The following is a 57,671-nucleotide window of genomic DNA, read 5'->3' as shown; positions in this document are numbered from 1 at the left end:
TACTGGTATCCCATAAAGGAAAACAGGTCTGTTTTTATATTCATTGGTTTCCTATTGGGTTTGTGTATTGATTTTTTTTCAGACACCATGGCCTTACACGCTGCATCTACGGTCACTATTGCATATCTAAGGCCAACTATTATGCGTTTTGTTTTCGGCGTTAATTATGAATTTCAAAGTTTCAAATTATCTAACACTACCAGGGTACAACAAATTACTTTTTTGACGTTATTAATTATAGCGCACCATGTTATTTTCTTTGCACTGGAAAATTTCAGTTTTTCAAATTTGCTACTAATTTTGAAGAAAGTTATTTTTACAGGGATTGCCACACTAATACTGTGTCTTCTTTTTGGTTCACTTTTCAGTGTTAAGAAAGAATAAGCGACATTTTAGTGAGGTGTTGAAAGCTGATTTTCAATGAAAAAAATACTCTTATCGTCCATAATTGTCCTTATAGGTATAACCTTTATAGGGAGGCTCTCCTATTTGCAAATATTCAGTTTTTCGCCAGATCAGGTTTTGGAAGACCCTGCAATTAAGGCAATATATGATTATCCGGAGCGGGGCTATATTTATGATAGATACGGTAAACTATTGGTGGGGAATGATCCTGCCTATGATGTTATGGTAATTCCACGGGAAGTAAAGCCGCTCGACACACTTGAGTTCTGTAATCTCCTGGGAATTGAAAAAGACAGATTTATTGAAAAACTTAGAAAAGCAAGAATATATTCCCCGAGATTACCTTCTGTATTAGTACCTCAACTTTCCAAAGAAGATTATGCCATGCTTCAGGAGAAAATGAGAAAGTATGAAGGTTTTTATATTCAAAAAAGGTCTTTAAGGTATTACGATACTAAAGCCGCGGCAAATGTACTGGGATATATAAGGGAGGTCAATGAACGCGACTTAAGAAAAAACCCCTATTATGTACAGGGAGAACTCACCGGAGGCAGAGGTGTAGAGCAACAATATGAGGAAATATTAAGAGGAAGAAAAGGAGTACAATACATTCAGAAAGATAGATTTAACAGAGATATCGGACCTTATAAAGGGGGAATTCTGGATACTCTTCCGGAACAAGGAAAAGAAATTAGCCTTACCCTGGATAAAGAACTCCAGGAATATGGAGAATTATTAATGCACGGTAAAAGAGGGGGCATCGTTGCAATAGAACCATTATCGGGGGAAATATTGGCAATGATCTCCGGACCAACATATGACCCTGCATTATTAGTGGGACGTGAGCGTTCAAAAAACTATAGCAAGCTGCATTATGACACTATTGCAAAACCCTTGTTTGACAGATCCATTTCGGCTGAAGGGTCTCCCGGTTCTCCCTTTAAAATACTCAATGCACTGGTAGCTCTTCAAGAGGGTGCTATCCAACCTCGTACGACCTTCAGATGCTACAATGGATTTTATGTAGGAAGTACCAAAAGAGGCTGTCATTGCGGTGGAGGCATTAGAAATTTAAACAGCGGTATATACAAGTCATGTAATGCTTACTTTGCGGGTACATTCCGAAAAGTTTATGAACAATTTCCAACTACAGATGAAGGTCAGGATGTTTGGGAAAAACATATTAAGAGTTTTGGTCTTGGAGATTTTTTGGGGTATGATCTTCCAACCGGAAGACCGGGAAGAATCCCCGGTAAAGCCTATTATGACAAATGGTATGGAGATAATAGGTGGGCTTCATCTTATATTATTTCCAATGCAATAGGTCAGGGTGAAGTTGCAGTAACGCCTGTACAACTGGCAAACATGACAGCGGCCATCGCCAACAGGGGTTATTATTACACCCCCCATATCCTGAAGAAAATTGAAGGCGAGGATATAAGCATTCCGCAGTATGTACAACCCAAGTATACTACAATTGACAAAGAACATTTTGAACCCATCATAAAAGGCATGGCCGATGTGTACAAAAAAGGTACGGCAAGGTGGGTTCAGGTTCCGGGAATAGAAATTGCCGGTAAAACAGGTACTGTGGAAAATTTTACAAAAATAGACACCGTGCGTACACAACTTACAGATCATTCTGTATTTGTAGCCTTTGCCCCTGTGGAAAGTCCTAAAATTGCACTGGCTGTTTATATTGAAAATGGCTATTATGGCTCCAGGTATGCGGGTCACATAGCTTCTTTACTAATAGAAAAGTACCTGAAAAGGGAAATTACAAGAAAAGATTTGGAAAAAAGAATGCTCGAAAAAACTCTTGAACATGAATATGCCAAGCCATACAGCGGAGAAGAATTCAAGATAAATGAGTATGTCTGGTAGGAAAGTACTTAAACGAATTGATTGGCTTACGGTTTTGTTCTATCTCCTATTAGTTGGAATAGGCTGGGTAAACATTTACTCAAGTACCTTCTCGGAAAACAGTTCGTCTTTTTTTGATTTTAGTCAGTTGTATGGAAAACAACTGTTATTTATTGGGTTAAGCCTTATTAGTATAGTTATAGTTCTTACCCTGGAAGCCGGTTTCTACGAGCGTTTTTCAAGTATTCTTTACATAATTTCCATGGTTCTTCTTTTAGGTCTTTTTGTGTTTGGGAAGACCATAGCAGGAGCAACTTCATGGTATGACCTGGGGTTTTTCAATTTTCAGCCCTCGGAACTGGCCAAAGTGGCTACTGCCCTGGCACTTGCGAAATATTTAAGCGATATACAAACGGATATTAAAAAAGGGAAAGATCAATTATATGCATTTTTAATTATTTTAATTCCGGTATTTTTAATTATCCCACAGCCAGATCCGGGAAGTGCATTGGTGTTTTTCTCCCTGGTTTTTGTCCTTTTCAGGGAAGGGCTACCTCTTTACTACATGGGTTTAGCCGTCCTGGGCGTGTTAGTTTTTATTTTCACACTAATGTTTGGCACTATCTGGGTAGGCATAGGTTTAGCGTTAATAATTGCTCTTTTTTTACTATTGAAAAAAGCTTCCTTTAAAGTCCCGATTGCACCATTACTTGGTATTTTTGTGATCTCAATTGTTTTTTCCCTATCCGTTAATTTTGTATTCAACAATGTTTTTGAGCAACGTCACAGGGACAGATTTAGCCTTTGGCTTCGATTAGAAAAAGATCCGGATAAACTGGAACAAATCAGGAAGACCATTGGATACAATACCTACCAATCTGAAAAAGCTATCGAATCCGGAGGTTTTTTTGGTAAGGGTTTCCTGGAAGGCACCAGGACTAAGGGAGATTTTGTACCAGAGCAACATACGGATTATATTTTTACTACTGTGGGTGAAGAATGGGGGTTTTTGGGAACCTCCATAGTGATCGTTCTCTTTACCATGCTGCTTTTGAGATTGGTGTTTCTGGCAGAAAGACAAAAAAGTGATTTTAGCAGGATGTATGGTTATGGAGTGATCTCAATATTGTTGATTCATTACTTCATAAATATTGGGATGGTTATTGGTGTACTGCCCACTATAGGTATTCCGCTACCCTTCTTCAGTTATGGGGGATCGGGTCTCTTGGGTTTTACAGTACTTCTATTTATTTTTCTGAAATTGGATGCCAACAGATTAAATGAGTGGAGTTAGAAACTCCATGGCATTGTTACTATTTTTCCCTCTAATCGGGATTCCTCTTCTTCAGGCATTTCACTAAAAAAATCTATGCCACTAATTTCCTCTAAATCATCAACTGTAACCAAAAAATTTATAAGTGGCTCCCTCGTTTCCTTATGAGGAATTAGAAAAGCAAGAACATCTATTTCTGCTCCCTCCTTTTTGACTACTATCTTATAAAATTTTTTGGGTACAGCTACATCTTCTTCACCTATGGTAGGGAGACCCTTTTCCAAGACACCTCCTGTAATAACGTAAAGGTTTTTGTTCTTATATTGTCTACACCAACTTCTTATTTTTTTTTCTAATTCATTCCATATCCCGGAATTAAATTCATTCTTCTGAGGAGTTATATTACTGGTGTAAAACGTTTCATTATAGGCATAAATTGAAAATCTTCTGTCTCCGGCAGGACAAAGATGCCCTCTGTCATAACCGGAAGCTTTATAATTTCTCCAATCTGCAGATTTAGTGCTTACTTTAGGGTCTTCTATATAGTAAGGCCGTTCCCTGTTATCATAAGTAAGATGACTTTGATCTAAAGCGTAAGCTACCCATTCAGCCTGTTCGTAAGGCTCCATATAGGAAAGCATGAAATTACTATGAATCACAATTTCACCCGAGTTTGAAACAGGTAACAATTCTGCAGGTACCAGAGAAGTAGAATTTTTAGCTGTAGGATCAGAATATAAATCCGGAGTATAGAAATTTTCAAACACCCAAAACCCTATAATGCAGAGAATCATCAAGGTCGCATAAATAGTTCTGTTTCTTTTCCTTGAACTTCTTTTTACCATAGCTCAAATTTAGTTTAAATTCATTGAATTAAATTGCAACAGACTGTAAGTAAAGGGCAGTATATACGACAAAATATACTTATTTTACCTCATAATTAATCTTTTGAATTTAAGAAGAGGACTTACGTATAACTAATTACTTAAAAAGAAGAAAATGCTGACATGGAAAGACATTATAAGCTTTACGGTTAAAGGAAACCCTGTGCCGGAAAGGCGCGTGGAAAAAACAGAAAAGGAATGGCGTGATATACTTACTCCCGACCAGTTTCGAATTACTAGAAAAAAGGGTACAGAAGCACCTCATTCGGGAGCATTATGCAGCATTCACGATGCCGGTAAATATTCCTGTGTCTGTTGTGATAACCCATTATTTGATTCAACGATTAAATTTGAATCAGGAACCGGGTGGCCGAGTTTTACTCAGCCCATAACCGAAAATGCGATCAAATATGAAAAGGACGTTACATTTGGTATGGTAAGGGTTGAAGTCCTGTGCAATACCTGTGATGCACATTTGGGGCATGTTTTCCCCGATGGCCCTGAACCCAGTGGACTTAGATACTGCATCAACTCTGAGTCCATGAAAATTGAAAAGGAGGTGGCTGATGGAAAGTAAAAGTTTGGAATTGGCAACCCTGGGCGGAGGATGTTTTTGGTGTACTGAAGCTGTTTTTTTGGAGGTCAAAGGGGTAGAAAAAGTAATCTCCGGTTATTCCGGTGGCAATGCTCCGGGAAAGCCTACTTATAGGGAAATATGCTCAGGACGTACCGGTCACGCAGAGGTAATTCAAGTGAGCTTTGATCCCGGTGTTATTTCCTTTAGGGATATCTTGATCATTTTCATGACTACTCATGATCCTACTACCCTCAACAGGCAGGGTGCAGATATTGGAACACAGTACCGTTCTGTTATTTTTTACCATGACCTAAAGCAAAAGGAAGTGGCAGAAGAAGTTCTAAGTGAAATGTATTCCTATTATGAGGATGATGTAGTAACAGAATTGAGCCCTTTAAAAATATTTTATGAAGCCGAAGACTATCATCAGGACTATTATCGGAACAACAAAAGCCAGGGGTACTGCAATTTTGTAATTACTCCAAAATTGGCCAAATTGAGAAAAATGCATGCCGAAAAACTAAATTAAGCTTATTGGATAAGGAATTTAAATGGGGACAGGAACATATTTGACGTTCTTAAAAAAAAAGAGCTCAACTAAACAGTTGAGCTCCTTTTTAAACTTATATTAAGCAACTATTAGCCTTTAACACTCGCTAATTTTCCTTTTTTGATATTGTTGATCTTCAAATCCTGAAGTACATTTATTGCCTCTTCAACGTAAACATCTTTGGCAAGGTTATTATGCCAACGATCTCTTTTTTCTCTTAATATGGGATCCTTGGTGAAAAGTTCTTCTTCATATTTAAGAGATTCAAATGTCAAATGTGAGTCATAATCTGCGATGGTTTTAAAGTAAGTAGATTTTTCTTTAACTTTTTTCTCTTCCGTTTTATATATATCATAATTCAGAGAATAAACATTTTCATCCTGCTGTTCCTTAAGCCATTTGGCATTTTCCTCAATTAATGCAATCTGAGGATTCTCTGACATACGTTGAGTACTATTCTTAATAGTAGCTTCATAATCAATATAGCCCTCCCAGGGCTCATAATCTGCCGGTGATATCTTGTCCCAGTTTAGGGGATTGCGCTGATCCCTCTCACCAAGATCAATATAACTGTATTTATCCGGCACAATCACATCACTCTTAACACCTTCCAACTGTGTTGATCCCCCATTTATCCTATAAAATTTTTGGGTTGTTAATTTAATTGCACCCAGATCACCATGTTCATTACTTCTCACAATATTCTCTAACGGGATTATATTTTGAACTGTTCCTTTACCAAAAGTCTGCTTACTTCCTATAACAACAGCTCTTTTATAATCCTGCATGGCAGCCGCCAATATCTCAGAGGCTGAGGCAGAAAGCTCATTCACCAAAATGACAAGCGGGCCATCCCATTGAATTCGTTCATCTTTATCCTCATAAACATCTTTATCTTTCCCCGAAGAACGCACCTGTACAATAGGGCCATCTTTAATAAAAAGACCGGCCATTTCTATAACCGTTTTAAGCGATCCACCACCGTTATCTCTTAAATCAATTACCAAACCTTCAATGCCTTCTTTCTTTAAAAGTTCAACTTCCTTAGCCACATCAGTAGCTGCATTTCTCTCGGCATAATCATTAAAATCCACATAAAATTTAGGAAGATTGATAATCCCGTATTTATCATTTTCTTTGATAACCGTAGCGGATTTTGCATAACTCTCTTCAAGTTCAACAACATCTCTGGTAATGGAAATCACTTCAATGCTGCCATCTACCTTCCTGACAGTTAAATCAACTATTGTCCCTTTAGGGCCTTTAATAAGTTTTATGGCATCCTCTAGTCGCATCCCTACAATATTCACAGGTGTCTCCCCTTCCTGACCAACTTTTAATATTTCATCACCAACTTCCAGTTGCTGATCTCTCCAGACAGGTCCCCCTGAAATAATTTCTACAATTTTAGCACCCTCAGGTTTTTTCTGCAATTTTGCACCAATCCCTTCAAACTTGCCAGACATCCCTATATCAAATGCATCTTTAGCTTCAGGAGCGAAATAAAGGGTGTGAGGGTCAAACTCATCAACTATTGTATTGATATAGTATACAAACCAATCTTCTCGTTTTAGATCATCCACAAAGTCGAAATATTCATCCAGGGTCTTTTTTGTCGATTCTCTGGCCTCCAATTCCAATTGGGATACCGGGACCTTCTTATACTCCGAATTCTCCTTCTTTTTCTGATCCTGTTCCTTGAACTTTGAATCGTAGGAGCCAATCGTAGCATATTTTAATTGTTTTCTCCAACGCTCTTTAAGTTCATTCCTCGAATCTGCAAATTCCTGACCCTTGTAATCGATATTAATGGTTTCCTCAATAGAATAGTCGAAAGGATCACTTAAAACCTCTTTATATAGTGATTTTACATCTTCCATTCGTTTCATGAATCTCGTGTATACCAGATTAAAGAAAGATATATCTGTGTTTCTTATCTGGTCATCTATCTGGAATTTATATTTTTCAAATTCCAGGATATCCTCCTCCAAAAAGTACCTTTTCGTTGGATCAATTACATCAATGAAATCATTAAAAACACTTACGGAAAAATCATCATTTATTTCCTTTGGTTCATAGTGAGCGCGATCCAGAATATAGGTAATAAGATCTAAGAGTAATTTATCCTTATCATCATTTTCAAATGATTTATTGGTAAAGCTGCAAGATGCCACAGCGATAAGCAAGACCAAAAATCCTAGAATGAAATTCTTTTTCATGTAAATTTTTTTAGGTGGGTTTATAAATAAACCACTTAATATTCAATTTAAACAATAGTATAAAACATGGCTACGCCATCGAATTTACTAAGATACTGAAAAAACCATGCCACTTTGTAAGCTTACAGGATTAATTTTTTGTTAAACACAACAACTAATTACCTCCAATAAAGCTTAATAATCAACTAATTGAACTTGGTTTTTCGATAAAAAGGAACAATTTTCACAAACATTTAGGCACCATTGTTTTTACACAGACCTATTGTTTGTAAGCCATAATCACATATTAAAAACGTATTTTTACTGCAGAAAGTATACGGTATGCATAAACCACTGATTTTAGTTACTAATGACGATGGAATAACGGCGCCCGGCTTAAGGGCTTTGATCCGTTATATGAAGACATTGGGAGAGGTTGTGGTTGTTGCACCGGATAGTCCGCAATCAGGAATGGGACATGCCATAACTCTGGATAATACACTATACTCAAAGAAAGTTACTATCGATCTTGAAAACGGAGGTCATGAAGAATACAGTTGTAGTGGAACTCCTGCCGACTGTGTGAAACTTGCATTGCAGGAGTTACTGGGAAGAAAACCGGATCTATGTGTCAGTGGCATAAATCACGGCTCTAATTCTTCTATTAATGTAATCTATTCCGGCACAATGAGTGCCGCAATCGAGGCGGGTATTGAAGGCATCCCGGCAATTGGTTTTTCGCTATGCGATTATTCATGGCATGCAGATTTTAAGGCCTCTGAACTAGCGGTGAAGAAAATTGCTCATGAAGCCATTATCAATGGAATCCCAAAAGGAGTAGTGCTTAATGTTAATATTCCCAAAACTAACGGAGAGCCTCCAAAAGGTATCAAAGTATGTCGCCAGGCAAGAGCCAACTGGAAAGAGAAATTTGATAAAAGAACGAATCCAATGGGCAAAGATTACTATTGGCTAACAGGGGAATTTGAATTACTGGACAAAGGTGAAGACACGGATGAATGGGCCTTGAGCAAAGGTTTCGTCTCGGTTGTTCCTACACAATTTGATTTAACTGCACATCATGTCATTCAAGATATAAACAGCTGGTCATTAAATGAATAATAAGAAGGAAATAGCAATTGGTTTCGCAGTAGGAATAATTGCAAATATCACAGGTACACTTTTGTATATTCTTTTGTTTTCAGATTTTGGAATCATGGAAACTATTGATGCGGCGGTGAAACAGGGTCATATTGGAAGTTTACTCGCTTTGGGGGCAATATTGAACCTGATTGCCTTTTTTGGATTTCTTAAATTAAGAAGAGACCAAAGAGCTAAGGGAGTATTAATTGCAACCTTGTTAACAGCCATGATTATTTTATATTATAAGATTTTCTAGAATGAAATATTATATTATCGCCGGAGAAGCCTCGGGGGATCTGCATGGTTCAAATCTTATTAAAGCAATTTTTGCTAAAGATACTAATGCCCAAATTCGATGCTGGGGTGGAGACCAAATGGAGAAAGCAGGCGGGACACTTGTAAAGCACTACAAAGAAATGGCATTTATGGGTTTTTTGGAGGTAATTGCCAACCTCAATACCATATTTAAAAATATTAAATTCTGTAAAAAAGACATTGAGTCTTATAATCCGGATGTCATTATTTTTATTGATTATTCGGGATTTAATTTGAGAATAGCCAGCTGGGCCAGGAAAAACGGCTATCGTACAAATTACTATATTTCACCGCAAATATGGGCTTCCAGAGAGGGTCGTATAAAAAATATTAAAAGAGATATAGATGCCATGTACGTTATCCTGCCTTTTGAAAAAGAGTTCTATGAAAAGAAACACAATTATCCCGTACATTTTGTAGGACATCCCCTGATAGACGCAATTGATCAAATTGCATTCAGCCCTGAGGAGGAGTTTAGGAATGCGCATAGTCTGGATAGCAAAAAACCTATTATCGCACTCCTTCCGGGAAGTCGAAAACAGGAGGTTCAACAAATGCTTGACCAGATGTTAAGGCTTATACCTTTATTTTCGGAATATCAATTTGTTATAGCCGGGGCCCCAAGCCTTGATCTGGATTTCTATGCTCCATTCTTAAAGAATTATCCGGTAAAACTAATTCCTAACAAAACCTACGAACTATTAAGTCATTCGTATGCTGCACTCGTAACCAGTGGTACTGCCACGCTAGAAACAGCATTATTAAAAGTACCCCAGGTAGTCTGTTATAAGGGCAATTGGATCTCTTATCAAATAGCCAAACGAATAATAACTTTGGATTACATATCCCTGGTAAATCTGATTATGGGAAAAGAAGTGGTAAAGGAATTAATTCAAGGAGATTTGACTACCAAAAACCTAAAAAAGGAGTTATCCAAAATCTTAGATGGGCCTGCACGTGAGGCACAGCTTAAGGCTTATCAGGAGTTGGAAATAAAGCTCGGTGGGAAAGGAGCAAGTGAACATGCCGCTGGACTTATTATAGAAAATGTTTAAATTTGATTCCCAGAAGATCTTTATTATTCCAGGATGAACCGAAAAATTATTGCTTTTTTTATAGGCATACTCCTTACAGGCTGTGGCGTTGTCAAAAAGAAAACTACTTATGGCAAGCAACGCAGCATTACTGTGGAAGCATCTGAAAAAGACAGTATTCCTTCAACTGAAAAGAATACTGAAATTTTAAAAAATGTAGTTAGCCCGGAAAAAGCCGATTTAGTTGTCAATACCGCCATGGGCTATACGGGAGTCCGTTATAAGTATGGAGGCACAACAAAAAAAGGTATGGATTGTTCAGGTCTCCTCTACGTTTCTTTTGGTGATAATAATATTCCATTGCCCAGGGTGTCCTATAAAATGGCAGATAAAGGAAAAAAAATTAAACTAAACAAGGTTACCAAGGGGGATCTGTTATTTTTCAAAACCACTAAGAAAGGAAAAAGAATCAATCATGTGGGACTTGTAGTCACAGTAGAAGGTCGTGACATTAAGTTTATACATTCCACGTCCTCAAGGGGGGTTATTGTGTCTTCTCTACAAGAAGGCTTCTGGAACTATTCATTTGTAAAGGCCACCAGAATTCTATAATCAACAACCTGAAACGCCAACTACTTTAATTTTCTTAATTATTAAATTTATTTGAAACGCCTGAATATATAATTCAGTTACCAGAAGTACTTTAATAGTTCGCAAATAATACTTCATACGCTATGAAAGTATTGGACTATGTTCCGGTTAAACTTACGCTGTTTTTAGTACTGGGAATTCTTATAGAGTTTTATACAAACATTCCCCTTTTTATAGTGGCAGGAATTGCCTTTGTCCTTTTTATTTTACTTACGATATCATGGCTAAAGAAAAATGTCCTTGAAAATCGTTCGTTTGGTATCCTGACTGCCTTTCTCGTAATTGCAATTGGCATGTTAGCTACGGCACTTTCTTTGCCTGATAATAATTCCAGTCATTACACTAATTTCAGTCTTGAGAAAGAGCAATATATCCTACTGAAAGTCCGGAATGTTCTAAAGCCTACTAATTATAATGATCGCTTTATAGCCGATATCACTGAGATCGACGGGGTACCTGCCCAGGGTAAAGTTCTTCTTATTACCAAAAAGGATTCCCTCAGTTATAAATTCAAAGTGGATGATGAGTTCTACACCTTAAATATACCGGTAGGAATTAAGCAACCACTAAATCCTCATGAGTTTGACTATGCAAGGTATATGAAAAATTTGGGTGTAGTCCACCAAATTAAAGTAGACCATTGGAACTATACAGTTAAAAAAGAAGCATCCATTTCATTATTAGGATTAAGTGATGCCTTTAGGCAAAAAATCATATCACGTTTGCTGAAGGCAAATTTTGGACAAAACGAATTGGGTGTTATCCAGGCATTGCTTTTAGGACAGCGCAATGAAATTAATGAGCAGGTTTATACCAATTATAAGAACGCCGGAGCTGTTCATATCCTTGCAGTCTCCGGCCTGCATATTGGAATTGTACTGCTATTATGTCAATATTTACTGCAACCACTGGAAAGGCTGCCAAAGGGAAAGACCATTGTATTACTACTTACTGTAATTCTTTTATGGGCTTATGCATTGCTGGCCGGATTATCTCCTTCCGTAATTAGAGCGGTGACCATGTTTTCTTTTGTGGCTTACGCAATGTCCCTGAAACGGCCTACAAGTACATTCAACATTCTTGCATTATCCATGTTTTTCCTTTTACTGGTGTATAACCCAATGCTCCTGTTTCAGGTAGGATTTCAACTAAGCTATGCCGCTGTATTCGGGATTTTCTGGATATATCCAAAACTACAGCGTTTTTGGAACCCGAAAACTTTAATCCTCAAAAAAACCTGGCAATTGTTATCAGTATCCATTGCAGCTCAAATTGGGGTTTTACCAATTAGTCTTTACTATTTTCATCAGTTTCCGGCATTATTCTTTATCTCTAATCTCCTTATAGTTCCCTTTTTAGGTTTGATTTTGGGAATGGGTTTTCTGATCATAATCCTATCATTAGCTAATTTGCTTCCGGATGAGCTATCCTCAATTTACAACAGGCTCATACATCTTATTAACCGATTAATAGAATGGGTAGCACAACAGGAGTCCTTTATTATAAGAGATATTACTTTTGACATGTTCCAGGTTATACTTTCTTATCTTCTGATATTTGCTTTGGTAAGCAGCCTTAACCGGAGAAAATTCACAAATATCCTGGCTACGGCAGTCTGCATAATTACAATGCAAATAGGACTTATTACATCAATTTCAGGAAAAGGCAAGGAACATAAAATTATGGTTTTGCATAAAACGGGAACCTCGGCTATTCTATACAGGAGGGGTCTTGCTTTAGACGTCTATAGTTCGGATTCCAGTAAAGTAACAAACCTGGTCAAAAATTTTGTAATAAAGGAGAAGATTAAGAAACTAAATTATAAAACCCTTAAGAACAGCTATCAGCTCAAGCAGCAATATTTATATGTTCTAAATAGACCTGAAGTTCATGGCTACAATCTGCCCAAAATTGAATACTTATTGATAGGAAACTCCCCAAAAATAAATCTCAACCGATTCCTTGATTCCATTGAAACCAAAAGTGTTATTGCAGATGGCAGCAATTATTTTGCAGATATACGGCGATGGCAAGAAACCTGCGCAGAAAGAAAGCTTCCATTTTATTATACTGGTGAAAATGGAGCATTTATAATGGACCTAGAATAATCATCGCACTCCGTGCATAAGTTTCTTTAGGAATGGGTTTAGCACAATGGAAATCAAGCCAAAAGCAATAGGTACCAAGGTAAACATCAAGAAAAAGACACTTAGCGAATACTGTTCGGAGATTTTATCAATCATCCCTCCCATAGTTCCGGCAGTTTTCTGTCCAATAGCAATAGCCAGGTACCAGATACCAAACATAAACCCAATCATCCTTGCCGGTACAAGTTTACTTAAATAAGATAACCCTACTGGTGATAAACACAATTCTCCCATAGTGTGCAACAAATAGGCAAGCACAAGAAAAATCATACTTACAGAAGCCGTTTTTGAACCTTGTGTAATGCCTGCGGAGCCATAAGACAATATCGCAAACCCCAATCCTAAGAGTATTAATCCCAAACCGTATTTCATAGCTGCACTTGGATTATATTTGCTTTCCCACCACCTGGAAAATAATGGTGCTAAGGTGATGATAAAAAAGGAATTCAATATCCCAAACCAGGAGGCATCTATCTGATTTCCCTCCTGGGAAAATTTATCTATCAACCTATAAATAACCAAAGTCCATATCCCTACAAATGCCAATCCCAATACAATATTCGATAATCCTATCTTGGAATATGTCTTTTTAAAGAGCAGATATAAAACCCAGGTAATTATGATCAATGGTACCGTTGTCAGCAAGGCATCAACGACTTTAAAAATCATAGCAGACGAGCCTAACAAATTCCTGTTGGTATAATCCCTTGCAAACAGCGTCATGGAACCCAGAGCCTGTTCAAAAGCCGCAAAGAATATTACTGTAAAAATCCCAAAGAAAACGACAGCAATAATCCTGTCCCTAACAAGAGGAATATATCTTGATATCCTGGAAACCAGAAGTATAAGGAACAAAATCAATGCAACTAGCACAATAAAATTTGAACCGGAGAGACCCCCAACCTCGAAAGGCACTAAACTATTCCCACTTACCTTCTCAATAGGGTCATTAAAAAGGTAAAGCAAACCACCAAAGGCCGATAATCCTATAAGAATATAATCGAAAGTGGTAAAGGGGTTTAATTTTTCTGCTACCTGTGCTTCTTCATTAGATTCAGAGTCCTGGTCAGTACTTTTTTGAGGCACTTCGGAATCACTTACTTTATCTGGTCTCCCCCCTACACTCCCAAATAAATTTTTTGCCAGTAAAAATTGCATCATTCCAAGGAACATAAAAATACCTGCCAGTCCGAAACCCCATGACCATCCAAAGTTCTCAGCCAGGTACCCACAGAGCATCATCCCGAAAAATGCACCGGCGTTTACCCCCATATAAAAAATGGTGTATGCGCCATCTTTTTTAGATTCCTTGCCTTTATACATTTCAGAAATAATAGAAGTAATGTTAGGTTTAAAAAAACCGGTTCCTATTACCAGGAAGGCAAGACCCAAATAAAATGTTGTGGTTGTTTCAAATGCCATGAATGCATGTCCCAAGGTCATTATCGCACACCCTATCACAACAGCTAAACGATATCCGGTAATTTTGTCAGCGATATAGCCGCCAATTATTGGTGTCAAATAAAGCAAAGAAGCATATGTACCTATTAATGCCAGGGCATGTTCCCGTGGCCAATCCCAGCCAGGATTATCGCTTACCAAAGGTGCAGTAAGAAATAGGATTAACAGAATACGCATTCCATAAAATGAAAAACGTTCCCACATTTCGGTAAAAAACAGGACTATTAAGCCTGCAGGGTGGCCCAGCACCCGATCTTTAAAAAGATTTTCAATGTCAGTATTCATTGGTTTTGGTTTGTTTTATCAGGTACTGGTATTAAGACCGGCTGTATGCTATTCATCGGCCAGCTCAAAGCCTTCAGTTTCATCTTTGGTTTGCTCTGGTCGTAAATCTTCCGCCTTATGTGTAAGCCGCTTTAATGGTTTTAAAAGAGCTATAACCAAAAGACCAAAAATGACACAGAAAATAGTTATTCCTGCGAAGATGTTAAGTTCTCCGGCTTCTGAAGCCGATTCACCTATGAGTCCGGCAACTTTATTACCTAATCCTGTAGCGGCAAAATAAACACCCATCATCAAGGCTCCATAACGCACTGGAGCTAATTTGGTTATAAATGAAAGTGCGACCGGAGAAGCACATAATTCGCCAATAGTATGGAAAAGATAAGCAAGTGCTAACCAATAAAGGGCAGACTTGCCAAGGGTTTCATACTGCATCGAAGCAAATACCATGAAAACAAATCCCAGACCCATAATGATCACACCATTAGCCATTTTGAAAAGGGATGAAGCTTCTTTGCCCCTATGTTTCCACCACATCCAAAAATTAGCAACCGGTACGGCAAAAACAATGATATAAAACGGATTGAAAAATTGAAAAGCCGCCGCCGGAATTTCATAGCCAAATAGGAACCTGTCTGTTCTGTTTTCCGCATACAAATTCATGAGCCCACCTGCTTGTTCAAATGCTCCCCAAAAAACAATTACAATTATAAAAGAGAGCAATAAAACAAGGTAACGATCTTTTTCTACCTTAGACCTCAGATCCCCATATATTGTGATCATCATACCGACAACCAATGACAGAAAAATAAAAAATATGATGTAAGCCAGCTTTTGTTGCTCTATATAATACCAGGCCACCAGTGAAGAGAGTACCGCCAATAAAAGAGTTGTTGCCAGTGGTGTTTTAGTACTAAATTGTTTAACAAAGATGTCTTTAATAGATACATCGTCGCTGCTTTGCTTTTTCTTTTCGGGTTTATTACCAACCGCAACGAGATATTTCTGTCCGGACAAATAGACCACTTGTCCAAGGACCATACCAATTGCAGCCAATCCAAAACCGGCATGCCATCCGTAGGTGTCTGCTACAACGGCAACAATCAATGCTGCTAGAGCAGCGCCCGTATTAATTCCAATGTAGAAAATTGAAAATCCCTTATCCCGGCGTTCATCACCCTCCTTGTAGAGACCCCCAACCAAGGTGGAAATATTGGGTTTTAACATCCCAACACCGGCAATAATTAGGCCCAAGCCCAGGTAAAATGCCCACATTTCCTCAACGGAGAGTATCCCGTGTCCGGCTACCAGTAAAAACCCACCAATCATTACCGATTTCTTCTGGCCAATAATCTTGTCTGCAATAATACCACCCGGGATTGAAGCTACATAGACCAACATAGTATACCATCCATACAGGGAAAGAGCCTCGGCATCCAACCATCCAAGTCCGGGATTATCACCCATGGTTTTGGCAGTTAAGTATAAGACCAATATTCCTCGCATTCCGTAATACGAAAAACGCTCCCACATTTCAGTTAAAAACAGAATATACAGGCCAACGGGATGGCCAAATAACTCTCTTTCATGTACTGGTTTTACAATATTTGACATAATTTTTTGGTTGGATTAGTTATAAGTTATCTTTTACGAATCTAGTCATTTTTGAATATAAATGTAGTCTGGTATTCCCACCATAGATGCTATGGTCCTTGTCCGGGTATATTGCCCAGTCAAATTCTTTATTAGACTGAATCAGGGCTTCTATCATTCGCATGCTATTCTGAACGTGTACATTATCATCTCCGGAACCATGTACCAATAAATAGTCTCCTTTTAACAGTTGGGGATAATTAAAAGGGGAATTCTCATCATAACCACCCGGGTTCTCCGCCGGGGTTCTCATAAAACGTTCTGTATAAATGGTATCATAAAAACGCCAACTTGTAACCGGCGCAACGGCAATGGCCATTTCAAAAGTATCATTGCCTTTCAGCAGGCAATTTGTAGACATATGCCCTCCGAAACTCCATCCCCAGATTCCAGTTCTTTCAGGATCGATAAAGGGGTAATCACTTAATTTTTTGGCCGCCGCAATTTGATCTTCGGTTTCATATTTTACCAAGTTCAAATAGGTGATCTTTTTAAAATCGCGGCCCTTCAAACCGGTTCCTCTTCCATCCACACAAGCTATTATATATCCTTCTGAAGCCAGGATTTGATGCCAATAGTCATTACTACTCATCCATGAATTGGCCACTTGTTGAGAGCCTGGCCCGCTGTATTGATACATCAGCAAGGGATATTTTTTGGAAGGATCAAAATCTTTTGGTTTTACCATCCACATATTCAAATCGTTACCATTAATGGCTATTGTAGAAAATTCTTTAGGAGCTAATTCATAGCGGTCCAAGAGATTTAAAAGTTCAGAATTGTTCAAAATATTCTTCAACTTATCTCCTGTTTCCGACTCGTGAAGTGTAAATTCTGGAGGTGTGTTTGAACTGGAAAACTCATTAATAAAATAAGTAAAATCTGAACTAAACTCAGCCGAATTGGTGCCTTCTTTGGAAGAGATTCTCTTCTTGTTCTTACCATTAACACCTATTCTATAAATATCGCGGTTTATAGATCCATTCTCTGTGGACTGATAATAAATTCTGTCTTTGCTTTGATCATAACCGTAGTATTTGGTCACTTCCCAATTTCCTTTGGTAATCTGGTTTTTTAAATTCCCGTCTTTAGAATGTAAATAGATATGGTTATATCCGTCCTTTTCGCTGGTCCAGATAAAGCTATCATCCGACAGAAAAGTAAGATCATCTGTAATATCTACGTATGCTTCGTCCTTTTCTTCCAATAACAGAGAGATAGCATTAGTTTTAGTATTTACAGCATATAACCTTAAATGGTTTTGGTGTCTGTTTAGCACCTGCACACTTATATAGTCCGGATTATTCATTTGGGTAATTCTGGGTATGTAATAGGCATCGGGAAGTGAGACTTTAGAAATTTCACCTGATACCGTGTCATACATATGCAGCGTAACTACTGCATTATTTTCTCCGGCTTTGGGATACTTAAAAACATGTTGAAATGGATACAAGTCTGTCCCGTACACATCCATCGAAAATTCGGGTACAGCGGTTTCATCAAATCTTATAAAAGCAATTTTAGTGCCGTCAGAATTCCACTCAAAAGCCCTTACTATTTTAAATTCTTCCTCATAGACCCAATCAGCTATACCATTAATAATCTTATTCCTTTCACCATCTGAAGTTAATTTGGTTATGCGACCATCAGCTATGGTAAAAAGGTACATATTGTTATTGTTTACGAAGACAAGCTGTTTTCCATCCGGCGAAAAAGTAGGTTCCTGTATCCAGGTATCCGCAATCTGGGTTACCGTTTTCCTGGGAATATCATATATGTAATAGATACCCAACTTAGAGCGTCTGTAGATAGGAACCTCCTCCGTTCCAAGTAAAATTTTAGATTCATCCTTGCTAAAGTTGTATGAGCTAATAGGGGCATTGGATTTTAAATCCCGTGATGACACAATAGTTTCTAATTTCTCTAAAGTGTTATAATCGTATTTATCTATACTTGAAGTGCCTGACACCTCATTTTTATCAAGCACGGTATACTGTTGGCCATTCTTCAGCGGATATATTACATCCATACCCTTAGTTTCAAAAGCTCCTGACCAAATTTCTTCGAGGGTAATTGTTTTTTCTTGTGCCTGTGTGTAAATTAAAATAAAAAAAGTAAGAAAAAACAGCGTGAAAGACTTATTCATAAAATCACAAAAATTGATTATAAACTTCCAAGTTTACTAATATTTTTGCGAAAAAAATAACTTTAATCTGAAAATATTGCAACTTTACTCCCCTGATCCCGGAAGATAGAAACCCCTTGGCATAATTGTGTAATGACTATCTTTGCACTATTAAATTGATAGCTAATGAGAACACCGATCCAGGGATTTTCCAAACTTTCCAAGGAAGACAAAATCAATTGGATTGCCGATAATTATACAGATAATTCGGAAACCACAAAAGAAATATTAAAGCAATACTGGAATGTAGACATAGGATTACAAAAATTGCATGACGAATTCATAGAGAATACCATCAGCAACTATTACCTGCCTTTTGGGATTGCACCCAATTTTCTCATCAATGATAAATTATATGCCATCCCTATGGCCATTGAAGAAAGTTCAGTTGTTGCAGCTGCTAGTAAAGCTGCAAAATTTTGGCTGGATAAAGGTGGATTTAAAACCAGGGTTATTGGCACCCAAAAAATAGGACAAGTCCATTTTATCTTCAAGGGCTCTTCAACGAAATTACAGTCGTTTATAGATGCGATCAGACCTATTTTAATGAATGACGTACGTGCTATTACACGAAATATGGAAAAACGCGGTGGTGGTATTTCGTCTATAGAACTTAGAGATCAATCAGATAAACTAGATAATTATTTTCAGTTGCATTGTACGTTTGAAACGCTGGATGCAATGGGCGCAAACTTTATAAACTCCTGTCTGGAACAATTGGCCTTGACCATGAAAAGGGAGGCGTTAACCTATACCCCATTTAATGAACAAGAACAACGAATTGAGGTTGTAATGAGCATACTTTCAAACTATGTGCCCGAATGCCTGGTAAAGGCAGAGGTGAGTTGTCCAATCCAGGAATTGGTTCTGGAACAGCCTGTCTCTCCTGAAGAGTTCGCGGAAAAAATGGTGAGGGCCGTGAATATTGCAAACGTTGAACCTTTCAGAGCTGTTACACATAACAAAGGAATAATGAATGGGATAGATGCTGTTGTACTGGCCACAGGCAACGATTTTCGGGCCGTAGAGGCAGGGATACACGCATATGCCGCAAAAGAGGGTATATACCGAAGTCTTACCCATGCCTCTGTAGAAAATGGTATTTTTAAGTTTTGGATAGAAGTACCTCTGGCTTTAGGTACTGTTGGAGGCCTTACAAGATTGCATCCCCTTGTTCGGCTTGCATTGGAAATTTTACAAAAACCCTCGGCCCCGGAATTAATGCAAATTGTTGCAGCAGCCGGATTGGCACAGAATTTTGCCGCCGTTAGATCACTTGTTACAACGGGCATTCAAGAAGGTCATATGAAAATGCACTTGCTAAATATTCTTAATCAAATGAGTGCAACTGAAGACGAAAAGAAAACTTTAATTGAATATTTTAAAAAGAATTCAGCTACTCATAACTCGGTGGTTGAAGCACTTCAAAACTTACGAAAAAATTCATGACTCACAGGTTCTACAGCAATGGCAAGCTATTGCTTACAGGAGAATACCTCGTTCTTGATGGCGCTTTGAGTTTGGCGCTACCTTCAAAATATGGACAAACCCTTACCATTAAGGAATTGGATTATCCTGAGATGAAGTGGGCAAGTCTTGACCATAAAGGTGAAGCCTGGTTTCATACCTCTTTCGATATCAACCTTTATAAGAATGGAGATTTTGAAAGTAACGACAATTTGGAAAACCTAAAACCAACTGCAAATGAAGTATTAAAAATGCTACATAAAATTCTTTGGGAAGCTAAAAGGCTTAACCCGGAGTTCTTGATGGGGTCAGAAGGGTATGAAGTACAAACAGATCTGAGCTTTCCGAGGGACTGGGGACTTGGATCATCTTCGACACTTATCAATAATATTGCTCAATGGGCAAAAGTTGATCCCTATGTCCTCTTGTCGAAAACATTTAATGGAAGCGGATATGATATTGCATGTGCACAACACAATGGTCCGCTAACCTATCGATTAGAAGGAATACAACCCATTGTAAAGAGAAATGATTTTGATCCTCCATTTAAAGATTCATTATTCTTTGTATATCTCAACAAAAAGCAGAACAGCAGGGAAGGGATAAGCCGTTACCAAAGTCTGAATTTTGATAAAAAAGCCCTGATTTTAAAAATTTCAAAAATTACCAGGGAATGCATTTCCTGCGTTGAAATACAAAAGTTTAAGGAGCTAATGAACCGCCATGAACTACTATTATCAGAAGCATTAAATATGACTCCGGTAAAAAAACTCTTGTTCCCGGATTTTGATGGAACTGTAAAAAGTTTAGGAGCCTGGGGTGGAGATTTTGTCCTTGCCATTGGGGATGCTAACACCCCTGATTACTTCCTTAGAAAGGGCTACGAAACTGTAATTCCTTATGAGCAGATAATATTATAAAAAGCCGCTCAAAGGAGCGGCTTTTTATAATATTTTTTTCGTGATTACCTATTAAAAAATATAGGCAAGCAGTACTAATGTTTAATAGAAAGTTGCTCTATTATCTTCAATCTCTGAATTTTCTTTTAGAGCATTATACACGCCGGTATTTACTCGAGTCCCATTTGATGCCTGCAAAGAATTGGCAAAAGTGGAATAATTATCCAAAGCTGGGCCTTCTTCTTTCTTGGTAACTTCAATTTTGAAAACTCCGGTTTCACCCTCAATAAGTTCGGAAGAACTACCCTGGGCTAGTGCAAATGCAGTTCCAACTACCAAAGGCTCCCTTCCTGCTCCAGGTATAGTGGGTGTTTTAACGGTTAAGGCGGAAGCATTAGATATATTGGTATTGTTCGAAGTAGCAAGATCTTGCATGGTTTTACCCTGATTTTCAGAAATAATTCTCGATGCCTTTTTTCCCTTACGTATTTTAGGAAGAACACTGGCCGAAGCATCTTCCACTGACATCAGGCCTTCTTCGTATTTAGCTGTAAGTTGCACCACTGCATAGCCGTTACTAATACCAAACCTTTTAATATCCCCGATTTCCGTTTCATCATTAAAAGCCCATTGAACAATGGACCGCTGGTTAGTTAGACCAGGAAGGTTTTCATCCAATTCCTTTATTTTATTAACCGGTCTTATTAGGTATTCTTCTTCCTTTGCCAAATCAGTGAATGATTTATCCGAAGAAGTTGCCATTTCAAATTTGGTTGCTTCGGTAAATAAGGAATTCAATGTTTCCTCAGAAGCTTCAATATCCCTGCTAAGGGTAGCTATTTGAACAAGATCTTCCTTATCATCAACACGTACGATGTGATAACCAAAATCTGTTTCAACCATACCGATGAAGCCAACCGGATTACCAAAAGCAAAATCATTAAATTTTGGAGTCATAACCCCTTCCTGAAAATATCCCAAATCGCCCCCTCTTGGTGCAGATGGTCCGTCTGAATTATCCCTGGCCAATTGTGCAAAAACAGCATCCTCCGCTTTCGCCTGTTCCAATAAATCTTCTGCTATAACCTTTGCTTCTTCTTTAGTTCTCTTAATCTCAGGATTTGCTCTTTCAGCTCCTTCCCAGACAATTAAAATATGACTGGCTTTTACAGATCCATTAGGTTTTTTGTCAACCATTTTGGAAATTTTAAAACTATCTCCATCACGGTAGGGTCCAAAAAGTTCTCCCGGTTGTAAGGCCATTAGAGTGTCCGCGTACCTAACAGGAAGTTCCTTCCTTGATTTATATATGGTATCAAATTTACTATCCGAATTTCTATCCAGAAAAGCCGCGTTGTCTGTTGTATTTCTAAATCCGGGAATTGTATCGGTTTCATCCCGTTCTTCAAAATACTCCACAGTATCACCCAGAAGTCTGGTAATTTGATCCTTTATAGCCATCTCATCCGCTTCGGAAGGTTTATCTTCAAAATAAACAAACTGAATATCCCTTGCACGTTCCTGCTTATAGTCATCCGAATGAGCTGCTACATAATCTGAAATTTCCTTTTTAGTAATAATAAAGGTACTATCCGGAATGGATGTGTATGGAATTCTTACATATTTGATATCGACTTTATCAGTAGTTAACTTATAATCCAACTCGCCTTCTTTCAAGGTTGCTCCAACCCCTGCTCTTATCAGATTAAAATAAGTCTGTTCCTTTGCGCCCTGAATTATTAATTGTTCATCCTGCAACCAGTCATTATATTGGGCTGGTGCATTGATTCTTAACTCGGCAATAAAATCCCGAAATTTGGTTTCATCAAATAGTCCATTCTCATCCGAAAATTGAGGGTTTTGGGATATTCCAGGACTGGATTTAATAACATTGATAATCTGGTCTTGTTCAATGGAAATACCAAGATCCTCTATCTGCTGACCTAAAATAGTACTGCGCTCCACCTGATCCCATACAGAATTTACCAATTGCATTGAAGAAGTGGTAGGCCCCGCTCTTCTTGAATTTCGTTCAACCTTCCGTCTAAATTCGTCTATAGAAATTTCATCTCCATTAATCACACCTACAGAAGATCCGACTTTTCCACCTGAAAAATCATTGCTTGTAAATATTCCAGAAATTACGAACGCAAATAATGCCATCCCTATGATTAAAATCAATACGGTTGTTCGTTTTCTAATATTCTCAAGAATTGCCATTTTTTGTTAATTTAAAATCAGTTGGCGAAATTAGTATTTTCCTTCAAGAAATAAAAACTTAAAGCCAGCTATCTGCCTATCATTCACAGGCTATTCCCTTTCAAGGACCTGAAGTGATACCAAATCTATTTTTGTATTCGAAACTTCCAGAATAGTAAATAAAAAATGCTCCACTTTTATTTCAGAATCCTTTTCCGGAATCTCACCTGTTTCGTTCACTATAAGACCTCCAAGGGTCTCATATTCCTCACTATCAGGTAACTCTAATTTGTATTCATCATTAAGATAGTCTACTTCCAAGCGGGCGGAAAATCTATAGGTAGTATTATCAAGTTGTTCTTCCAGAAGATCGGTGGTGTCATGTTCATCCTCTATTTCACCAAAAAGTTCTTCTACAATATCTTCCACCGTTATTATTCCTGAAGTCCCCCCATATTCATCAAGCACAACAGCCATACTTTTTCTTTTCTTGGTTAGTACATTTAGGATTTCCTGTATTAACATAGTTTCCGGAACAAATTCTATAGGTAAAAGAATGCTTTTAATTGTTTTTGGTTTTTTAAACAGTTCATAGGAGTGTATATAACCAATTATGTTATCAACTGTTTCTTTAAATACCAATATCTTAGACAAGCCTGTTTCCGTAAATATTTTAGCAAGGTTCTTCGGAGTTTCGTATAATTCCACAGCTATGATCTCCGTCCTGGGAACCATTACTTCTCTGGCTTTTACAGCTGAAAATTCCAATGCATTCTGAAAAATCTGAATTTCGGAATCCAGGTCATCCTCTTCCAGTACCGTTTCCATTTGCTCTGTGATATAGTCCCCTAATTCATTCTTACTGAATGCCAGTTGTACCTCATCACCATCTGTCCTGAAAAAGGTCTTAAGAAGTAAATCGGAGATTTTGATCACAAAATCGGAAACGACAGAAAAAAGTAAATAGAACACATAGGCAGGAACGGCAAAAATCTTTAACAGTTTGTTGGAGTAGATCTGAAAAAGTACTTTGGGCAGAAACTCTGCGGTCAGTAAAATAATAATTGTAGATATTAATGTTTGAGTTAAGAGGCTAAAATCAGTTAGCATTAGTTGAATGAATTCATTGTCTGAAGGTAATTTTGTCTGGAACCAATTCATCAATAAATCCCCCATGTACAGTCCATAAACTACCAGGGCAATGTTATTACCTATGAGCATGGTAGCAATAAACTTAGAGGGTTTTTTAGTTAGTCGGGTTAGTATTTGAGCCAGCAGACCTTCTTGTTTCTTTTCTATTTCTATATGAATCTTATTCGCAGAAATAAATGCAATCTCCATGCCTGAAAAGAATGCAGATAACAACAAACAAATACAAATAATAAGTATGCTCGAGTCCAAGGCTATTGCTTATTATCTCTTTTTCGTTTTTCAAAGCGTTTTCTATAATTACGCCTAAAAATAAACATCCCTATAGATACGATCGCGAAGAATATAAAGATATATGTACTCTCCCGGTCTGTATTCCAGAATTCAATAATCTTGTAAATTGAAACTATGGCAACTGCCAAATACAAATACTCTGTATATCTAAGTATTTTGATCATGATTGTTCTTCCTTTATAGTGATTAACCCATAGGTCTTATGTGCCTTAAAAAGGCTAAAGTCCCTGTTGAAATCCATTCCTTCGCCATCCATAATTGTACCGTCTTCCGGGTTGGTAAACTTAAATTTGCGCTGGGTAAATATCCATTCATTGGATTGGTCATAAAAAAGCTGAGGTGCTTCAAGCTTTTTCCCGTCATGGGATTCTATGACAACATTTCCCTGCAGGTCTATCAAATTTGTATTGGAATAGATAATCCCATAATCGGCCTTAATCGTACTTTTATTGTTGTCATCATCAAACAAATCCACCTCCAATCCCTCCGGGAAGGTCCTATACTTAAATCGCATATTATCATAGTCCTCACTTAAAGGGCTTTTTAACACAGCAATAACCCTTGAATCTTTGACGTCTTCACTCTGCAGCTTTTCTTTTATTTCCGTATATGTCAGAACAAAATTTTGTGCTACCCCCTGCGGATAAATTTTTTCCTGAGCTTCTTCACCTACCCTTTGATAATTATCCTTACAGCCATAAAAAAACAATGCCACAGTAATAACTATGGCAATGTTTATAAATTTATTTCCGTATGGATGATTCATTGTTACAAATTAGGCACAGTTACGCTGCCTCCCACCCAACAACTAAAGCTGATGGTTTTGCCCGCCAAACCAGAATTAAATATATCTGTTTTAGATGGCGCTTTTGCACTATAACTAGCTGCCGATTGATTTGCCCTTCCACTTAAAGATGGATCCACTCTGCCTGCCTTTCTTGCCATATCTGCTGCCTTCCAATAAATAGCTCTTTTTTCAAATGGGGTACTTCCACAATCATTTGCACTAGTTGCATAAAGATTGGCAATTAACAAATAGGCTTTCCCATTGGAAGAATTTGCATTAATAGCCTGTTGCGCATATTTTCTTGCTGTAGACTTGCTGGACCTTCTGTAACTGGTTGCAATTTTATATGCAATATTGGATTTCTTTTTGGAATCTGTTTCCAGTTCAAGGGCTTTATTAAAATCTGCAATGGCCCCTTTGGTATCACCTGCTTTCTTCTTTAATGTACCACCATATACATAGGCAGTTGCCGAAGGATCTAATGCTAGCTGAGCTTCAAAAAGTTTTTGGAACATGGGGTCGTCTGTACATTCTTTACTAAACATTCTCCCCACTGCTCTTTTTACCCAGGTAACATCGTTCTTTTTGGATTCAAAATTCTTTTGATATAACGGGATCAGATTATCACAATCTGCCAAAGCACCTAATTTTGAATCCACACTTCCGGCAATCTTACCATAAGATTCAGAATTGGTAGTAGCAACACGTAATCTTCTCTTTTCCTTCGAAGTAAGCGTTCCCGCCTCTTCTTTAGGAAGCAACTGACTAATTACCGTTGTTAATTTATCATTCTCTTCTTCTATTTTCTCAGTTACATCATCATAGGTATCGAAAACGTCCTGCAAATCCTTTTTACCGTCATTATAAAGATCTACCAGACTTGAAAAATACAGGTATAATGCCTTGGGATTTTTGAAGTTTTTTTCATCTTGTTTAAAGGCATCATCAAGCATCTTAAATAATTCTTCATTAGAAGCCATTTTATTGTCATACAAGAGTAATGCTTTATCTATGGCAACACCGGCTGGTGTGAATTTAGCCGGAAATACCTTTTGACTATTATCAAACAGGGCCAGTAAATCATTTATATAACCATCCTTTTCCGCTCCGGAACTGTTGCTGATCTTGTAATTCAGAATTTTTTCCCCCAGGGAAAAGTTTGCCTTATTAATAGACGGACAGTTGTCATAGACCATTTTCCATGGCGTATATGCTGCATCATAGTTTTTCACTTTTGCATGCTCCGCATATATTGAAAGATTGGTCATACATTCAGGGTTTTGGTCCTGTGCAAATACCATTCCCATTGTTGACAAAAACCCTATCATCATCAAGTAAAACTTCTTTTTCATCGTGTAAATATTTTAATGCGGTTAATGTACTAAATTTTTATCAATTTATTTTCCTTTTTTGGAACCATTTATCGTTGAACGATAGCCCCACACTGACTTTGAAGAAAGTTTCTTCAACCAAATTCGCTACTGTGGTTCCTCTTTTACCGTATTCCAAACCCAGATTTAAATTAGAAAAAGCTCCTCCAAGTGGGAAACCAAGTCCAAAAGTTATGCCAAATTCGTTAATTGGTGTACCATTAATTATCATTCCTGTTTTAACTGACCTTACACCAGCCCTGTATGACATAGTTTTCAGGTAACTGGTGAATGAAGCAAAATCCGGGATAAAATAACCTCCAAACCTTATCGCGCTGGCATCTTCATATTCCAAGTTAGGCAGGTCAATAAAATCATTCCTAAAAGAACTCAGCGCCTGTAAACTATATTCTACACCCAAAAACCACTTCTTATCGCGCCCAAAACCAAGCCCGAATGTGGTTGTGGTTGGTACTTTCAGTTCGGTATTCTTTAAGTTTACGGCTTCTAAATCTACTTCTCTAACTTCTATTTCCTCTCCTGTATTTACTGAAAAAGAACCTAATTGTTCGGAATTTTCAGAAACCAGATTAGCCTGAGTGTTTACTGTCACCGAACTAAACAAAGTGTATTTTTTCTTGATGAGGGGAGTAAATGTAGCTCCATAATTAAAATCAAAACCATTAATTCTGGATTGACGACTATCAATGGTACCATACTGCACCCCGTCAATACTTTGTACACTGGAGTATTCAAGGGTTCCAAATCTAAAATTTGCCGTTGCCCCAATATGAAGATTTTTTGTGATCTCGTATCCGGCAGATAAAAAGACCTTAGTTAACCCTCCACTGCCGGAATATTGATTTAAAACGGTATCCCTCATGGAATTTGTGGTTTCTGAAAATACATTATAACCCACAGACGAAGAAGGAAGAATTCCTAAACCAACACCAAACTTAGGAGATAAAGGCATTGCAAGAACAATATAATCAAGGGAGGTCACGGACGATTTTTCATCTTCCGTAAAATCTTTTATTCTAATTTCCTTATGGCCACCACCTGCCGTGTAGGTTACCAGCTTTAATTTACCATATGATGCAGGATTGCGAAGGTTTACATGGATACTATCCGTATACATCCCTAAGCGGCCCATAGCCTGGTTCTCAACTGTTGATTGTGCTCTTATATCGCCAATCCCGTATAATGAATAAGGTGATACTGTGCCGTTTTGAGTATATGCAGAAATTGCCGTTAAGCAGAGTATTAGCAATAGGATTTTCTTTACCATCTAGCGTTTGTTGTAATCCAGCAAATAATTCAAGCCCTCAAGGAGAAAATTAGAATGCGCAAATATGGTATTTTTTAATCGTTTAGACAAAATTTGAGTATCCCCGCCTGTTAAAATAACTGTTAAATCTTCAAAACGCGATTTGTATTGGGCAATGACCCCGTCAATCTCATTACAAATACCATTTATTACACCGCTATGAATACATGCTTCAGTAGAATTTCCTATGATATCTATGAAATCATCCGGTTCAAGCCAGGGCAATTTTGAAGTTTGCCGATGCAATGCAGTATACCGCATACGCAAGCCGGGGGAAATAGCCCCTCCCAGATACTCTCCATAATCATTAACCACATCATAGGTTATACAGGTGCCTGCATCAATAACAAGTGTATTTGCATCCGGGTTATGGTAGAAAGCTGCCGTGGCTAGGGCAATTCTGTCCATTCCCAGAGTAGAAGGCGTAGCATAGGAATTCTTAAAAGGTATTTTAGAAGCATGACTTAACATATGTACCTCAGCAAAAACCGATAATACTGCGATAAATTTTTTATTAAAAGAACCAACAGAAGAAACAATCGCAAATTCAATTGCCGTATATTTCTTAAAAACTTTTTTTACCTCCTCCGGAAAGTCTTCTGGCTCCAGCTTTTGTTGCCATATTAAAGTCCGACCATTAAAAACGGCCATCTTAATATTTGTATTCCCTTCGTCTACAATCAGGTTCATAACACAAAGATTATAAAATGTAAAAAAACAGCGGGCTTTTTTTTCTTTAAATATGGTACCTTAGCTCAGTTGGTAGAGCAACGGACTGAAAATCCGTGTGTCCCTGGTTCGATTCCTGGAGGTACCACTTAAAGCGCCAAACCCGCTCCTATATAGGAGCGGGTTTCTTGTTTTTAGGAACCGTGAAAATGTAATTTTCTAAGGGACTAATGACAAGAAACGCCTGCCGAAGGCAGAGAGGTTTGGCATTTTCAGGAGAGGTCACTAAGGAACAACGACCCCGATAACAATCGGGGGAAGTTAACCCTGGAGAATTAATTATATGAATCCATCACTGCCATAGGCAGGGTGGTTTTGTATTTTCAGGAGAGGTTCCAAAGGAACAACGACCCCGATAACAATCGGGGGATGTTAACCCCGGAGATACCACTTAAAGAGCCAAACCCGCTCCTATAAAGGAGCGGGTTTCTTGTTTTTAGGAACCGTGAAAATGTAATTTTCTAAGGAATCGCACCAAATATAGCTTTTGGTTATTCACAGCAATTAGCCCAGGAGTTTTCTGGTATCATCCAGCAGCTTCTTTGTCTTTCGCATATTGGAAAAGGGTTCGGCTACCTTTATACACTCTTCAGACATCTTAGATTTCCAATCTTCCCTGATCGCCTTGATAACAGCTTCTGCCAAGTGCTCACTGAATATTTCTATATCATCATTCTCAGGCACCAAATACCCAACATCATTAGTCATAAAATCCTTTGGTCCGCCAGAATCAGCCCCAACAACAGGAACGCCACAGGCAAGGGCTTCAATTAGAACCATTCCAAAGGGTTCGGCTTTAGATGGAAATGTACAAACATTGGCAGCTGCAAATAACTTGGCCAACTCTGGTTGCATAAGTGGGCCCACAAAACAGGTGTTTTTATTTCCAAGTTCTTCGTTCAAATTCTGTAACACAATGTTGTAATCTTTCTTCTGTTTACCAACAATCAAGGTGAGAAGTTCATCTCCAAATTCGGACTCCCATATTCTTGCTGCACGCAAGACAGCATCTATACGTTTCCAGCCAACAAATTGCCCGACAAAAACGATCATGTATTTGTAATCGGTTCTAAGATCGTAGGTTTTCTCCTCTGTCAGACCGAGGTGTTTGAGTCCGGCTTCTTTTAAAACATCTCCCAGCTTTTTGTTAGGACGAGGAACAAAACAACTATTGAAGCCAGGATTTGCTAAAATATATCGTTCCTTGTTGAACTGGGGGAACAATTCTGAGAACACCTCCATATTCTTCTCAGAAATAGCGTAAGCCAAATTAACATTCCCTGGTTTACTGCAGTCGTCAAAAATTTTCATTTCAGACAACTGTTTATGGAATGATGAGGGCCATTTTCTATCCTGTGGTAACAATTTTTCACCTGTCCCCTCGCCATTGATCAGAGCAGTTTCCCGTAATTCGTTAACCATCATTATCATGGAAGTACCATGTAAAAATGCAACAATTGGAGGGACAGGATATCCGTTTGCAGCTCTCCTTTCCATCACCCTTTTTGCCACAATACAATTTATACAGGCATGATGCGCAATAAAGAGTTTGATTTCTGAACCTTTTTCAAAGGTGTTTTCAATTTGCAGCATATAGTCATAAACCAGTTCTACGTGGTCTGTGATGAATTTGTCTACATATTCTTCGCTAACCCCGGACCATCTATGACCATGCGGGTGACTATATTCCGGTACCTCGGAGTCCATCTCATATATTATAACATCATTCCTGTCTAAATCTTTATTCTTTTGACGGGCAAATCCGGAAGGATATATGGAATAGCTGGCAACACCATCCATGGCATTAAAGACCTCGTGCTGGGCCTCATGTAAGATACCCGATCCCGAAGTAGCTTCTGCCGGAGACTGCCAGGGGTAGGAACCCAATTGAAAAATTACATAATTCCCGCTATGGTTGGTTTCATTCCTATCATTAGCTGAGTGGCTGGAAGGTTGAGTCATAAAATTAGTTTATTTGTTTGTGGTTTTCTCTTTTTGGATTATCAAGAGCCTATTGAAAAAATTGTTGAACATTGTTCTGAAATCACTAATATACATCTTACTTTCAGAGAATGAAAAGAACTTGGATAACAATATCTTAAAGAGAAGATGATATTAAGTATCCCTTCGCCTTACTAAAGGAAAAATTGTATCTTAAGGCATAACTATTGCTAACAAATCCCCGGGATTAAATTAAAGAAATTATGCAAACAATATTAGGTTCAGGCGGAGCCATTGGAGTAGAACTTGCCAAGGCATTAAAGGATTATACCAAGGACATAAGGTTGGTGAGCAGGAATCCGAAGAAAGTGAACGAGACAGATCAAATTTTACCGGCAGATCTCCTCAACGCTGCAGAAGTAAACGAAGCTGTGAAAGGTTCGTCAGTAGTTTATGTTACAGTAGGCTTCCCCTACAATTTAAAAATCTGGAAAGAATGCTGGCCACGATTTACACAAAATGTTATTGATGCCTGTATGGTTAATGATTGCAAACTGGTATTTTTTGATAATATATATATGTACGATGCAAATTACTTAAACGGCATGAATGAGCAGACTCCTGTAAACCCACCAAGTAAAAAAGGTAAAATACGTGCACAAATAGCAGATTTTATCCTGTCTAAAGTTAAAGAGGGCAAGCTTACTGCTCTAATTGCGAGATCAGCAGATTTTTATGGCCCGGGTATCAAAAACACCAGTATGCTGACCGAAACGGTTTTTAAACCCCTAAATACCGGTAAAAAGGCAAATTGGATGGCTTCCCTAAATTATAAACACTCTTTTACCTATACACCCGATGCCGGGAGGGCAACTGCACTCCTCGGCAATACTGAAAAAGCCTATAACCAGGTGTGGCACTTGCCAACTGCAAAAAACCCATATACCGGTAAGGGATGGATAGAAACGATTGCCAGGGAAATGGGTGTAAAACCTAAAATCCAGACGGCTACAAAGCTCATCGTAAAAATACTGGGCCTTTTTAATCCCCTTATGAGGGAAATGAATGAAATGATGTATCAGTACGACAGGGATTATGTGTTTAATTCGGACAAGTTTACCGATAATTTCGATTTTAAGGTCACCCCCTATTTAACAGGAATCAGGGAAATTATAGCCTCTGATTATAAGAAGTAAACCGTCAATATCTATTAATTGGATGAAAGAAACTTAAGCTATCTTAATCTTTATTCAAAATAATTCAGTTATGAGAAATCCTTTTTTCTATTTGTTCCTGTTTCTTGTTGTATTGGTCTGTAAGGCGCAAAATGGACCGGTATCCGTGAATCCTGTGGGGTTAGATTGGTTGCCGGAAAAGCAGGAGGTGCATGCTGGTGCAATTTTGGTGCCTGAAAACCATGAGCAAAAAGACGGTAAACAAATTCAGATTTCCTATATAATAATTAAAGCTAAAGACTCAACCTCAAGTGCATTTCCAATGATATTCTTTTCCGGTGGTCCCGGGGGAAATTCATTAAATCCGGGTATGGTGAACTTCTTATTGGAACACCCAATGAGAGAAACTCGCGATATTATTCTTTTCGACCAACGGGGCATTGGCTATTCTTCGGCCTTACCCGACATGTCTTTTGATGCATTTGATATTATGGCCAAAAATGCTGATGAGATAGAAGAACTGGCTTTGACCGAAATCATGATCTTGGAGTATAAAAAGCAATGTAAGGAACAAGACATCAGCCCGGAATATTATAATTCCATACAAAATGCAAAAGATGTAGGAATGCTTTTTAAACATTTGGGTTATGAAAAATACAATTTGTTTGGGGGATCTTATGGCACACGTATTGCAAGGCTGGTCCAGGATATGTTCCCGGAATTTATTTATTCTTCTGTACTCGATTCGCCTTCGCCACTGAGCGGAGATTTTCTCCTTGATCGCCTTGATAGCTATTCTCTTGCCTTAGGAAGAATCTTTGACTATTGTGAAAACAATCCTGAATGCAAAAAACAATATCCAAAGTTAAAAGAGGATTACTTTAATTCGATTTCAAGATTGAAGCAGAAGCCAATCTCCGTAACAATGAATGATTCCATAAACGTTACTATAAATGCCCAGGACGGTATTTATCTATTGAGAAGGTTATTATATCAAAGCAACTCCAGGGAAAAAGCACCAGAACTAATAAAAGCCTTTAATGAAGAAGGTGGGGAAGTAATTAACGAAGTTTTAGAATTTGAATACGAGCTTACCGGAGGACTAAATCTTAGCATGTTATTGTCTGTCGAAAAATTTGAAAATTTTAATCCTGCGAATACTGCCGAATTAATTAAGAAAGAATATGAGAAGTATCCATTAATCCCTGTAAAGCTGGGCTTTTTTGACGCCTTTTATATCGCAGGCAGGAATTGGCACAACAAAAATTTACCTATGGAACAGCGTAAATTTCAGGATTCCGATATACCAACACTAATTTTGGTAAATAGATTTGATCCTGTTACCCCTCCAAAAAACGGATATCTATTTAAAGAAAATCTGAGTCATGGCACACTACTGGTGCTTGATGAAGGCGGGCATGGCGGTGGAAACAGGGATTGCAAAAACAAGGTTATAATAGATTTTATGAATAACCCAAGCGGGAAGCTGGACACCTCCTGTTTAAATTTATATAAGGAATAAAATTCTAACTAACACAATGAGGCTTTTTCCTAACGTGTCCTGTGGTGAGTTTGTACAATTCCGAAAAATACAAATTTTCTACCCCTGCAAAAGGGGTAGGTGGTGGTGGTTCCAGGATAATTAGATCATTTGTAAATAAAAAAATTATAGTAACGGAAGGAAATTTTTGTTTTGAGACTATCTTGCACTAAAATTGCGCGCACCTTGATTTCTATAGATACCAATACCCCCCTTGAGGAACTCCAGGAATTTCTCAAGTTGAAAAACTGGCTAAATACAGATGAACAAATTACTTCAATTACTAAACCGGGAGAGGGAAATATGAACGTTGTTCTTCGTGTTACGACGAATCAACGTTCTTTTATTTTAAAACAATCCCGTCCTTACGTACAGAAGTACCAGGAAATAGAAGCCCCTCTTAATAGGATTGAGGTGGAGTATGAGTTCTACAAGGCAGTACAAGCGGCCTTCATATCAAAGCATATCCCTGCTATATTGGCCTTTGATCAAAATAATTACCTTTTACAAATGGAAGATCTCGGACAGTGCGATGATATGACATTCTGTTACCATGACCGAAAGATTTCCATCCCTGTCCTGGAAAAACTTGTGAATGTTTCCGCAGCAATTCATAAGGTGAGTAATATCCAAAAATTTCCGGAAAACAAGGCCCTGAGAGAATTAAATCATCAGCATATTTTTGTACTCCCTTTTATGGAGGAAAATGGATTTCATTTGGATGAAGTTCAACAGGGTTTGGATGAATTATCGCTTCCTTATAAAAATGATTCGCGAATAAAAGCTGTTGTGAATGTACTTGGTGACCGGTACCTTTCAGAAGGAGATGTTTTGATCCATGGCGATTATTACCCTGGCAGCTGGATGCACTTAGAAAATGAGGTCTATATTATAGATCCCGAATTTAGCTTCATAGGGTTTAGGGAATTTGACCTGGGAGTGATGACAGCCCACCTCATAATGGCTACTATGGACCCTAACGGTTTATCAACTGTAATAGAACTCTACAAAGAGCAGGCAAATAATAGAATTGTTTCGCAAGTGGCTGGTATTGAAATTATAAGACGCCTAATTGGATTGGCGCAGTTACCTTTGCAACGAACTATCGAGGAAAAAGATTATCTTTTACAACTTGCCAGAAAAATGATATTGGTATGAAACGTTATTTTTTAATTATGGCCTTTTTGGTATCCGCGCTAATCTTATCATGCAAGGATCAGAAAGCGGAAATAGATATCCCTGAACCTAAGAAGTCTTCTTACGCCCGGGATTCGCTTATTTTAAATAGGGATGTGTTATATGATAAGGTTTTGGGCGCATTGGTTGGCTCTGCAATTGGCGATGCCATGGGTGCATCCACAGAGATGTGGCACAGGTCAGACATTCAGCAAAAATATGGGTATATCACAGGGCTTACTCCGGCAGAACGTATACAATCTCCTGAAGGAACCTGGGAGCACAACCTGAAAGCCGGAGCTACCACAGATGACACCAGATGGAAGTACTTTATGGTCTCGTATATTGAAGCCTATTCACCCAACCTCAATTCGAAGAATTTTGCAAAATTTATTATTGATTATTATGAATCCATCGCCTCAAAGCTTGGCGATAAAGAAATTCTGGCTTCACCCGATGCCCTGGATACCAGATTGGAAAAGGTAGATTGGATCAAAGAATGGGCAAGGGTGGCACTTGCCTACCAGGAAGGCACAGAAGCATATCTGGAGGCTCAGAATAGGTTTTATGGAGGTGAAATGTCCTGTGCAGGCATGTTATATACACCTATGTTTGGCCTATTGGAACCCAACCCGGAAATTGCATATCTCACAGCCTACAAACACTCCCTCTTTGATATTGGATATGCCAAGGATATTTCCGGACTGGTAGCCGCCATGACACAAATGGCTATGAGAACCACAAATATGGATTCTATCCTTAACACAGCTGTCTTTATAGACCCGATGCGTTATCAGGATAGCAGGCTAGTAGGACGACTTTCGTACAATACCGCAAACGCCACCAGAAAATATGTGTACATGTCCAGAGAAATAAAAGTATCAGATTCCATATTGTTAAAGGATTCGATAGAAATGAAAATCCCTGATCGCTATAATGGGACAAAAACGGATTGGGCACAGCAGGATTTTGTTTACAAATTATTGGAAGAAGACGAAAAGGCGATTGCTTTTCACGCAGGTGAAATCTGGCAAATTCTAATAGCCGGACTGGCCTTTGGGGATGGGGATTTTGAAAAAAGCCTTCAATTTATTGTAAATTATGGCCGGGATAATGATACCGTAGCTGCAGTAGCAGGAATGATCCTTGGAGCAAAAGACGGATTTAATAAATTACCCCCGGAATTGCGGACCGAAGTACTTCAGGTTAACAAGGAACAGTTGGGAATTGATCTGGAGGCACTTGCATCCAGAATGGCTGAAAGTATGATGCCTGAAACTGTAACTTCAAATTAAAATGGCTATAAAAAACTTTATACATGAAGATTTTTTATTGCAGAGCCCTTTTGCGAGCAGGCTTTACCACGACTATGCCAAAGATCTGCCCATCATTGATTACCACAATCATTTATCTCCTAAGAAAATAGCTGAAGATTTTCAGTTTGCTAATATTACTCAGGTATGGCTGAACGGCGACCATTATAAATGGCGCGCAATGCGGACTCTTGGAATTGATGAAAAATATATAACCGGAAATGCCCCGGATCAGGTGAAATTTATAAAATGGGGAGAGACCGTTCCATATACGGTTCGGAATCCATTGTACCATTGGACACATCTTGAATTAAAGCGTTATTTTAATATTGATCAACTCCTGGATCAGAATAATGCTCAAAAAATTTATGATACTTGTTCTGAACAATTGCAACTTCCCTCCCATTCTACAATGGGTCTTTTAGAACAGATGAAGGTTGAAGTTGTTTGTACAACCGATGATCCTTTGGACTCACTGGAATACCACAATAAACTGAAGCAGAATTCTTATGCCGATCTGTTGTCAGCATTGGAACTAAGAATAAATTATTTCCACAAAAATGGCTGCAGACTGGCAGATCATGGCCTGGATTATCTCCCTCTCTACAACCATGACGGCCTGGATGTCTCAAAAATCTTTAAACGCTTAATAAATAGGGATACACTTAATTTCAATGAAGTTGCTTATTTCAAATCTGAGGTATTAAAATTTCTGGCAAAATGCTACCATAAAAAAGGATGGGTACAACAGTTTCACCTAGGTGCCCTAAGAAATAATAATCAAAGGATGCTTCAACAATTGGGGCCAGACACCGGATTTGATTCTATTGGAGATTTCTCACAAGCAGTATCCTTGAGCAAATTCCTGGATTACCTGGATAAAACAGATGAGCTTGCCAAAACCATTATTTACAATTTAAACCCGGCTGACAATGAAATTATTGCCTCAATGGTCGGTAATTTTAACGATGGGAGTATCAAAGGAAAAGTTCAATTTGGATCTGCATGGTGGTTTTTAGATCAGAAAGATGGGATGGAAAAACAATTGAACACTCTTTCCAATATAGGCCTGTTAAGTTGTTTTATCGGTATGTTAACGGATTCTCGTAGTTTTCTATCATTTCCAAGACATGAATATTTTAGGAGAGTTCTCTGCAATCTTATAGGTAAAGACGTTGCAAACGGGGAATTACCTGAAGATGAAAATTGGCTGGGTAAAATTGTCTCAGACATCTGCTACCATAATGCAAAGGCTTATTTTCCTTTTTAGATTTGGTCGCACTTCAAGAATTTAACTATCTTAAGTTATCTTTGAATAGATTTATTGGATCCTGAGAATCTATGTCTTTACTATCCAAGACTAAAATCTACCTAACTTTTTATTATGTCTGAATTGTTTTCTGTAGACGACAAAATTATAGTGATCAGTGGTGCTACGGGTGTCCTGGGGCAGGCTATGACTGTTTATCTTGCCAGTCAGGGAGCCAGAGTAGTTGCAATGGGTAGGAATGAAGATAAAGTAAAATCACTGGTTGCGGATATTAGTGATACCCGCCACAAAGTATTTCCTTTAGTTGCAAATGTTACTAAACAACAAGAATTGGAGCAAGCAAAAGCGGAGCTTGAGGTAAATTTTGGTAAAATTGATGTGCTGATTAATCTTGCAGGCGGGAATATGGCCGGAGCAGTCATTACTCCGGAACAGACTATTATGGATGCCAAAATAAACGAGCTGGAAAAGGTTATGGAATTAAATTATCTGGGTTCTTTCCTTCCAATAAAAACATTCCTGCCATTATTCCTAAAAGATTTAAAAGGAAGTATCATCAATATTTCTTCTATGGCCGCTCAAAGACCTATAACCCGTGTATTGGGCTATGGTTCTGCTAAGGCGGCTATCGACAACTTAACAAAATGGCTAGCCATTGAATTTTGTAGCAAACACAGTGCAGAATTAAGAGTTAATGCTATTGCACCCGGCTTCTTTTTAACCGAACAAAACCGCACTTTACTAACCGCCAAAGATGGTCAATTAACTAAACGCGGGCAGCAAATTATTGCGAATACACCGATGGGCAGGTTTGGTAATCCTGATGAACTCTTTGGTGTTTTACAGTGGCTTTGCAGTGATGCTTCCAAATTTGTTACGGGGACCATAATCCCTGTGGATGGTGGATTTAATGCATATTCCGGGGTATGAAGACAATGGAACAGACAATGCGCTGGTATGGCCCCAATGATCCGGTTACCTTGAGTGATATAAGACAAGCCGGAGCAACAGGTATTGTGACAGCCTTACATGAAATACCAAATGGAGAGGTATGGACTAAAGACGCTATTAAAAACAGAAAACGCCTTATTGAAGAGGCAGGGCTGAGGTGGTCTGTTGCAGAAAGCGTTCCCGTTCATGAACTGATTAAGAGGCGTAGTGGAAATTTTCAGGAACTTATAGAAAACTATAAGCTGACAATCAAAAATCTTGCATCAGAGGGCATACATATTATCTGCTACAATTTCATGCCCATTCTAGATTGGATACGCACAGAATTGGACTATGAGTTACCAAATGGGGCAAAAACACTTAATTTTGAAATGAGAGCCCTGGCAGCCTTCGACTGCTTTATTTTAAAGAGAGAGGGTGCTAAGAAATCATATCCGGCACATATACTCGAAAAGGCCGAAATCTATTATCAGGGCTTGACTACCGAAGAAGTTGAAAAACTCAAAAGCACCATTTTAGATAATCTTCCCGGGGCCGAAATTGGTTATTCCCTTGAAGAATTTCAGGATGCCTTAAATAACTACCAGAATATTGACACCCTTACTTTAGAAAATAACCTGCATCTTTTTCTAAATGAAATAATCCCCGTAGCAGAAGAAAATAACGTTTTTCTCGCTATACATCCCGATGATCCTCCTTATCCGATCTTCGGTCTGCCAAGAATTATGAGTACCGCAACCGACATAAAGCGAATCCTGTCGGAAAATAGCAGCCCTAATAATGGGATTACATTTTGTACCGGTTCCCTCGGGGTAAGAGAAGATAATAAGCTCGTACAAATCATAAAGGAGTATGGAGATCATATTCATTTTGTTCATCTTAGAAGCACGAAAAGAGATAAAGAAGGAAATTTCTATGAAGCTGGCCACCTCGAAGGGGATGTCCCCATGTATGGGGTCGTAAAGGAGCTTCTTCAATTACAGGAAAGTAGAAATAAGCAACTGCCTATGCGACCAGATCATGGGCAGCAATTGTTACATGACCTTACTGTTAAAACCAATCCCGGATATTCGGGAATAGGACGTCTTAAAGGCCTTGCAGAATTGCGAGGGTTAATGCATGGAATCTTAAATGAAAATGCCTGAGGTTTTACCAGATAGATTCTGCCCTATTTATTTCCAAAGCACTAATAGTTAATATAGAGGAAGAAGTATTTTTGAAAACAAGGTTTGTATAGTCTTCATTAGGAAATACTTGTGAAGTCATCACATATTGACCGGTGTTAATGAAAACTTCAATGGACGACCAATCCATCAAAATCCACACTTCAATTTCACCTTCGGGCAAGTTTGTGATGGGCATTTTATGAATGCTTTGCGCAAACTCTTCTTTGAAATCAATCTTCCCGGAATTAGTTCGGTCTAACAAAAACAATTCCTGATCTCCGTCAATTGTCAATATCAATTCCTCATTTAAATTATTTTTAAAAGAAAGTTCAAATTTTCGATCCGTTGTAGTAAACCTTATTTCTGATTGATTATAATTATCAAACGCAATAGACTCAGATTTACCTGCAGGCAATTCAAGATCCGTTTTTATTCCCGTTTTAAAGATGGTTCCGAAATCCTCCAGGGGATAATTGGTCAATTCATATGAATTACCAGATTTAATTAGTGATAATTTTCTTGGAACGGTCATAGCACTTCGCCACTCCTTTGTAGGTGTATTTCCGGCATAGTCCCAATTACTCATCCATCCGATAAATATTCGTTGGCCATTTGGTTCATGATTATACGTAATCCCTGCATAATTATCCGTTCCCCAATCTAACCATTTTGCCGCCTTCTGATTTGATGTAAATGAGGTCCCGTCAAATTCACCGATAAAATATTGAGTCCCACTGCCGCCATTAGGTGCACCCGGATTTACACTAATAATAAGAATCCATTTTTCCTCTCCTGAATCGGAAACTTTTAATGGGAAAAGATCAGGACATTCCCATACCCCGCCGTGAGCTCCCACCTCCTTACCAAATTCACTTAAGTAGGACCACGAAATTAAGTCAGTAGAGCTATAAATTTTTGCATGGTCTCCTGCAACCAGGACCATAATCCAACTTTTCGCAGGTTCATGCCAAAAGACTTTGGGATCCCTAAAATCACGAATACCTTCATCATTTCCCAGAACGGGATTACTGTGGTACTTCGTCCAGGATTCCCCATTGTCCAGACTATAAGCTATTCCTTGTGTCTGAAAATCATTGGAACCTTCTTCCTCCTTATTCGCGTTGTGATAGGTAAATATGGCCACTAAGGGTGGATTATCTGGTGTGCCCAGTCCGGAAGTATTGTTTTGATCCAGAACAGCACTTCCTGAAAATATATAGCCATTTTCGTCCGGGAATAAAGCAATGGGTTTATGTTCCCAATATACCAAATCTTTGCTGGTTGCATGACCCCAGTGCATAGGTCCCCAAACAATATCAGCTGGATAGTATTGATAGAAAAGGTGGTATATCCCGTTATTATAGACAAGTCCGTTGGGATCATTCATCCACATCTTTTTGGGGGTAAAATGAAACTGAGGCCTGTAAGCCTCTTTGAAAAAAGTTGTTTCAGCTACAGGGGTAATATCCAGACTTTTCTTTTCTTCTTTGTTTTTACAGGAACAAAGAAAAATTAATCCAAATACCGGAAAGAAATATTTAAAAAGGATTTTCATTTTTAACCGCTGCTTGTCCATAAATGTACATTTTATTTTTTGGACCCTGAAACCTCATTTATTTAAGATAAATCTTTTCCTAAATGAGTATCTTTACCATCGGTTTTTTGATCTTTTTAGGATGCGTTATTTTATCAAATTTTTATGTTCCCTTTTTCTTGTGATGACTGCAAATGCCCAGTCCAGTATAGACCAGGCTCTTAAGTGGTACAATAGAGAAAGTGTTCCGTACATTTCAGTTGCTGACATGCAAAACTTGTCAAACCACGTTATTTTAGATGCCAGAGAACTGGAAGAATTTAAAGTTAGCCATTTAAAAAATGCTGTTTGGATAGGTTATGATGATTTCAAATTGGAAAATGTGGTTAAAAACTACTCTGATAAAAATTTGAATTTTATTGTCTATTGTTCCATCGGTGTAAGGTCAGAGAATATTGGCGAAAAATTATTGGAAGCTGGCTATCTCAACACAAGAAATTTATATGGAGGTATCTTTGAATGGACTAATCAGGGATATCCGGTTTACAACGCTCAGGGAAAAGAAACAAAAAAAGTTCATGCCTATGGTAAGTTATGGGGAAAATACCTGACAAAGGCTGAAAAAGTTTATCAGGATTAATTATACATGATATTGAGAGAAAATAAAGACCGACTACTACTTATTTTCACCAGAAACCCCAAATTAGGAAAGTGCAAAACAAGGTTAGCAGCTACCATTGGAGATCAGGCGGCTTTAGAAATTTATACAATCTTGCTAAGACATACCGCTGAAATTACCAAAAACCTAAACTGTTCGAAAGAAGTTCATTATTCCGATGAAGTAACAGTCAATGATTTATGGGATAACGAAAATTATTCAAAACATCTGCAAAAAGGAAATGATTTGGGAGAACGAATGTATAGTGCTTTCAAGTCCGGGTTTCAAAAGGGCTATAAGAAAATCATTATCATAGGAAGTGATATGTATGATTTAAAAAGTGAAACCATTGAGCAAGCATTTAGAGCAATGGAGGACTCAGACTTTGTTATAGGTCCGGCAGAAGATGGCGGATACTACCTTCTGGGCATGAAAACATTAAACAAGAAGGTCTTTGCTAATAAGAATTGGGGGTCAAATTGTGTTTTAGAAGAAACACTAAAGGATTTGGATCCCAAAAATGTTAGGTTATTGCAACCCAAAAATGATATAGATTTGTACGAAGATTTAGTAGGTATTGATATTTTTAAACGCTTCATAAAAAACTGATTTTATGACCAAGAAGCAATTAAGAGAATCCAGTGACTATCTTAAAAGTAAAGGCTTTGAAAGCCCTGAAATTGGTATTGTTTTGGGCACCGGACTCGGTAAACTTGTGGATTACATAGAATCTCCCAAAATAGCTCATTACCATAACATTCCATTTTTTCCGTTAGCTACGGTTGAATTTCATAGCGGAAAGCTAATATATGGCACCCTCGAGAATAAGAAGGTGGTCGTTATGCTAGGTCGTTTTCATGTTTATGAGGGCTATGAATTTGATGACGTTACCTATCCCATAAGGGTTATGCGAGAATTAGGAATAAAAAAGCTGTTCATTTCAAATGCAGCGGGAGCCATTAACCTCAACTTCAATAAGGGTGATATCATGTTAATTGAGGATCATATAAACCTTCAGGGTGGATCGCCTTTGGCCTTTAAAAATGTTGCCAATTTTGGAGTTCGCTTTGTAGACATGAGCCAACCTTATGACCACGATATGGGGAGAAAAATTAAAGACATTGCTCAAAGGGAAAGTATTACATTGCACGAAGGTGTATATGCTTCAGTTATTGGCCCTCAATTGGAAACAAAAGCAGAATACAGAATGCTAAAAACTATCGGTGCGGATGCCGTTGGCATGAGTACAGTGCCAGAAGTTATTGTAGCCAATCATTTGGGCCTTCCGGTAGTAGCTGTTTCTGTGCTGACGGATGAGTGTGACCCGGACAATCTTAAACCTGTTCATATTGACGAAATAATTAAAGTGGCAGGTGAAACTGAACCCAAAATGATTACCTTATTTATGGAATTGATTAAGGAATTATGAATAAAACAGGTTTTACATTTAGGGTTATAACCCCAATAAAAAGTTCTAGTTCAAACAACTAATACTAAGAGCAACCCTTTTTCTATTCTTATTGTAAGGTTTTATGCCCAATTTCAACTAAAGGTTAAAAATACCAAATGCTACGGATAAGCTTGCTTCTTTTACTGTCCCTCTTACAACCGAAGTTCTTGGAAAAGGACATCAAAGAATTGGTGACGGTTTCCAAAGATCAAAGCAGTGTTGAGGCAATTCATAAGGATTGGGATAATTTGCTAAAAACCTATGTTGATGAGCAAGGTAATGTAGATTATTTAGGCTTTAATAAAGAACTGGAAACTCTGGACAGGTACCTGGAACGATTGGGTAATTATTCTATAGATGGAAATTGGTCCCGGGAAAAGAAACTCGCATATTTTATTAACCTTTACAATGCGGCGACGGTTAAACTTATTTTAGACAACTATCCGGTAGAAAGTATCAAAGATATAAACAGGCCCTGGGCCAAAGCCTGGATCAGACAGGGTGGTAAATTAGTTTCATTGGGAGAGATCGAACATAAAATCCTAAGAAAAATGGATGAACCCAGAATTCATTTTGCAATAAACTGCGCATCTTTTTCGTGTCCAAAATTATTAAATCAAGCTTTTACTGAAGATAAACTGGAACAACAATTGGATTTAGTTACGAAAGATTTTATTAACGACACCAGACGTAATATCTTTTCAGAAACGAAAATAGAATTGTCCAAAATTTTTAAATGGTATCAAAAAGACTTTGATAATGAAGGATCTTTAGTCGCTTATTTAAACCAATATTCAAAATCATACATAAATCCTGATGTCAAGATTGACTATCTTAATTACAACTGGCGTTTGAATGAAATCAAGAAATAACCCTTCTATAAGTATTATCATCCCTGTTCTCAATGAAGAGAGTTACGTAGTTAAGCTCCTGGAGTATATTCAGGAAAATGGGAATTCTTCCAACATAAAAGAAGTCCTTGTAGTAGACGGTGGAAGTACTGATGGAACAGTAACAGCGGCTTTGAAATATGACGCTGTTGTGCTCCATTCCGAAAAAGGTCGCGCAAAACAGATGAATTATGCTGCTAAACATGCTGCTGGTGACCTATTGTATTTTCTGCATGTAGATACTTTTCCGCCAAAAAATTTTGACAAGATGATAATAGCAGCCATTCAGAAAGGTGATGAAGCCGGATGTTTTAGGATGAAGTTTGATAGCAGTAGCCGGTTTTTAAAATTTTTTTCCTGGTTTAGCAGGATAAATCATTGCATATGCCGGGGTGGGGATCAATCACTATTCATTACCAGGGAATTATTCCGAAAGGCGGGGGGTTATAACGAAGACTACAAGGTTTATGAAGATAATGAATTTATAGGTCGCCTTTATAAACTTACTAATTTTAGAATCCTGCCGGAAAAGGTTCAAACTTCAGCCAGGAAATATGAGGAAATAGGGAAGCTTAAACTACAATATTACTTTGGTATAATTCATCTTAAGAAATACCTGGGCGCAGATCCGGACGATTTGTATCAGTACTATAAGAAGAAAATATCAACCTAATTTAAAAACCCGACAGGGAGAAGTCTACTTTGTCTCGTAATCGAGTATTACGCCCTCCGAAATCCATTTTGCGAGAGCTTGTCGATTGTCATAATCCAGGATTCGTCTTTGGTCCTTTTTATTCCTAATATTCCCAATTTCTATAAACGTCATTGCCGGGAGTGTTTTCTTTACAAGGTACAGATTGCTTCTGTCTTCAAATGTTCCTGAATAACTTCTGTTGGGTTGGAATTTTTTATACTTATTCTTAAAGGTATTGTGAATACTTTCCGCAAGCTTCTTACCCCTTTTACTTTTCTCATGGTAATAGAAAAACACATCAATATTTTGTCCTTTGCTGCGGCTATCCACATGTGTAACTATCAGGCGCTGGTGTTTGCCTTTATGCTTTTTATATAAATTGTTTACTGCATTTACACGTTGTTCCAGCCTGTCTTTTTGATCTAAGGGTATAGACAAATCAGGTAATACTATTTCATCTTTATCCATTTCCAGAATAAGGTCGTCCCTAATACCATCATCCGGATCCCGGACGATGATATAAACTTGTGCCCCATGGGAAAGCAGCTCTCTTGCGAGTCGCAGGGTTACATCATAAGCGTATTCATCTTCTGAAATAGATTTTCCCATATATTGTGTCATCGCTCCAGGATCGGGTCCTCCATGACCCGAAATCAAGTAAAATACAGTCTCTTTAAGTCGTTCACTCTTATCCGAAAACTCAGCATATTGCTTGCCAAAAATATCATAAGTATTGGCTTTTGGAGACTCTTTAACTATCACAGACTTTTCAGACTCCTTTAAAATTTCGGCACTATCAACAGCTATTTCCGGTATAATGTATGACATCCCTTCATACAAATGAAGGCTGTCTCGTAAGCGGTTCTCATTTAGAGCAATAAAATCGTCATAGGTCATATAAGGATCAACTCCTTGTTTGCGCAGCAGTGAATAAATACCATCACCTTTTTCTGCAATAACCGTGTTTAGGGAATCTTGAGCCATTGCGGCAGAGAGTGGAATCCATAGAACCACCATGAAAAGTCGGATATAATTTAAGGGCACAATATTTTGTTTAGTACAAAGATTATCAAAAATGTTGCCAAAAAGCAAGCATTTGTGAAGTCGATCAAAAGAATTTTTAAAGACCCCTAATTGGATAAATAAAACAATTTAATGATCTCTTCAGCAGGTTTATTTTGCGGTGTAAACCTGTTATCACTTCCGCCACCGGCTTTTTCATGATTAAGGAACCATTTCCAGACAAAGCCCCCAGCAAACCAGTCCTCAGCCCAAAACTCTTCAAAAATAGCCTTCTTGGCATTGACCTGAGCTTCAAGGTTAACCGCTTCTTCGTTTCGATCAACGAGCCATGGTTTTTTGGCAGTATAATTCATACTTCTATAGCCAAATTCAGTAAAAAGTACCGGACGCGAAGTGCTTTTTGCAAGAGCCGATATACTTTCTTTCCAGGGTTTCCAACCATCTTTTAGCTCCTTAACTGTGGGCGTTTTAGAATCAGACAAGGGAAAATATGCATCTATCCCAATATAATCGAGCGATGTCCAAAAAGGGATTCGTTTGTATTCGTCCCAATTTGAGGCATAGGTAAGTTTGCCTTTATATACTTTACGGATTTTTACAATTAATTCTTCCCAATACTCCGGTCGGTTTTTTACAAATTGCTCTAACTCAGTGCCAATACAAAGAATTTCGGCCTTGGTTTCCTGAGCTAATTTTGCATAAGAAAGTATAAACCTGTCATAGGATGACTCCAGAATCTTCCAGTCTTCCTCAGTTTCCATCTCTAATCCTCCTGTAAATTGCCCGCGCCAGATCCAGATCTGTGGTTTTAACATAACCTTGACTTTGTTGGCCCGGAGCAGTTCAATGTACTGTTTGGCACCAACTCTGGTTTCTCCATACCATTGACGTTCTGTATCAAAAATTATTTCGGGGCTCGAAAGATCTCTAATAAATCCAAAAGGCATGACAGCCGCATGGTCTGCATGAATCTTCAGGAAAGCATCTACATGATCCTGAACCGCTTTCTCCCTGGAAGCCACAAAACTAATTCCATTGATCTTATTAACCGATTGGCTGGCACAAGACAATTGAAGAAGAAGCAGTAATAAAAATCCAAGTATCCTCATAAACACAATATTGAAACACCCTCAAAAATAAGGTAATTAATTTTGAAGTAAATAATTAGTGACCGTTAAGTTATTATCTTTATATACGAATACTGCCAATAAATCCTTAGTAAACATGGAAAATATTGTAATTATTGGAAACGGAGTTGCCGGTGTAACCGCCGCCAGACATATTCGTAAAAACTCCAATAAGAGAATTATAATTATCTCTTCTGAAACCGATCACTTCTTTTCCAGGACTGCATTGATGTATGTTTATATGGGTCATATGAAGTTTGAACATATAAAGCCCTATGAAGACTGGTTTTGGGAAAAAAACAGGATTGAACTTTTAAGGGGTTATGTAAGCCACGTAGACCACAAGAAGAAAGAACTTCTGATAGAGGATGCAAGGGTGATCAAATACGATAAGTTAATTCTGGCTACCGGTTCCAAACCCAATAAATTTGGTTGGCCGGGGCAGGATTTGCATGGGGTGCAGGGATTATATTCCAAACAGGATCTTGATTTATTAGAGATCAATGCGCCAAATAATAGGATTTGTAAACGAGCCGTTATTGTCGGAGGTGGACTAATTGGTATTGAATTGGCGGAGATGCTCCGAAGCAGAGCTATTCCCGTTACCTTTTTGGTCCGTGAAAGTAGTTTTTGGAATGCTGTATTACCAGATGGGGAATCAGAAATGATCAATGAACATATTCTTGAACATCATATTGACCTTCGCCTGAATACCAATTTAAATGAGATTCTTGCTGATGAAAATGGCAGAGTAAAAGCAGTTATTACAGATAAAGGCGAGACTATTGCATGCCAAATGGTAGGATTAACCCCGGGAGTCTCGCCCAACGTTTCATTTTTAAATGACTCCGGGATAGAATTGGGCAGGGGAATTAAGGTAAACCGCTTTCTTGAAACTAACATCAAAGATATTTACGCCATTGGAGATTGTGCAGAACAACAGGAACCCATAGGAAATCGCAGGCCTATAGAAGCCGTCTGGTATACAGGTCGTATGATGGGGGAAACAGTTGCACAAACCATTTGCGGAAACCGCACTGAATACAAACCGGGGCACTGGTTTAATTCAGCCAAATTCCTTGATATAGAGTACCAGACCTATGGCTGGGTATTTAGTGCCATAGGAAAAAATGAATCTGAAAAGCACTTTCACTGGAGACACACATCCGAAAAAATATGCCTGACTATCGCTTTTCATAAAGAAACACGAAAATTTCTGGGTATTAATACGTTTGGAATTCGCATGAGACATGAGATTTTTGATCAATGGTTGAGCGAAGAGCGAAGTGTTGACCACGTAATTAAATATTTAAAAGACGCCAATTTTGACCCGGAGTTTTATTCGAAATACGAAAATGAGATAGCCGAGAAATTCAATGCTGATTTCGGAACGGATATAAAACCGGAAAAGAAAAACTGGAAACGAATTTTTATAAATACATGATGCCTTTTCCTCCGTAATGCGTCTCAAAAATCAAAAAATCTAACAGAATTATAGGATGAGCACTATCGACAAAAGCATGTCACTTTCAGGACAACCACCTGCCACTTTGAACGGATCACAAAAAATAGCCGTTTTATTAGGATTCACAGGGCTATTTATAATGCTACTGGCCGGTTTTAATACTTCCTTTCCCAATAAGGCACTCTGGTTAGGAATTTCTCTAACTGCAATTTTTGTAGGGGTCTACTGGTTTGCTAAAGAAGCCTATTCTCGCAAATTAAAAGGCATAAAAAATGACGGAGTTTGGTTTAAATCCATTTCTTCCAAAGGCTTATGGGGCTGGTTAACAGGTATAGGACTTACCGGTTTCTATATTGTACTATATTTTTTTCCGGAATACCTGGGGTTGGTGAAAAATGGTCCAAATACAGGTATTATTGCCTTATTTGACCCATTAAGCAAATTTTTGAGTGGTAATCCTGCTAGCCAGTGGTTTGTTTATGGGACGCTGTATACCGTGGCTATTCTTGCTTTCGGAGTCAAATTTATCTGGAAATACCGGCACAACAGATATGAAATTATACGTACTATAAGTGTTATGTTCTTTCAAACGGCTTTTGCGTTTATAATACCTGAAATTATGGCCAGATTAAATGGTAATATTCCGTATTACGATCTTAAGAATATTTGGCCTTTGAATTACTACAACTTTGAAAAATACAGGATAAACGCATTCATAGAGTCTGGTGATATAGGGTTGGCGATGCTCATATTTGGGGTCTTATCCATTTTTGTAATCTCGCCTATTCTGACTTATATATATGGTAAAAGGTGGTACTGTTCATGGGTGTGTGGTTGTGGCGGATTAGCAGAAACTGCAGGGGATGCCTTCAGACAATTAAGTGACAAAAGTTTATCGGCATGGAAAGTAGAACGATGGGTAGTTCATAGTGTAGTGGTTTTTGTTACCTTAATGACCACGGCAGTAATATATTCCTATCTGGGTAACGACACGAGTAAATACTGGTTGACCAAAAATACTTTTCTTATTGGTGTAGCCCTTTTATTAACCACGGTTTTCGTAATTGTTATGGTATTCAAAAGAGAGCAATTTCAGAAAGATGCGCGTTATGGTGCTATAGGCTATTTTGTGATTATTATGGCGCTAATTGGGTTCCATTATTGGAGTGGAGATTCCAATATATTCCTTTTTAAATCTGAAACTTTAAGGAAATCATATGGTTTTCTTATTGGAAGCATCTTTTCCGGCGTTATCGGAACAGGTTTTTATCCCATATTTGGTAATAGGGTATGGTGCCGTTTTGGATGCCCGATGGCTGCAATTTTAGGTTTTCAACAACGTTTATTTTCAAAATTTAGAATCACAACTAACGGAGGTCAATGTATTTCGTGTGGCAATTGTTCTACCTATTGTGAAATGGGTATTGATGTTCGCGCATATGCCCAGAAAGGTGAAAACATAGTACGCTCAAGCTGTGTAGGGTGCGGCATTTGTTCGGCAGTATGCCCCAGAGGTGTATTAAAACTTGAAAACGGCCCATTAAAAGGACGAATAGATAGCAATGAAGTATTATTGGGCAACGACGTAGACCTGATGACTCTGGTTAATCAAAAATAATTGAATCCTCAGGGTCAACTACCCTTTCAAGGAATTATACCCAATCCTTGATTATCATTTACCGCTGCAAAATATTATCCCTAACTTAAATTAATCATTTCAAAAAAGAATTATTTAGTGTAAAAACGCTAAGAAATAGTGATATTTTTGCACCGCATAAAAAAATTGGGGAAGAGTTTTATGGATGTGTTTATAAAAGTTTTAAACGTGGGGAACAGCGATTCATTTTTGAGATCATGACAGATATCAACGTTATTATCCCCGCCTTTAATGAGGCAAATTCTATTTCAAAGGTTATTCAGGAGATTCCATCTATAGTTTCAGAAATTATTGTTGTTAATAATAATTCAACAGATGAAACTGCCGCAAACGCAATAAAAGCAGGTGCTACGGTTATAAATGAAACGAGAAAAGGATATGGATATGCCTGTCTGTCTGGTATGGATTACATCGCCAAAAAGTCCAGGAAACCCAATATTATCGTATTTATCGATGGAGACTATTCAGATTACCCTGAAGAGTTGACTAAAATTGTTAAACCAATTCTCGATGAAAATATAGATTTGGTGATTGGAGCGAGATCAAAAGCCTTGCGAGAGGAAGGCTCGATGACACCGCATCAAATTTTTGGCAATAAATTAGCCACGTTTTTAATGAAACTTTTTTTTGGATCTACTTTTACAGATTTAGGACCTTTTAGAGCCATTAAATACGAGAAGCTTTTAGCGATGGAAATGGAAGATAAAACCTATGGGTGGACCATTGAAATGCAATTAAAAGCACTTAAAAATAAAATGACATATGTCGAAATACCAGTACGTTACAAAAAAAGAATTGGTGTTTCTAAGGTGTCAGGCACAATAAAAGGTAGTATATTTGCAGGCATTAAAATATTGGGGTGGATTTTTAAATATAGTTTAAGATAATATGGGACTAACAATAGCTTACATAATTATTGGTATTTACAGCACAGCCCTGGTACTGATCTTTTTTTACAGTTTGGCTCAGTTAAACCTTTTGGTTAACTACTTAGGGAACAAAAAGATAAACGAGGTGGCCCCTAAATATAACTTGCTCGATCCAAAAGAAATCCCTTTTGTAACAATTCAGTTACCCATATACAATGAAGAATACGTTGTAGAACGCTTACTGGAGAATATTTCAAAAATCGAATATCCTAAAAGTAAACTGGAAATACAGGTTTTAGACGACTCTACGGACAATTCGGTTGAAGAAACGGCAGGAAGAATTAAAGTCCTGCAGGATACCGGTCTGGATATTCAGCATATTCGAAGAGAAAACAGGGAAGGTTTTAAGGCAGGAGCGTTAAAAGAAGGGTTGAAAATTGCCAAAGGTGATTTCATAGCTATTTTTGATGCAGATTTTCTTCCGGATAACGATTGGCTTAAGAAGACCGTAATATATTTTAAAGATAGGGAAATTGGGGTTGTACAGACCCGTTGGGGACATATCAACCGGGATTATTCAACACTTACCAAAATACAGGCCTTTGCATTAGATGCACATTTTACACTTGAACAAGTTGGCAGGAATTCAAAAGGCCACTTTATTAATTTTAATGGAACGGCAGGTATCTGGAGAAAAGAGTGTATCCTGGATGCCGGAAACTGGGAAGGTGATACCCTGACAGAGGACCTGGACCTTAGTTACCGGGCCCAATTAAAAAACTGGAAATTTAAATATCTTGAAGATGTTGAAACGCCTGCTGAACTTCCGGTGGTTATCAGTGCTGCAAGGTCTCAGCAATTCAGATGGAATAAAGGGGGTGCAGAGAATTTTAGAAAAACTGTGATGAATGTACTTTCTGCCAAAAATATTTCATTCAAGACAAAATTTCATGGTGTAATGCATTTGTTAAACAGCTCAATGTTCCTTTTTGTTTTTATAGTAGCACTTTTGAGCATCCCTATGCTTTATATTAAAAACATGTATGGCCACTTAGGCTGGATATTTGAAGTTACAAGCTTTTTTATTCTTAGTACCGTCATATTATTTATTTGCTATTGGTTTACTTATAAGAGTATTCAGGGCAGTAGTTTTGATAATTTTGTAGATTATATAAAACTCTTCTTTACATTTTTCTCTGTTGCCCTGGGCTTCTCCTTACATAACACAGTTGCCGTTCTCGAAGGACATATGGGTAAACGAAGCGAATTTGTAAGGACTCCAAAATTTAATATCAACAACCTTACAGATAGTTGGAAGGGCAATAAATACCTTGCCAAAAAAATATCCCCCAATATGATTCTTGAGTTCGGGCTGATGTTATATTTCCTTTTTGGAATGTACAGTGCAATACCACTAAATGATTTTGGTTTATTCCCATTTCATTTTATGTTATTCCTTGGATTTGGATTTGTAGCGTTAAAATCGCTTACCGCTAAAGCCTAACTTTTATTCTGCACTTTTACAGCAGGCGTAAAGCGATTTCAATATAATTTTCCTTTGATTTGAAGAATTTTTTGGTTCCCGCAAATTATCAATTTTTTGTACTTTGTGAAGGCCAAACTATAAAGACCAATGACTTCAAGGATTTCTTCTTATTGGAATCTTCATAGACTCTCAATTTTAATTGTATTAGCGAGTCTCTTGTTATATGCCAGCTTTGGTTATGACCTGGAGCGAACAGATTTTATTAAACTAAGCACTCTTGTTTTTGCACTATTTTTTTTCTGCTACAAGCTGATACAATTTGAAAAATGGAACTTCAATTTTCTATTGGTTGCAGGTATTCTATTTCGTTTGATTTTTCTGATGGCTGAACCAAATTTATCCCAGGATTTTTATCGATTTATTTGGGACGGTGAACTGGTACTTGCAGGAATAAACCCTTATTTGCAAACACCTGATATGATTATGGAGAGTGGCGAAATTCTTCTGGCAAATGCTCAGGAATTGCACAATGGCATGGGGTCCTTAAGTGCAAGAAACTATAGTAATTATCCCCCTTTAAATCAATTTCTGTTTGCCATTGCTGCCTTTTTGGGTGGAAAGAGTATTATGGGATCTGTCATAGCGATGAGATCTATTATTATACTGGCAGACATTGGGGTTTATTACTTTGGCAAGAAACTACTCAGATTTGTGAACAGATCACCACATCTTATATTCTGGTATTTCCTGAATCCTTTGGTAGTTATAGAACTTACGGGTAATTTGCATTTTGAAGGAGTGATGCTCTTTTTCTTTATTTGGGGCCTATGTTTGCTATCTGCAAACAAATGGTTATTTGCAGCTGTAGCCTTTGCATTTTCAATTTCAATAAAGCTCATCCCCCTTATGTTCCTCCCTTTGTTTTCATCCCATTTTGGATTCATTAAAAGTCTTAAATTTTATATTATCCTGGGGTTGACCCTCTTAATAGGAGTCGTCCCATTTTATTCACCGCTATTCCTTACTAACTATACCGATACTATTGCCCTCTGGTTCTCAAATTTTGAATTTAATGCTGGCCTATATAATCTAATAAAAGAAATAGCTGTAAACCTTGATGTAAAGCCATGGGAATTAATCAAAATTTATGGGAAAGTAGTGCCATATATTGTCATAAGTTTCGTCCTGTTACTTACGTTCATTAGGAAAAATAAAAAATTAACTGTCCTAATAAACTCAATGTTCTGGGTAATGACACTTTATTATTTTCTTTCTTCAACGGTACATCCCTGGTATATCGTTTTTCTATTAGGATTATCAGTATTTACAGATTATCGCTTCCCTATAATCTGGTCTTTGGTAATTATTCTAAGCTATTATGCCTATTCTAATCCTGAATTTGAAGAGAACCTGGGAATTCTTTTAATTGAATATATTATAGTATTTGTATTTATGATTTACGAAATATTCAGATTGAAAGGCCTCAAATTACTAATTCGTAAAAATTAGGGTGCATATTATGATAGTTCAATTTAATTTGTACATTTGACTTGTAATGGAAAAAAGCGCCAACATATTTTTTTCTTTCCGGAATTTTATTCCTGTACGTGTCTATGCACGACCACGCCCGTAGGGGTGTACTTCTATTTTGGAAACAGGTGAGTCCATTTCCGCACTATCAAATCAAATTTTTTTTACTAATTAAATAAAGCTAGCAATGGAAATACTAATTGCTAACGAATCGCACTTCAAATACGCCCAAATAATAAGTGACACCATTTCCGAATCGGCTAAGGTGAGAGGAACAGGTATTGCCCAGCGAACTCCGGAGTACATTATCAAAAGACTGGAAAACGAAAATGCAGTAATTGCCCTGGACGGGGATAATTTTGCAGGATTCTGCTATATTGAAGTATGGGGGCACCAGAAATTTGTGGCAAATTCGGGACTTATTGTTCACCCGGATTATAGGAATCAAGGTTTAGCAAAAAAGATTAAAAAAGCCATTTTTGAACTTTCAATAAAAAAGTTCCCGGAAGCTAAAATTTTTGGGATTACTACGGGCCTCGCTGTAATGAAAATGAATTATGAACTAGGATATAAACCGGTTACCTTTTCCGAATTAACCAAAGATCCGGCTTTTTGGAAAGGATGCCAGACTTGTAAAAATTTTGACATTTTAAGCAGGACAGAGCATAAGATGTGCCTTTGTACCGGCATGCTTTATGACCCTGCACTGGCTACAGCCAAAAAAGAAAAGCTAAACGACAGGGCTTTTAAAAGGCTTAAAAGAATTAAACAACAATTATTTCTCAAAAGAAAGAAAAAATGAAAAAATTAGTTTTGGCTTATAGTGGTGGCCTGGACACCTCATATTGTGCCCGATATTTGTCCAAAGAAAAGGGTTTTGAAGTACATGCGGTAAGTGTTAACACTGGTGGGTTTACCGACGAAGAAATAGCTTCAATCAGAGAAAAGGCATTGCAATTGGGAGCTTCTACCTATACTTCCATCGATGCCCTGGAGCATTATTACGAGAAGGTTGTAAAGTATCTTATCTATGGCAACGTTTTAAGAAATAATACCTATCCGTTATCAGTAAGTGCTGAAAGAATAGTTCAGGCCATTGAAATAGTCAACCATGCAAAAAAAATAGGTGCAGATTATATCGCCCACGGAAGTACCGGTGCCGGCAATGACCAGGTAAGGTTTGATATGATTTTTCAGATTCTTGCTCCCAACATCAAAATTATTACCCCAATCAGGGATCAGAGTTTGTCCAGGGAATCAGAGATAAACTACCTTCAGGAAAATGGGATTTCCTATTCCTGGGAGAAAGCTAAATACTCTATAAACAAAGGATTATGGGGCACTTCAGTAGGTGGCGACGAAACACTTACCTCTGATTTGCCCTTACCGGAGTCGGCATTCCCTTCACAATTAGTTGAAACAGAGCCTCAGGAGGTTAAATTGATGTTTTCCAATGGAGAATTAGTTGCTATCAATGGGCAAAAGGATACTCCTGTCCGAAATATCATTGCCCTGGATAATTTAGCTTCAAAATACGCTATTGGCAGAGATATCCATGTTGGAGATACCATTATAGGAATTAAGGGAAGAGTAGGCTTTGAAGCAGCTGCATCGGTTATTATTATTAAAGCTCATCATTTGCTCGAAAAACATACCTTGAGCAAATGGCAGCAATTTCAAAAAGAACAATTAGGGAATTTTTACGGAATGCTCTTGCATGAAGGTAATTATCTGGATGAAGTAATGAGAAACATAGAAGCATTTATGACAGATACCCAGAAAAATGTAACAGGCGAGGTTTCTGTTAATCTGCACCCATACAGATTTGAATTAAACGGTATTAATTCGAAGAATGATTTAATGAACGCTACTTTCGGAAATTATGGAGAAACTAATAAAGCCTGGACGGCTGATGATGCAAAAGGCTTTATCAAAATTGTTTCAAATCCCGGGAAAATAGCAAATCAAATAACCCATAATCATGATTAGAGCAGGTATTATTGGTGGATCTGGTTATACGGGTGGAGAGCTCATACGGTTATTGAATAATCATCCCAAGGTGTGTATTGAATTCGTTTACAGCACAACAAAAGCAGGCCAAAATATTAATGCGATACATTCCGACCTGCTGGGTGAGTTAGATTTGATTTTTACAGATTCAATAAACACTGAGGTTGATGTTTTATTCCTATGCCTTGGCCATGGAAATTCTAAAGCTTTTTTAAGCCGGTATTCCTTTTCCACCAAAACCAAAATTATTGATTTAAGTAATGATTTTAGATTAAAAAAAGACGCCGTTTTTGAGGGTAAAAATTTTGTTTATGGTCTTCCGGAATTAAACAAAGAAAACATTAGAAACAGCGCATTTATAGCTAACCCGGGATGCTTTGCCACTTGTATCCAATTGGCTTTACTCCCACTGGCAAATAGAGGTTCATTAAATACTGATGTACATGTGAATGCAATTACAGGAAGTACAGGTGCCGGGGTAATGCCTTCAGCGACTACACATTTCAGTTGGCGTAATAACAATATCTCCTGGTACAAAGCCTTTACGCACCAGCATCTGGGCGAAATCAATGAGAGCCTTGAATCTTTGCAGGAAGCAACCGGAGAACTTTATTTCATTCCTAACCGTGGAGATTATGCCCGCGGTATTCTCAGTACGGCATATACAAGATTCGAAGGAAGCGCTGCAGAAGCTTACGAAATATATCATGAATTCTATAAAGAAGCGGTCTTCACACAGATATCGGAAGAGCCGGTTCACCTCAAGCAGGTGATAAATACAAATTATTGTCACATACATCTGCACAAATACAAGGATGTCCTTCTAATGACCTCTGTAATTGATAATTTACTTAAAGGGGCCTCAGGTCAGGCGGTTCAGAATATGAACTTGATGTTTGACTTTGATGAAAGGGATGGACTGCATTTAAAAGCAACCGTTTATTAATAGACTAACCAACGTGTAAAAAAAGCAACAATGAAAATAGCAATTATCGGAGCAGGAAATTTAGGATTATCTATTGCTAAAGGCATATTGCACAGCAATGGAGCTACTTCAATGCATCTGACCAAAAGACATGTAGACAGTATTAAAGACTACGAAAAATATGGAAATGTTACCGTTGGCTCGGACAATAGGAGTGCCGTTAAAGAATCAGATATTTTAATATTTGCCGTACAACCCAGAGATTTTGCAATGATTTTGGAAGAAGTTAAGGATCTTCTTACGGATAAACATGTAATTATTTCAACGATTACAGGTTTCAGCATTGAAAATATTGAAGCCATCCTTGGAAAGGACAAGCATATCATTCGTAGTATGCCCAATACGGCCATTTCCGTTGGGAAATCTATGACCTGCATTTGCTCCAATATAGCTGGTCAAAAAAAAATAGCCCTGGCAAAAGCCATTTTTAACAGAATGGGTTATTCCCTGGAAATACCTGAAAATCAGATGCAGGCAGCGACTGTAATATGTGCAAGTGGTATAGCCTTTTGGATGCGCCTGATAAGGGCGACGACTCAGGGCGCCATTCAATTGGGATTTGACGCCAAAGAAGCGCAGGAACTCGCAATGTATACCTGCAATGGAGCAGCAGGCTTGCTTATAGAATCGGGGAATCATCCTGAAGAAGAAATAGATAAGGTAACCACCCCTATGGGTTGTACTATTCAGGGATTAAACGAAATGGAGCATCAGGGTTTAAGTTCTTCTCTTATCAGAGGAATAGTTACTTCTTTTGAGAAAATAAATGAATTGAAAACCAAAAACTAGGCCTTGAGTTAAATAGCTTATCAATCTTTACAAAAAACAATAAATGGAACTATTTGATGTATACCCACTATATGATGTAACCCCGGTTACAGCTAAGGGTATTGTTATTACTGATGATAAGGGAGATACA

General features: G+C 37.9%; 48 protein-coding genes and 1 tRNA gene. 33 read left to right on the top strand and 16 right to left on the bottom strand.

Features of this window, described 5'->3' with window-relative positions; genetic code table 11:
• The first annotated feature begins 420 nt into the window (after positions 1-420).
• Positions 421-2,289, top strand: coding sequence for a penicillin-binding protein 2 (locus Q0X77_RS05345; protein WP_297794137.1), 1,869 nt, complete (start codon positions 421-423; stop codon positions 2,287-2,289).
• Entirely contained in the window at positions 2,279-3,562 is a 1,284-nt protein-coding gene (rodA, locus tag Q0X77_RS05340) for a rod shape-determining protein RodA (RefSeq protein WP_297794134.1), read from the top strand. Before Q0X77_RS05345 ends, rodA begins: the two co-directional genes overlap by 11 nt.
• Here the strand turns inward: rodA and Q0X77_RS05335 are convergent.
• The gene (locus Q0X77_RS05335; protein WP_297794132.1) at positions 3,559-4,386 is read right to left on the bottom strand and encodes a DNA/RNA non-specific endonuclease; all 828 of its coding nucleotides are present in this window, start codon (positions 4,384-4,386) and stop codon (positions 3,559-3,561) included. The genes rodA and Q0X77_RS05335 overlap by 4 nt on opposite strands.
• A gap of 154 nt (positions 4,387-4,540) precedes the next feature.
• Here Q0X77_RS05335 and msrB point away from each other — a divergent pair, with 154 nt between their 5' ends.
• Together msrB and msrA are read left to right on the top strand one after the other, a co-directional pair.
• Complete coding sequence (gene msrB / locus Q0X77_RS05330; RefSeq protein WP_297794129.1) at positions 4,541-5,002, top strand: peptide-methionine (R)-S-oxide reductase MsrB; 462 nt, start codon at positions 4,541-4,543, stop codon at positions 5,000-5,002.
• Entirely contained in the window at positions 4,992-5,531 is a 540-nt protein-coding gene (msrA, locus tag Q0X77_RS05325) for a peptide-methionine (S)-S-oxide reductase MsrA (RefSeq protein WP_297794124.1), read from the top strand. The genes msrB and msrA overlap by 11 nt, the downstream gene beginning before the upstream one ends.
• Before the next feature lie 110 nt (positions 5,532-5,641).
• Here msrA and Q0X77_RS05320 read toward each other — a convergent pair whose 3' ends face one another.
• Positions 5,642-7,771, bottom strand: a complete 2,130-nt coding sequence (locus tag Q0X77_RS05320; RefSeq protein ID WP_297794121.1) for a carboxy terminal-processing peptidase — start codon at positions 7,769-7,771, stop codon at positions 5,642-5,644.
• 321 nt (positions 7,772-8,092) lie between these two features.
• On the opposite strand from Q0X77_RS05320, the gene surE reads away from it, so the two are divergent.
• The 5 genes from surE (at position 8,093) to Q0X77_RS05295 (ending at position 13,001) form a co-directional block, all read left to right on the top strand.
• Complete coding sequence (gene surE, locus Q0X77_RS05315; RefSeq protein ID WP_297794118.1) at positions 8,093-8,872, top strand: 5'/3'-nucleotidase SurE; 780 nt, start codon at positions 8,093-8,095, stop codon at positions 8,870-8,872.
• Positions 8,865-9,149: a hypothetical protein gene (locus Q0X77_RS05310; RefSeq protein ID WP_297794115.1), complete on the top strand. Its 285-nt coding sequence runs from the start codon at positions 8,865-8,867 to the stop codon at positions 9,147-9,149. Before surE ends, Q0X77_RS05310 begins: the two co-directional genes overlap by 8 nt.
• A 1-nt stretch (position 9,150) precedes the next feature.
• Complete coding sequence (lpxB, locus tag Q0X77_RS05305; RefSeq protein ID WP_297794113.1) at positions 9,151-10,263, top strand: lipid-A-disaccharide synthase; 1,113 nt, start codon at positions 9,151-9,153, stop codon at positions 10,261-10,263.
• A 33-nt stretch (positions 10,264-10,296) separates the two neighbouring features.
• Positions 10,297-10,854, top strand: a complete 558-nt coding sequence (locus tag Q0X77_RS05300) for a C40 family peptidase (protein WP_297794110.1) — start codon at positions 10,297-10,299, stop codon at positions 10,852-10,854.
• 122 nt (positions 10,855-10,976) lie between these two features.
• The gene (locus tag Q0X77_RS05295) at positions 10,977-13,001 is read left to right on the top strand and encodes a ComEC/Rec2 family competence protein (RefSeq protein WP_297794108.1); all 2,025 of its coding nucleotides are present in this window, start codon (positions 10,977-10,979) and stop codon (positions 12,999-13,001) included.
• On the opposite strand, the gene Q0X77_RS05290 is transcribed toward Q0X77_RS05295, so the two are convergent.
• The 3 genes from Q0X77_RS05290 to Q0X77_RS05280 are packed head-to-tail and all read right to left on the bottom strand — an operon-like array spanning position 13,002 to position 18,582.
• Positions 13,002-14,786 (bottom strand): peptide MFS transporter, encoded by a 1,785-nt coding sequence (locus Q0X77_RS05290; RefSeq protein WP_297794105.1) that lies wholly within the window; start codon positions 14,784-14,786, stop codon positions 13,002-13,004. It abuts the gene before it with no gap.
• 48 nt (positions 14,787-14,834) lie between these two features.
• Positions 14,835-16,397, bottom strand: a complete 1,563-nt coding sequence (locus Q0X77_RS05285) for a peptide MFS transporter (protein WP_297794102.1) — start codon at positions 16,395-16,397, stop codon at positions 14,835-14,837.
• Positions 16,398-16,416: 19 nt separating this feature from the next.
• Entirely contained in the window at positions 16,417-18,582 is a 2,166-nt protein-coding gene (locus Q0X77_RS05280) for a S9 family peptidase (RefSeq protein ID WP_297794100.1), read from the bottom strand.
• Between the two features lie 165 nt (positions 18,583-18,747).
• Here Q0X77_RS05280 and Q0X77_RS05275 point away from each other — a divergent pair, with 165 nt between their 5' ends.
• Together Q0X77_RS05275 and Q0X77_RS05270 are read left to right on the top strand one after the other, a co-directional pair.
• Positions 18,748-20,070 carry a hydroxymethylglutaryl-CoA reductase, degradative gene (locus Q0X77_RS05275; protein ID WP_297794097.1) on the top strand — a complete coding sequence of 441 codons (1,323 nt, stop codon included), beginning with the start codon at positions 18,748-18,750 and terminating at the stop codon, positions 20,068-20,070.
• Entirely contained in the window at positions 20,067-21,008 is a 942-nt protein-coding gene (locus Q0X77_RS05270) for a GYDIA family GHMP kinase (RefSeq protein ID WP_297794094.1), read from the top strand. The genes Q0X77_RS05275 and Q0X77_RS05270 overlap by 4 nt, the downstream gene beginning before the upstream one ends.
• Positions 21,009-21,089: 81 nt before the next feature.
• Here Q0X77_RS05270 and Q0X77_RS05265 read toward each other — a convergent pair whose 3' ends face one another.
• The 7 genes from Q0X77_RS05265 to Q0X77_RS05235 all read right to left on the bottom strand — a co-directional run bounded on the left by Q0X77_RS05265 (position 21,090) and on the right by Q0X77_RS05235 (position 28,803).
• Complete coding sequence (locus tag Q0X77_RS05265; RefSeq protein WP_297794092.1) at positions 21,090-23,207, bottom strand: peptidylprolyl isomerase; 2,118 nt, start codon at positions 23,205-23,207, stop codon at positions 21,090-21,092.
• A 90-nt stretch (positions 23,208-23,297) separates the two neighbouring features.
• Positions 23,298-24,587, bottom strand: a complete 1,290-nt coding sequence (locus Q0X77_RS05260; RefSeq protein WP_297794090.1) for a hemolysin family protein — start codon at positions 24,585-24,587, stop codon at positions 23,298-23,300.
• A gap of 2 nt (positions 24,588-24,589) precedes the next feature.
• Positions 24,590-24,793, bottom strand: coding sequence for a hypothetical protein (locus Q0X77_RS05255; protein ID WP_297794087.1), 204 nt, complete (start codon positions 24,791-24,793; stop codon positions 24,590-24,592).
• On the bottom strand, positions 24,790-25,395 hold the full coding sequence (gene lptC, locus Q0X77_RS05250; protein ID WP_297794084.1) for an LPS export ABC transporter periplasmic protein LptC: 606 nt from the start codon (positions 25,393-25,395) through the stop codon (positions 24,790-24,792). Before lptC ends, Q0X77_RS05255 begins: the two co-directional genes overlap by 4 nt.
• A gap of 2 nt (positions 25,396-25,397) precedes the next feature.
• Complete coding sequence (locus tag Q0X77_RS05245) at positions 25,398-26,768, bottom strand: hypothetical protein (RefSeq protein ID WP_297794081.1); 1,371 nt, start codon at positions 26,766-26,768, stop codon at positions 25,398-25,400.
• A gap of 40 nt (positions 26,769-26,808) precedes the next feature.
• Positions 26,809-28,074, bottom strand: coding sequence for a hypothetical protein (locus Q0X77_RS05240; RefSeq protein ID WP_297794078.1), 1,266 nt, complete (start codon positions 28,072-28,074; stop codon positions 26,809-26,811).
• Positions 28,075-28,803 carry a type III pantothenate kinase gene (locus Q0X77_RS05235; RefSeq protein ID WP_297794075.1) on the bottom strand — a complete coding sequence of 243 codons (729 nt, stop codon included), beginning with the start codon at positions 28,801-28,803 and terminating at the stop codon, positions 28,075-28,077.
• A 54-nt stretch (positions 28,804-28,857) separates the two neighbouring features.
• Between Q0X77_RS05235 and Q0X77_RS05230 the strand changes: the two genes are divergently transcribed.
• A tRNA-Phe gene (locus tag Q0X77_RS05230) sits at positions 28,858-28,930 on the top strand.
• Positions 28,931-29,346: 416 nt separating this feature from the next.
• On the opposite strand, the gene Q0X77_RS05225 is transcribed toward Q0X77_RS05230, so the two are convergent.
• On the bottom strand, positions 29,347-30,804 hold the full coding sequence (locus tag Q0X77_RS05225; protein WP_297794071.1) for a glycosyltransferase: 1,458 nt from the start codon (positions 30,802-30,804) through the stop codon (positions 29,347-29,349).
• 242 nt (positions 30,805-31,046) lie between these two features.
• On the opposite strand from Q0X77_RS05225, the gene Q0X77_RS05220 reads away from it, so the two are divergent.
• From Q0X77_RS05220 to uxuA, 7 genes are all read left to right on the top strand, one after another.
• Positions 31,047-31,979: an NAD-dependent epimerase/dehydratase family protein gene (locus tag Q0X77_RS05220; RefSeq protein WP_297794068.1), complete on the top strand. Its 933-nt coding sequence runs from the start codon at positions 31,047-31,049 to the stop codon at positions 31,977-31,979.
• 70 nt (positions 31,980-32,049) lie between these two features.
• The gene (locus Q0X77_RS05215) at positions 32,050-33,480 is read left to right on the top strand and encodes an alpha/beta fold hydrolase (RefSeq protein WP_297794066.1); all 1,431 of its coding nucleotides are present in this window, start codon (positions 32,050-32,052) and stop codon (positions 33,478-33,480) included.
• A gap of 204 nt (positions 33,481-33,684) precedes the next feature.
• Positions 33,685-34,656, top strand: a complete 972-nt coding sequence (locus Q0X77_RS05210) for a phosphotransferase (protein ID WP_297794063.1) — start codon at positions 33,685-33,687, stop codon at positions 34,654-34,656.
• Positions 34,653-35,969 (top strand): ADP-ribosylglycohydrolase family protein, encoded by a 1,317-nt coding sequence (locus Q0X77_RS05205; RefSeq protein ID WP_297794060.1) that lies wholly within the window; start codon positions 34,653-34,655, stop codon positions 35,967-35,969. The genes Q0X77_RS05210 and Q0X77_RS05205 overlap by 4 nt, the downstream gene beginning before the upstream one ends.
• Before the next feature lies 1 nt (position 35,970).
• The gene (locus Q0X77_RS05200) at positions 35,971-37,257 is read left to right on the top strand and encodes a glucuronate isomerase (RefSeq protein WP_297794058.1); all 1,287 of its coding nucleotides are present in this window, start codon (positions 35,971-35,973) and stop codon (positions 37,255-37,257) included.
• 114 nt (positions 37,258-37,371) lie between these two features.
• Complete coding sequence (locus Q0X77_RS05195) at positions 37,372-38,187, top strand: SDR family oxidoreductase (RefSeq protein WP_297794055.1); 816 nt, start codon at positions 37,372-37,374, stop codon at positions 38,185-38,187.
• 5 nt (positions 38,188-38,192) lie between these two features.
• A complete protein-coding gene (uxuA, locus tag Q0X77_RS05190) occupies positions 38,193-39,353 on the top strand; it encodes a mannonate dehydratase (protein ID WP_297794241.1) in 1,161 nt (386 codons plus the stop codon).
• Positions 39,354-39,357: 4 nt separating this feature from the next.
• Here uxuA and Q0X77_RS05185 read toward each other — a convergent pair whose 3' ends face one another.
• Positions 39,358-40,950: a glycoside hydrolase family 32 protein gene (locus Q0X77_RS05185; RefSeq protein WP_297794052.1), complete on the bottom strand. Its 1,593-nt coding sequence runs from the start codon at positions 40,948-40,950 to the stop codon at positions 39,358-39,360.
• Between the two features lie 100 nt (positions 40,951-41,050).
• Between Q0X77_RS05185 and Q0X77_RS05180 the strand changes: the two genes are divergently transcribed.
• From Q0X77_RS05180 to Q0X77_RS05160, 5 genes are all read left to right on the top strand, one after another.
• Complete coding sequence (locus tag Q0X77_RS05180; RefSeq protein ID WP_297794049.1) at positions 41,051-41,548, top strand: rhodanese-like domain-containing protein; 498 nt, start codon at positions 41,051-41,053, stop codon at positions 41,546-41,548.
• 6 nt (positions 41,549-41,554) lie between these two features.
• Positions 41,555-42,175 (top strand): TIGR04282 family arsenosugar biosynthesis glycosyltransferase, encoded by a 621-nt coding sequence (locus tag Q0X77_RS05175; RefSeq protein WP_297794045.1) that lies wholly within the window; start codon positions 41,555-41,557, stop codon positions 42,173-42,175.
• Positions 42,176-42,179: 4 nt separating this feature from the next.
• Positions 42,180-42,995 (top strand): purine-nucleoside phosphorylase, encoded by an 816-nt coding sequence (locus Q0X77_RS05170; RefSeq protein ID WP_297794042.1) that lies wholly within the window; start codon positions 42,180-42,182, stop codon positions 42,993-42,995.
• A 188-nt stretch (positions 42,996-43,183) separates the two neighbouring features.
• Positions 43,184-43,888, top strand: a complete 705-nt coding sequence (locus tag Q0X77_RS05165) for a DUF547 domain-containing protein (protein ID WP_297794040.1) — start codon at positions 43,184-43,186, stop codon at positions 43,886-43,888.
• Entirely contained in the window at positions 43,872-44,579 is a 708-nt protein-coding gene (locus Q0X77_RS05160; RefSeq protein ID WP_297794035.1) for a TIGR04283 family arsenosugar biosynthesis glycosyltransferase, read from the top strand. Before Q0X77_RS05165 ends, Q0X77_RS05160 begins: the two co-directional genes overlap by 17 nt.
• 24 nt (positions 44,580-44,603) lie before the next feature.
• Here the strand turns inward: Q0X77_RS05160 and Q0X77_RS05155 are convergent, their stop codons facing one another.
• Together Q0X77_RS05155 and Q0X77_RS05150 are read right to left on the bottom strand one after the other, a co-directional pair.
• Positions 44,604-45,644, bottom strand: a complete 1,041-nt coding sequence (locus Q0X77_RS05155) for an N-acetylmuramoyl-L-alanine amidase (protein ID WP_366939199.1) — start codon at positions 45,642-45,644, stop codon at positions 44,604-44,606.
• A gap of 86 nt (positions 45,645-45,730) precedes the next feature.
• A complete protein-coding gene (locus Q0X77_RS05150; protein ID WP_297794033.1) occupies positions 45,731-46,732 on the bottom strand; it encodes a glycoside hydrolase in 1,002 nt (333 codons plus the stop codon).
• A 115-nt stretch (positions 46,733-46,847) separates the two neighbouring features.
• On the opposite strand from Q0X77_RS05150, the gene Q0X77_RS05145 reads away from it, so the two are divergent.
• The 9 genes from Q0X77_RS05145 (at position 46,848) to proC (ending at position 57,541) form a co-directional block, all read left to right on the top strand.
• The gene (locus Q0X77_RS05145) at positions 46,848-48,194 is read left to right on the top strand and encodes an FAD-dependent oxidoreductase (protein ID WP_297794030.1); all 1,347 of its coding nucleotides are present in this window, start codon (positions 46,848-46,850) and stop codon (positions 48,192-48,194) included.
• A gap of 55 nt (positions 48,195-48,249) precedes the next feature.
• Positions 48,250-49,833 carry a 4Fe-4S dicluster domain-containing protein gene (locus tag Q0X77_RS05140; RefSeq protein WP_297794027.1) on the top strand — a complete coding sequence of 528 codons (1,584 nt, stop codon included), beginning with the start codon at positions 48,250-48,252 and terminating at the stop codon, positions 49,831-49,833.
• Between the two features lie 236 nt (positions 49,834-50,069).
• Positions 50,070-50,759 (top strand): glycosyltransferase family 2 protein, encoded by a 690-nt coding sequence (locus Q0X77_RS05135; protein ID WP_297794024.1) that lies wholly within the window; start codon positions 50,070-50,072, stop codon positions 50,757-50,759.
• Between the two features lies 1 nt (position 50,760).
• A complete protein-coding gene (locus Q0X77_RS05130; RefSeq protein WP_297794021.1) occupies positions 50,761-52,245 on the top strand; it encodes a cellulose synthase family protein in 1,485 nt (494 codons plus the stop codon).
• Between the two features lie 129 nt (positions 52,246-52,374).
• Entirely contained in the window at positions 52,375-53,736 is a 1,362-nt protein-coding gene (gene mptB / locus Q0X77_RS05125) for a polyprenol phosphomannose-dependent alpha 1,6 mannosyltransferase MptB (protein WP_297794018.1), read from the top strand.
• A gap of 208 nt (positions 53,737-53,944) precedes the next feature.
• The gene (locus Q0X77_RS05120; protein WP_297794016.1) at positions 53,945-54,559 is read left to right on the top strand and encodes a GNAT family N-acetyltransferase; all 615 of its coding nucleotides are present in this window, start codon (positions 53,945-53,947) and stop codon (positions 54,557-54,559) included.
• On the top strand, positions 54,556-55,746 hold the full coding sequence (gene argG / locus Q0X77_RS05115) for an argininosuccinate synthase (protein ID WP_297794013.1): 1,191 nt from the start codon (positions 54,556-54,558) through the stop codon (positions 55,744-55,746). Before Q0X77_RS05120 ends, argG begins: the two co-directional genes overlap by 4 nt.
• Positions 55,739-56,713: an N-acetyl-gamma-glutamyl-phosphate reductase gene (gene argC, locus Q0X77_RS05110; RefSeq protein WP_297794009.1), complete on the top strand. Its 975-nt coding sequence runs from the start codon at positions 55,739-55,741 to the stop codon at positions 56,711-56,713. Before argG ends, argC begins: the two co-directional genes overlap by 8 nt.
• A gap of 30 nt (positions 56,714-56,743) precedes the next feature.
• On the top strand, positions 56,744-57,541 hold the full coding sequence (gene proC, locus Q0X77_RS05105) for a pyrroline-5-carboxylate reductase (RefSeq protein ID WP_297794006.1): 798 nt from the start codon (positions 56,744-56,746) through the stop codon (positions 57,539-57,541).
• Positions 57,542-57,671 lie beyond the last annotated feature (130 nt).

It is taken from the genome of uncultured Eudoraea sp. (assembly GCF_947258925.1).
Classification (GTDB): Bacteria; Bacteroidota; Bacteroidia; order Flavobacteriales; family Flavobacteriaceae; genus Eudoraea.
This window is presented reverse-complemented; position numbering and strand designations above follow the sequence as displayed.

What these genes read in the sequence shown, in the direction of transcription:
- argC (WP_297794009.1), top strand. Translation starts at nt 55,739, where the DNA reads ATGATTAGAGCAGGTATTATTGGTGGATCTGGTTATACGGGTGGAGAG.
- Q0X77_RS05335 (WP_297794132.1), bottom strand. Translation starts at nt 4,386, where the DNA reads ATGGTAAAAAGAAGTTCAAGGAAAAGAAACAGAACTATTTATGCGACC.
- Q0X77_RS05145 (WP_297794030.1), top strand. Translation starts at nt 46,848, where the DNA reads ATGGAAAATATTGTAATTATTGGAAACGGAGTTGCCGGTGTAACCGCC.
- Q0X77_RS05225 (WP_297794071.1), bottom strand. Translation starts at nt 30,804, where the DNA reads ATGACTCAACCTTCCAGCCACTCAGCTAATGATAGGAATGAAACCAAC.
- surE (WP_297794118.1), top strand. Translation starts at nt 8,093, where the DNA reads ATGCATAAACCACTGATTTTAGTTACTAATGACGATGGAATAACGGCG.
- Q0X77_RS05120 (WP_297794016.1), top strand. Translation starts at nt 53,945, where the DNA reads ATGGAAATACTAATTGCTAACGAATCGCACTTCAAATACGCCCAAATA.
- lptC (WP_297794084.1), bottom strand. Translation starts at nt 25,395, where the DNA reads ATGAATCATCCATACGGAAATAAATTTATAAACATTGCCATAGTTATT.
- Q0X77_RS05175 (WP_297794045.1), top strand. Translation starts at nt 41,555, where the DNA reads ATGATATTGAGAGAAAATAAAGACCGACTACTACTTATTTTCACCAGA.
- msrA (WP_297794124.1), top strand. Translation starts at nt 4,992, where the DNA reads ATGGAAAGTAAAAGTTTGGAATTGGCAACCCTGGGCGGAGGATGTTTT.
- mptB (WP_297794018.1), top strand. Translation starts at nt 52,375, where the DNA reads ATGACTTCAAGGATTTCTTCTTATTGGAATCTTCATAGACTCTCAATT.
- Q0X77_RS05255 (WP_297794087.1), bottom strand. Translation starts at nt 24,793, where the DNA reads ATGATCAAAATACTTAGATATACAGAGTATTTGTATTTGGCAGTTGCC.
- Q0X77_RS05170 (WP_297794042.1), top strand. Translation starts at nt 42,180, where the DNA reads ATGACCAAGAAGCAATTAAGAGAATCCAGTGACTATCTTAAAAGTAAA.
- Q0X77_RS05290 (WP_297794105.1), bottom strand. Translation starts at nt 14,786, where the DNA reads ATGAATACTGACATTGAAAATCTTTTTAAAGATCGGGTGCTGGGCCAC.
- Q0X77_RS05275 (WP_297794097.1), top strand. Translation starts at nt 18,748, where the DNA reads ATGAGAACACCGATCCAGGGATTTTCCAAACTTTCCAAGGAAGACAAA.
- Q0X77_RS05320 (WP_297794121.1), bottom strand. Translation starts at nt 7,771, where the DNA reads ATGAAAAAGAATTTCATTCTAGGATTTTTGGTCTTGCTTATCGCTGTG.
- proC (WP_297794006.1), top strand. Translation starts at nt 56,744, where the DNA reads ATGAAAATAGCAATTATCGGAGCAGGAAATTTAGGATTATCTATTGCT.
- Q0X77_RS05270 (WP_297794094.1), top strand. Translation starts at nt 20,067, where the DNA reads ATGACTCACAGGTTCTACAGCAATGGCAAGCTATTGCTTACAGGAGAA.
- Q0X77_RS05130 (WP_297794021.1), top strand. Translation starts at nt 50,761, where the DNA reads ATGGGACTAACAATAGCTTACATAATTATTGGTATTTACAGCACAGCC.
- Q0X77_RS05185 (WP_297794052.1), bottom strand. Translation starts at nt 40,950, where the DNA reads ATGGACAAGCAGCGGTTAAAAATGAAAATCCTTTTTAAATATTTCTTT.
- Q0X77_RS05345 (WP_297794137.1), top strand. Translation starts at nt 421, where the DNA reads ATGAAAAAAATACTCTTATCGTCCATAATTGTCCTTATAGGTATAACC.
- Q0X77_RS05310 (WP_297794115.1), top strand. Translation starts at nt 8,865, where the DNA reads ATGAATAATAAGAAGGAAATAGCAATTGGTTTCGCAGTAGGAATAATT.
- Q0X77_RS05285 (WP_297794102.1), bottom strand. Translation starts at nt 16,397, where the DNA reads ATGTCAAATATTGTAAAACCAGTACATGAAAGAGAGTTATTTGGCCAT.
- Q0X77_RS05200 (WP_297794058.1), top strand. Translation starts at nt 35,971, where the DNA reads ATGGCTATAAAAAACTTTATACATGAAGATTTTTTATTGCAGAGCCCT.
- uxuA (WP_297794241.1), top strand. Translation starts at nt 38,193, where the DNA reads ATGGAACAGACAATGCGCTGGTATGGCCCCAATGATCCGGTTACCTTG.
- argG (WP_297794013.1), top strand. Translation starts at nt 54,556, where the DNA reads ATGAAAAAATTAGTTTTGGCTTATAGTGGTGGCCTGGACACCTCATAT.
- Q0X77_RS05135 (WP_297794024.1), top strand. Translation starts at nt 50,070, where the DNA reads ATGACAGATATCAACGTTATTATCCCCGCCTTTAATGAGGCAAATTCT.
- rodA (WP_297794134.1), top strand. Translation starts at nt 2,279, where the DNA reads ATGTCTGGTAGGAAAGTACTTAAACGAATTGATTGGCTTACGGTTTTG.
- Q0X77_RS05245 (WP_297794081.1), bottom strand. Translation starts at nt 26,768, where the DNA reads ATGAAAAAGAAGTTTTACTTGATGATGATAGGGTTTTTGTCAACAATG.
- Q0X77_RS05265 (WP_297794092.1), bottom strand. Translation starts at nt 23,207, where the DNA reads ATGGCAATTCTTGAGAATATTAGAAAACGAACAACCGTATTGATTTTA.
- lpxB (WP_297794113.1), top strand. Translation starts at nt 9,151, where the DNA reads ATGAAATATTATATTATCGCCGGAGAAGCCTCGGGGGATCTGCATGGT.
- Q0X77_RS05140 (WP_297794027.1), top strand. Translation starts at nt 48,250, where the DNA reads ATGAGCACTATCGACAAAAGCATGTCACTTTCAGGACAACCACCTGCC.
- Q0X77_RS05150 (WP_297794033.1), bottom strand. Translation starts at nt 46,732, where the DNA reads ATGAGGATACTTGGATTTTTATTACTGCTTCTTCTTCAATTGTCTTGT.
- Q0X77_RS05295 (WP_297794108.1), top strand. Translation starts at nt 10,977, where the DNA reads ATGAAAGTATTGGACTATGTTCCGGTTAAACTTACGCTGTTTTTAGTA.
- Q0X77_RS05235 (WP_297794075.1), bottom strand. Translation starts at nt 28,803, where the DNA reads ATGAACCTGATTGTAGACGAAGGGAATACAAATATTAAGATGGCCGTT.
- Q0X77_RS05205 (WP_297794060.1), top strand. Translation starts at nt 34,653, where the DNA reads ATGAAACGTTATTTTTTAATTATGGCCTTTTTGGTATCCGCGCTAATC.
- Q0X77_RS05215 (WP_297794066.1), top strand. Translation starts at nt 32,050, where the DNA reads ATGAGAAATCCTTTTTTCTATTTGTTCCTGTTTCTTGTTGTATTGGTC.
- Q0X77_RS05160 (WP_297794035.1), top strand. Translation starts at nt 43,872, where the DNA reads ATGAAATCAAGAAATAACCCTTCTATAAGTATTATCATCCCTGTTCTC.
- msrB (WP_297794129.1), top strand. Translation starts at nt 4,541, where the DNA reads ATGCTGACATGGAAAGACATTATAAGCTTTACGGTTAAAGGAAACCCT.
- Q0X77_RS05280 (WP_297794100.1), bottom strand. Translation starts at nt 18,582, where the DNA reads ATGAATAAGTCTTTCACGCTGTTTTTTCTTACTTTTTTTATTTTAATT.
- Q0X77_RS05220 (WP_297794068.1), top strand. Translation starts at nt 31,047, where the DNA reads ATGCAAACAATATTAGGTTCAGGCGGAGCCATTGGAGTAGAACTTGCC.
- Q0X77_RS05300 (WP_297794110.1), top strand. Translation starts at nt 10,297, where the DNA reads ATGAACCGAAAAATTATTGCTTTTTTTATAGGCATACTCCTTACAGGC.
- Q0X77_RS05240 (WP_297794078.1), bottom strand. Translation starts at nt 28,074, where the DNA reads ATGGTAAAGAAAATCCTATTGCTAATACTCTGCTTAACGGCAATTTCT.
- Q0X77_RS05195 (WP_297794055.1), top strand. Translation starts at nt 37,372, where the DNA reads ATGTCTGAATTGTTTTCTGTAGACGACAAAATTATAGTGATCAGTGGT.
- Q0X77_RS05180 (WP_297794049.1), top strand. Translation starts at nt 41,051, where the DNA reads ATGCGTTATTTTATCAAATTTTTATGTTCCCTTTTTCTTGTGATGACT.